Source organism: Pseudonocardia sp. CA-142604 (assembly GCF_050948475.1).
Lineage (GTDB): Bacteria > Actinomycetota > Actinomycetes > Mycobacteriales > Pseudonocardiaceae > Pseudonocardia > Pseudonocardia alaniniphila.
Genome location: NZ_CP192045.1, coordinates 1 through 56,986, shown reverse-complemented (window position 1 = coordinate 56,986; position 56,986 = coordinate 1). Strand labels below are relative to the sequence as shown.

Genomic DNA, 56,986 nt, shown 5'->3' with positions numbered 1-56,986 from the left:
TGTATCGCCGAGATGACCTTCCTCGGACCGTGACATTCCACATGATGGAAGAAGGCTTTACAAGGCGCGTGTAACGCTTGGGAGATGGAGCATGGCGTTGTCACCTTCCTGACCGACTACGGCATCGACGGCCCGACGCTCGCCAGGGCCGTGGAGGAGCGCGACCTCGATGCCGTCTTCCTCTGCGAGCACACCCACATCCCGACCAGCCGGCAGTCGGCGTGGCACGGGGGTGCAGAGCTGCCGCGGCGCTACTCGCACACGCTCGACCCGTTCGTCGCGCTCGGGGCGATGGCGACCGTGACCGAACGGATCGCGCTGGGCACGGCCGTGTCGCTGGTGCTGCAGCACAACCCGATCGGGCTGGCGAAGACCGTCGCGAGCGTGGACCGGCTCGCGAACGGCCGGTTCGAGCTCGGGGTCGGGCCCGGGTGGAACCGCGAGGAGATGGCCAACCACGGCATCGACCCGAGCACCCGCACCGCCCGGATGCTGGAGCACATCGCGGCGATGCGGGAGATCTGGGAGAACGACGAGGCCGAGTTCCACGGCCGCTTCGTCGACTTCGACCCGATCTGGTCGTGGCCCAAGCCGGCGAGCGCGCCTCCGATCCTCATCGGCGGCGAGGGCCCGACGGTGCTCGACCGGGTGCTGGAGCACGGCGACGCCTGGCTCCCGCGCGGCAGCACGCCCGACGAGGTCGAGGCGCTCGCGCCACGGCTCGCCGAGCTGCGCAGCCGGGCCGGCGACGCGGGACGTGAGGACATCACGGTCACGCTGTTCGCAGGCGACGTCGACAAGCTGGTGCTGGAGGCCGCCGAGCGCGCCGGCATCCACCGCGTGCTGTTCCTGCTGCCGGACGGTGACACCGACGTGGTGCTGCCCTACCTCGACCAGTACGTCGCCGCGCGGGGCTGACCCACCTCACTCGGAACGGGGCACGGCGGCCGCCACCCGGGCGGCCGCGTGGCGCACCACCCGTTCGAGCTCCCACCGCCTGTCGGTGAAGTCCGCACGCGTGACCGACACGCCGAGCGCCGCGGTGACCTCACCGCCGGGGCCGCGGACGGGGGCGGCGACCCCGGCCACACCGGGCTGGTACTCCTCCACCTCCACCGCGGCGCCGTCGGACCGGATCCGCATCAGCTCGCGGTCCAGGGCCCTGCGATCGCCCACCGTCTGCGGGGCGAGCCGGGGCATCCCGCGGCGGCCGATGAGCTCCGCCAGCCGTCCGGGACGCATATCGGCCAGCATCACCTTCCCTGCGGCGATGGCGTGCGCCTCGGTCGGCTCGCCGACGCGCATCGGCGCGGGGCGCGGGTGGTCGGTGCAGTCGTCGATGTGCGCCACCACGACGTCGACGTCGCGGAAGACGGCGAGGTACGCCGCGGCCCCGGTGGTGGCGTGCACCTCGTGGAGCACGGCCCGCACGGGCGCGGGCGGGCGGACCTGCTCGGTGAGGCCGCGGTGCAGCTCCGCAACGCGGTAGCCGAGGCCGTAACCGCGCACGTCGTGCAGCCGGACGAGGTAGCCCTCCTCGACGAGCGTGCCGAGCGCGCGGTAGACGGTGGGGAGCGGGGCACCGAGGCGCCGCGCGATGGCCTTGGCCGTGACGCCATCGCCCGCGGCGGCAACCGCCTCGACGACCCGGAGCGCCCGGGTGATCGAGGACCCGGTGGTGTGCCCCGGTGTCACGGGCACCAGTGTCGGGTAGAACGTGCGTCACGCGCACCTCATCTATGGACGGGGACCACCTGATGAACGACGACGACCTGCACCGCCGGATCGACGAGCTGGTTGCCGAGGAACACCGCCTGGAGCGCGCCCACGTCGGGCAGGCGCTCTCCGACTCCGAGCAGAAACGCATGGAAGAGCTCGGCGTGCAGCTGGACCGCTACTGGGACCTGCTGCGCCAGCGTGACGCCCGTCGCCGCGCAGGCCTCGACCCCGACCAGGCCCAGGAGCGGTCGGGAGACGTCGTGGAGGGCTACCGCCAGTAGTTGGTGGAAGCCCAGGCCGCGTTCCGGCACGGCCTGGGCGCACTGCACCTGCCTGGCTGCCCGCTCAGCGGTCGGGCTCCGTCACCACGAGCAGCACGACGAGCTGCGACCGCGTCGGGTGCCGGGTGATCTCGACGTCAGCAGCCCAGCACGCCGCCGCGAGCAGCGACCGGTTGGCGTGGAACGCGTGCACGTCCACACCTGCTGGACACCACAAGAGCACCCGCACACCGCGTGGGCGCGGACTGGACAACAGGATCGCAGGTAACCGACCCGACCACGACATGATGTTGGCCTGCACCATCCCCACCCGCAGACGATGTTGCACCAACACCACCTGCGTGCCCTCGGCCACGACCCGGCGCCCCGGCGGCCACCAGCCACACCCGACCCCCGCCGCAAGCGCGAGACCCACGGCGGCGATCGGGTGGATCGCGCCGGCGAGGACGCTGAAGCCGTAGGGAATGCCGAGCCCGAGTGCGAGCTCGTACCTCCAGCGCCAGATGACGAGGAGCGGGTTGAGCTTGCGGCGGCGTGGAACGAACCGCCGCACGAGCTCGTCGAACTCCCAACGGTCATCGTCGCGCCTCATCGTGGCTCCCCCGCTTGAGGCGCCGGAGCCGGCGTGATCACCCCGGTCCCCTCGCAGACCGGGCAGGAGGCGGCCCCGTCGAGGCCCGATCCGGCGCAGTCGGCGCACTCCTGCCTCAGGTCCCACCGGCTGTCGCGGTAGACCTGGGTGCGGGTACCGGGGATGCGGGAGATCTGAAGACCCATCTCCCGGGCGCGGCGGTCGGCCCGCGCCGTTACATGATCGTCGATCTTGTCGAATATGGCGGCAATCGCTCCTCGCCGCCGAGGCCGTGCGGGCGTACCTTCCACGTCGGGTGCCTCGATTCCGTGCCTGCGGATCCATCGAGCGCTCGCTGAACCGGATTGCCGTCCGGTCGGCACTGGCCGACAGCGCGAGCTCGTGCTGTCGGTCGCCAGCAGGGGTGCGCCGTGCGCGCTGGAACGTTCGCGGCGCGCCCCTGTTTCACATCCACATCCAGCCGCTGGATGTGGCGCCCCCGAACAAGGGGGCGCGCGGCTGGTTGGCCGCCCCGAGCAAGGCCCATGAGGGCATGCCGGACTCACTGCAAGGCCTGCGGGGCCCCCGTGCCCACGTGCGGTAAGGTTCATCTAGCCTACCTACCTAACCCAGTAGGTAACACAGGCGTGCTCTTTACCTACTTGTAGGCTAACGGACTCGACCGTGATCCGCACCGCGAAGATCGGGGATCAACCGTGGCACCGCGACTCGGCGAAGAGCTGAAGTCCCGGCGAGAGCGACTGGGGCTCACCCAACGGGCTGTCGCGGAGCAGCTCGGGGTGCAGCGAGCCAGCCTCGCCCAGTGGGAGGGCGGCCGGCATCTGCCCTCCGCTGAGCACACGCAGCGACTGGACGAGATCTACGGCGCGCGCGGGGCTCTCGTCGCATTGGCGGACGGGGCTCGCCGGGGCGGCATACTGCCGAGCCCGCGCGCCTTCCGTTCGGTCGGCGACGTCTTCGCCGACGTGGCGCGAGCGCTGGTCGACAAGATGCACAAGGACCCGGAAGGTCGCCCGCTCGGCTGGGCGCACAACCTCGTCGGCAACCGGCCCACTCCGCTCAGCACGGCGTTCGTGATCCGCACGCTGCAGCAGATCGACGACGCCCAGGTCGATCTGCACGCCCTTGGCCGGGCACTCGTGGAGCGCAGGAACGACGGCGGCTGGACGAACCGGGTCGTCCTTCAGGGTCGTCCCGAGGTCACGTCGGTGGTCCTTTCGGCGCTCGCGCGCCTCGGGATGCTGACAGACGTCGACTCCGAGATCGAGAAGCTGGGGCAGAGCGTCGACGACCTCACGCGCTCCCGGCCCTACGTCCTGAGCGTGGTACTCGAGGCCGTGCTCGCGATCCGGCCCGAGGCGCGGTTCGTCGACGACCTGGTCGACGCCCTGCTCGAAGCGCGCATGCCGGTTGGCGACGCCCTGCTCTGGCCGGCGAACGCGGCGGCGCCTCCCGAACTGCTGGAGCCATCGTTGGCTCACACCGCAAGGGCCACCACGGTGCTCCGCCTCGCGAGGGGGGCTCGGTCACGCACCGACGTGGACGAGGCTGTCGACATGGGGACGCGGTGGATCGTCGCCCGCTCCAAGGAGGACGACGGCACCACTGAGCTGCTGGAACCCGATCCGGGCAACAAGGCGGCCGACATCTCGGTCAACCATTTCACCGCGGCCTGGGTGGTTCGCGCGCTGGCCGGCCGCGACGGCGTCCCTCCGCAGCGGCTCAACGCCGCGGTCAAGACGGTGTGGAACACCTACTCCCCGAGCCATCATCTGTGGGTCTGGCGTGCCGACGGCAGGCTCCCGAGCTGGATGACCCACGACGCGGTCGCCGCCCTTCGCGCGCTGGCAGGAGCCGCCGTCAGTTCCCCCGTCCCCCTGGACATCGGCGCCCCAGCCGCTGGGACAGCGACCCCCACTGCCGCGGGGGAGCAACGAAGATCACTAAGGTAGGCGCGCGTTGCTAGCTCGTCATCGCGTGCTCGGCCACGCGCAGGACACCCTCACCGGGGTACCGATCCACCGTCGCCCCAGCCCACCGGCCAGGCGCGCCTTCCCCCTTTCGACTGGACCCTGCCGGCCTCGACTCAGTCACGCCGCGTGTTTGGTCGACTACCGAATGTCTGCAGAGGGTTTCTCACCCCGGAGTATGCGTTGATCCCTACCCCGGTGGCGTCGCCAACGCCGCCGCTCGATGCTGTGACCGGGTTGCTGGCCGGTCACGCCGCGGACACCACGCTGCTCCGCGCGGCCCTCAAAACGCTCCTCGATGACCCTCCGGCTCTCGCGGCGTGGCTCATCTCGTTCGACGACGAGGAGCGGGCGGCACGCTGCGCGGCACGCTCGTACTGGCATCCCAACGGCTTCGCCAAGCTCGTGCTGCACGCCACCCCGGACTTCCGCATCAGGCTGCACATCTGGCCGGAGGGAACTGGCCGGCGTGGTGAGCCGAACCCCCACAGCCACCGCTGGGACTTCGCGTCCTCCGTGCTGGGCGGCGACGGACTCGTCAATGCCGAGTACGAAGAATCAACCGACGGCGCACCGTTCCACCGCCATCGCTACACGGGTGGGGGGATCGACGCCGTTCTGATCTCGGACGTCCCCACCGGGTTGACGGGCACGAAAAAACGGACGATCTCGACACACGAGATCTACGACGTCACCACCGACGTGATCCACACGATCGAGCCGCTCGGCACCTCGCTGGTCGCCACCCTGCTCGTCCAGGGCCCCCCCAAGATGGAGTCGACGCTCGTCTACTGCGCCCCCGGGCAGCAGGCCGATCAGCCGGGCATCCCGATCAGCGCCGATGACGTCCGGAAACTCGTGCGCGACATGCTGAACGCACCGGACGGACCGGGGGGACAGTTTTGAGTGCACCCGGCCTCGGGATCCTCTCCGATCGCGAGATCCGCGCCGCCTACGACAGCCACGAGTTGGGGATCGATCCTTTCGACCCCGAACTCCTGCGACCGGCCGCGCTGAGTTTGCGACTCGGGTTCGAGGCCTCGGTGCTCCGTTCCGACACCGAGGTCGACGTGGCTGACGCCACCACCTACCCCACGCTCGTCACGCGGGATCCGGACGGCGAGGGACGGCTCCGCCTCGACCCTGGCGAGGTGATGCTCGCCCCCACTCTGGAGCGGATCTCATTGCCCACCGGGATCGCCGGCCTCGTCGACGGCACGTCGGACTACGCCCGGCTCGGCATCAGCGTGGTTCTCTCCCATCAGGTCAGCCCCGGCTACGGGTCCGACATCGACGGCGGCGCGATCCTCACCCTGGAGATCGTCTCGCATCTTTCGCGAGCGGTCTTCCTCCGGCCGGGAACACGCATCGGCAACCTGATGCTGTTGCGATGCAGCCCCGTCGAGCGGCCGTACCCCGAGATGCCCGCCAACTATTCCCGAGACGTGCTGGTCCGGGCTTCCCGCTTGGCTGAGCACCATGTCGGCTGACAGCGCGTCAGGCGCGATCTCAGCCGTTACGCGGGGTATCGATTCCCCGGATCCGGAGGTCGTGGTCGACACCGATGCGACGATCTCGCTGGCAGACCTGGGTGAACGCCGGATCTACGACGAGGTGATCGAGCCGCGGTACCGCGACGTCCCCTCGTTCGGGGACGACTGCGCCGACTTCGGCCACGGCCTCGTGGTCACCACCGATTCGTGCCCCACCCCGCTCCTGGAGCGGATCGGCGAGCCCGACCTCTACTACGTGGGGTGGCTTCTCGCGACGATCAACCTGTCCGACCTCGCGGCAGCAGGCGCACTCCCCGAGGGGCTCGTCGTGAACTACACGCTTCCCTCGGACACCCCGGTGGGCGATCTCAAGAGGATCATCGAGGGAGTCGACGCGTGCGCGAAGTTTCACGGCACACGTGTGCTGGGAGGCGACATCCGGGACGGCACAGTGCGCCAGCTGTCCGCCACCGCGATCGGCAGGACTCTCCCGCGAAACTTCATGCGCGGCCGGTGGAGCAGCGGAAGGCTGAGCCGCCGGGGCGCGCGGGCCAAGGACGCGCTGATCCTGGTCGGAAACCCCGGCTACCTGTGGAGCGCGGCCCTCTTGAGCCGCGGCCACGCCGACGTCCCCGTTGACGTTCGGCTGCAGATCTTGGAGCGCGCACGTAGGCCAGTCGCGCAGTTGAAGGCCGCGCGGCTACTGGCCCGGCATGGCCTCGCGAAGGCCGCTATCGACGTCTCTGACGGCCTTTTCGCCGCCGTCCGCCTCCTCGCAGCCGCCAACGGTCTCGGGGCCGTCATGGAGCCGGAGATCGAGCTCGACGACGTTCTGAAGGACGTCTGCGATCAGTCCGGGGTGAGCAGCCTTCAGCTCGGACAGAACTGGGGTGACTGGTGTCTCCTGGTCGCCGTAGGACACCGGCAGGCGGCGTACGCGCTGCGGGCGCTCCGCAAACGGAACTTCAGCGCCCGCCGCGTCGGAACGCTCACCTCCGATACCGAAAAGCTCCTGGTGCGGTCGGAGAACGGCCCGATGACGTGGCAGGGCGTAGACCAGGAGCGGTTCACTGCGCGCTCGTGGCACGGCGACGGCATCGACGCGCACATCAGCTGGATGAAGGAGCAGAGCCAAGCCGTGGGATGCGCTTGAGAACCGGCTGAAGGCGCGGGGGCCCACAGGGTGCGCTGTCCGGTCTACTCGGGGAACATCGACAGGTGCAGATCACTCCGGTCAGTCCCGACGTGCTCGTCGAGGAAGTGGCGCAGCTCGTCGCGGACCGACCCGAGCGGGTCCGGCTAGCTCTCGATGGACCTCCGCCGGCCCGGCCGATCGTGTTGGCCGAGCGGGTGGCCGTCCGGTTGCGGGAGCTCGGCCGGGCCGTGGCGGTGGTGTCGGCCGACGATTTCCTGCGGCCCGCTTCCGTGCGGCTGGAGTACGGCCGCGAGGATCCGGACGAGTTCCTCGACGGCTGGTTGGACGTCGGTGGGTTGCGGCGCGAGGTGTTGGACCCCGCCGGGCCGGAGGGCTCGGGACGGGTGCTGCCGCGGCTGTGGGACGCCGCTGCGGACCGCGCTTACCGGGACGGGTACATCCAGCTCCCGCCGGACGGCGTGGTGGTGCTCGCGGGCGCCTTGCTACTCGGGCGCGGGCTGCCGCTCGACATGAGCGTGCACCTGCGAGTGAACCCTGCGGCTCTGGCGCGCGTGATCACTGACGAGGAGCGGTGGACACTCCCGGCTTACACGCGGTATTCCGCCGAACGTGATCCAGAGGGATCGGCGGACCTTCTGGTGCTGGCCGACCATCCGGACCGGCCAGCGGTACGACGGGTATGAAGGAGGTGTTGGTGGGCGAGGAGGGAGTTGAACCCTCACGTCCTTACGGACACACGGACCTGAACCGTGCGCGTCTGCCATTCCGCCACTCGCCCTGGCAGAACTGAAACTAGCACGCCCTCCGAGGGGTCTGATCAGGGGCCCGGGTCGGGGGTCGTGGCGCCGCTGGCTAGCACAGATACGATCTGCGCTGCCAGCAACACGCCGATGCGAACGGAGGAAGATCGGGTGGGCCGCGTAGACAGGTTCGAACGCCGTCTCCAGGGACTGGTGGGCGATGCCTTCGCGCGGGTCTTCGGTGGCAGCGTCGTTCCCCAAGAAGTTGTGCAAGCGCTGCTCAGGGAAGCCGAAGGCCATATCGAGGAGCTCGCCGGAGGGCGCCTGCTGGCGCCCAACCGGTTCACTGTGCTGCTCAGCCCTTCCGATCTCGATCGCATGGCCGGCGACCGAGCGGAGATCGTGAACTCGCTGTCCGCCTCGGTCACCGAACAACTCGCCGACCAGGGATGGGACACCTACGGCGACGTCGTAGTCTTTCTGGAGCGCTCCGATGCGCTGCACACGGGACAGTTCCGCACCCGCTCGTCCGTGGACCCCGACGCTTCCCGCCGGGACGCCATCCGAGCACGCGACGCAGGAGAAGCACCCATGAGCCAGCAACCGGGCCACCCCGAGGAGAACGGGCAGTACGGCTATGACCGTGGTGCCCCCGGCGGATACGGGCAGCAGACCTACGCCCCGCCCGCCTACGACCAGCGCCAGGGGGGCTACGACCAAGGCGAGCAGCAGCAGCCCGGATACGGGCAGCAGCCGGGCTACCCGCAGCAGGGCGGCCACCCCCAGCAGGGCGGCTACGGCCAGCAGCAGGGCGGCGGCTACCCGCAGCAGGGCGGCGGCTACGGCGGCCCCCAGCAGGGCGGCTACGACCAGGGCGGCTACGGCCAGCAGCCCGGTGGCGGCGGCTACCCCCCTCAGGGTGGTTACGACCAGGGCGGCTACGGCCAGCAGGGCTACGCCCAGCCCGGGTACGGCGGCCAGCAGCCGGGCTATGACCCCGGCTACCAGCAGGGCGGCTACCAGCAGGGCGGCTACGGCCAGCAGCAGCAGTACGAGCAGGGCTACGACGGCGGCTACGACCAGGGCGGCTACGGCCAGCAGGGCGGCGGCTACGGCGGCTACGGCCAGCAGGGTCTGTCGGCCTCGCTCAGCCTGGACGACGGCTCGGGTCGCACCTACGACCTCACCCAGGGCAGCCACGTCATCGGGCGCGGCCAGGACTCAGCGTTCCGGCTGCCCGACACCGGCGTGTCGCGTCGACACCTGGAGATCAACTGGGATGGTCAGTCCGCCACACTGACCGACCTCGGTTCCACCAACGGAACCACTGTCAACGGCAACCCCGTCCAGACCTGGCAGCTCAACGACGGCGACGTCATCCGGGTCGGGCACTCGAGCCTCATCTTCCGCACGCAGTAACCGCGGCGAGCTCGAGAATCAGCAAACCGGAGAGAACGGAGTTCGCCGCGAGTGCCGGAGTTGGTGCTGCAGCTGACCAGGGCGGGCTTCCTCGCCCTCCTCTGGCTGTTCGTGCTGGTCGCGCTCCGGGTGGTGCGCTCCGATCTGTACGCCGCGTCCGGCCTTCGGGCCCTGGTCCCCGGCGGGCGGACCATCACCCGGACCGGGCGTGGACGCACGGCCCGCCAGCTGCTCGTGACGCAGGGAGCGCTGGCGGGAACGCGCGTGTCGCTGGATTCCCGGCCGATCCTCATCGGCCGGGCCGACGACTCGACGTTGGTGCTGGACGACGACTATGCGTCCACCCGGCATGCGCGCATCGCCATGCAGGGAGAAGAGTGGTACGTCGAAGACCTCGGGTCGACGAATGGCACCTACCTTGATCGGGCTAAGGTCACCGGACCTACCCGGGTTCCCCTGGGAGTCCCTGTCCGCATCGGCAAGACGGTGATCGAGCTTCGGTCATGAGCCGGCCCACGCTGCACCCGCACACTCCGGTGTCCGACCGGGGTGAGCCTCGCCGGTCGATCTGCCCTGAACGTATTGGCGGAGCGCTGAGATGACGCTTGTCCTGCGCTACTCCGCCCGCAGCGACCGCGGGCTCGTCCGGCAGAACAACCAGGACGCCGTCTACGCCGGGCCCCGTCTGCTGGCGCTCGCCGACGGCATGGGCGGACACGCCGCCGGCGAGGTCGCGTCGTCGCTGGTGATCTCCGCTCTGGCTCCCCTCGACGAGGACGACCCGGGCGACGACCTGCTCGCCGAGCTGCGCGACGCCACCGTCGAAGGCAACGCCGCGATCACCCGGCACGTCGCCGACGCGCCCGACCTCGACGGCATGGGCACCACCCTGACGGCCATCCTGTTCGCGGGATCGCGCCTCGGCCTGGTGCATATCGGCGACTCGCGCGCCTACCAGCTGCGCGAAGGTGTCTTCACCCAGATCACCAAGGACGACACGTTCGTCCAGTCGCTCATCGACGAGGGCCGGATCACCGAGGAGGAGGCGCACACGCACCCGCAGCGCTCGCTGCTGCTGCGCGCCATCACCGGTCAGGACGTCGACCCGTCGCTCACGATCCGCGAAGCCCGCGCCGGCGATCGCTACCTGCTCTGTTCCGACGGGCTGTCGGGTGTGGTGAGCGACGAGACGCTGGCCGACACCCTCCAGGCCTACCGCGACCCGCGGGAGTGCGCCGATCGCATGATCGAGCTGGCGCTACGTGGTGGTGGCCCGGACAACATCACCTGCATCGTCGCCGACGTCGTCGACATCGAGTTCGGGGAGGACGCCCCGATCATCGGCGGGTCGGTGGGCGACGGCACCGAGGACGGCCCGCCCCCCGACTCGGCGGCGGCGCGCGCGTCGGCCACCACCCTCACCCGCGTCGCACCCCAGCGCGTGCTGGCCACCACGAAGGCACCGCCACGTCGCTCCCGCGTACGACTCGTGGTGGGTCTCGTCACGGTTGTCGCCGTACTCGTCGGCGGGGCCGTGTTAGCCCGTATGTGGGTACTTCAGCAGTACTACGTGAGCGCGGACGCGCAACTGGTCTCGATCTTCCAGGGAGTGCGCGGGGAAGTGCTCGGTGTCCCCCTGCACAAGGTGGCCGAGCACACCGACATCAAGCTCGACGACCTGCCCGAGGCGGACCGGAGCTCCGTCCGCGCCGGGATCACCGCCCTTGACGGGCTCCCCGGCGCCCGCGGCGTCGTCGACCGGCTGCGTTCCCGCATGCTGGAGCCCTGCCCGCCACCCCCGCCCCCTCCGCCCCCTCCCGCGCCGCCTGCCCCTCCCGGGGCGCCCGTTGTGGCGGGGGGAGCCCCCGAAGCGCCTCCGCCGCCCGTCGACACCACCCCGCTGCCGACACCGGCACCCGAACCGGGAACTACCTGCCGGTCGGTGAGCTGATGGCAGCACCCGACCTGCGTACCGACGCGGCACCGCCCACCCCGGCGCCGCTGCCCACCGGTCGCGGCATCGAGCTCGTGCTGTTGGCGTTCGCGGCAGTACTCGTGACGAGTGCGCTCGTGCTGGTCGAGGCGAACCAGGAGCAGGAACTCACCCGGGTGCTGGTGTTCGTCGGCCTCGCATACCTGGGGTTGTTCACGATCGCGCACTTCGCGGTGCGCAAGTTCGCCCCGTACGCCGACCCGCTGATCCTGCCCTGCGTTGCGCTGCTCAACGGGCTGGGTCTGGTGATGATCCATCGGCTCGACCTGGCCGAGATCGACCAGGCGCTCGCGTTGGGCAGGAGCGCGCCCACCGAGCTCATCGGCAGACAGATCGCCTGGACCGCCGTCGGTCTCGCGCTCTTCGTCGCCGTCCTGTGGACGGTGCGCGACCACCGCACGCTGGCGCGCTACGGCTACACCGCGGGTTTCGTCGGCATCGTGCTGCTGGCCCTGCCCGGGCTGCTGCCGTCGTCGATCTCCGAGGTCAACGGGGCGAAGCTGTGGATCAGGATCGGTCCGGTCGGCATCCAGCCCGGTGAGTTCGCCAAGATCCTGCTGATCGTCTTCTTCGCGGCGTTCCTCGTGCAGAAGCGCGACCTGTTCACCACGGCTGGGCGCCGGTTCGTGGGCATGGAGCTGCCGCGCGCCCGCGACCTCGCTCCGCTGCTGCTCGCATGGGGCCTGTCCGTGGGCGTGCTCGTGCTCGAGCGCGACCTCGGCACGTCGCTGCTGTTCTTCGGCATCCTGCTGGTGCTGCTCTACGTGACCACCGAACGCGTGTCGTGGATGCTCATCGGCCTGGCGTTCTTCTTCGCCGGGTGTGTGATCGCCTACCAGCTGTTCGGCCACGTCCGCGTGCGCGTGCAGGTCTGGATGGACCCCTTCGCCGACTTCAACAACACCGGGTTCCAGATCGGGCAGGCGTTGTTCAGCCTCGGCACGGGTGGGGTCGGTGGCACGGGTCTCGGCGCAGGCCGCCCCGATCTCGTGCCATTCGCGGAGAGCGACTTCATGCTCTCCTCGCTGGGTGAGGAGCTGGGGCTGATCGGGCTGGCCGCGATCCTGGTGGTCTACCTCGTGCTGATCACCCGGGGGCTGCGCAGCGCGCTGGCCGTGCGTGACAGCTTCGGCAAGCTGCTCGCCACCGGCCTGGCGTTCGCGCTCGCGCTGCAGATCTTCATCGTCATCGGCGGGGCGTCGAAGCTCATCCCGCTGACCGGCCTGACCCTGCCCTTCCTGTCCTACGGAGGGTCCTCGCTCGTCGCCAACTACGCACTGGTGGCGCTCCTGCTGAGGATCTCCCACGCCGCACGGGCACCGCTGCCCCGCCGCCCGGCCACCCCGCTACCGCCCATCGCGGAGGCCGGCACCGAGCTGGTGGAGCGTCCGCGATGAACACTCCCGTCCGCCGCGTCGCCATCGCGGTGATGGTGATGATCCTGCTGCTGATGTCCAACCTGACGTACGTGCAGGTGGTCAAGGCAGGCGACTACCGCAACGACCCGCGCAACCAGCGTGTGCTGCTCGCCGAGTACTCCCGCAAGCGCGGTCAGATCCAGGCCGACGGGCAGATCCTCGCCAGCAGTGTCGAGACCGACGACCGGCTGCGCTACCAGCGCCAGTACGCCGACGGTCCGGTCTACGCGCCCGTCACCGGCTACTACTCGGTCATCTTCGGCTCGAGCGGCATCGAGCGTGCGTCCGACTCCGTGCTCAACGGCAGCGACGACCGGCTCTTCGGCCGCAGGCTCTCCGACCTGATCACCGGTCGCGACCCGAGTGGCGGCAACGTCGTGCTCACGATCGACCCCGACGTCCAGCAGACCGCGTACGACCAGTTGGAGCGCAAGGGCTACACCGGCTCCGTGGTGGCGATCCGCCCGCAGACCGGCGAGATCCTCGCCATGGCCTCCACGCCGTCGTTCGATCCGAACCCGCTGGCGAGCCACAACTCGGATCAGCAGACCGCGGCGTGGAAGGCCGACAACAACGCCGAACCGTCGCCGCTGATCAACCGGGCGATCTCCGAGACCTATCCGCCGGGCTCCACGTTCAAGCTCATCGACACAGCCGCCGCGCTCAGCAGCGGTCGTTTCACACCCGACAGCCAGCTCACCGCGGCGCCGCGGATCACGCTGCAGGGCACCAACACCACGCTGGAGAACTTCAACGGCAACGCGTGCGGCACGTCGGCCACGGCGAGCCTGCGCGATGCACTCCAGCGTTCCTGCAACACCGCCTTCGCCCAGCTGGGCGCCGACCTGGGCGAGCAGGCGATCCGTGACCAGGCCAACGCGTTCGGGATCGGCCAGAGCCTCTCGATCCCGATGCAGGTGGCGCCGTCCACGATCGGCGACATCCCCGACACGGCCGCGCTGCAGCAGTCCTCGATCGGGCAGCGGGACGTGGCGCTCACCCCGCTGCAGAACGCGATGATCGTGGCCACCATCGCCAACGGTGGCCAGGTCATGGCCCCCTACCTGGTCAAGGAAGTCCAGAGCCAGGAGCTCGACCCCGTCGCGACCACGGAGCCGGACCGGCTCGGGCGCGCGATCGATCCGTCGGTGGCGCGCACGCTCACCGAGCTCATGGTCAACAACGAGAACAGCTACTCGGGTGCTGGCAAGATCACCGGAGTGCAGATCGCGGCCAAGACCGGCACGGCGGAGCACGGCAACGACCCCAAGAACACGCCGCCCCACGTCTGGTACGTCGGGTTCGCGCCCGCCGACAATCCCCAGGTCGCGGTGGCCGTGCTCGTGGAGTCCGGCGGCGACCCGAACGACCTGGCAGCCACCGGCGGCGCTGTCGCCGCCCCCATCGGCCGTGCTGTGATCCGCGCCGCGCTCGGGGGTGGGCAATGAGGCGATGTGGGTACGCATACGTCACCATGTCGGCGATCGTCCCGACCCACGGGGCGATCTCCGGCCCTACTTCGCCGACGAGCGCCCGCGAGGAGCATCTGTGACGGTTCTCGCCGCCGGGCAGAAGATCGCCGACCGTTACCAGCTCGACCGCCGCATCGCCGTCGGGGGGATGGGTGAGGTCTGGGAGGCCTCCGACACCCGCCTGGGCCGCAGCGTCGCCGTCAAGGTGCTGCGCCCGGAGCTCTCCGACGATCCCGAGTTCCTGCACCGCTTCCGCATCGAGGCTCGCACCGTCGCGTCGCTCGACCACACCGGCATCGCCGCTGTTCACGACTACGGCGAGGACGACGGGCCCGGTGGCCGGCGCACCGCGTATCTCGTGATGGAGCTGGTGCGCGGCGAGCCGCTGTCCACTCTCATCTCGCGCGGCCCCATCGAGCCCGACGAGACGCTGCGCCTCCTCGAGGAGGCGGCGTGGGCGCTGCAGGCGGCCCACGAGCGGGGTTTCGTGCACCGGGACGTGAAGCCGGGCAACATCCTCGTCCGCAACGACGGCCTGGTGAAGCTCACCGACTTCGGCATCGCGAAGGCCGCGGACGCCGTGCCGGTCACCCGATCCGGGATGGTGATGGGCACCGCCCACTACATCGCTCCGGAGCAGGCCAGCGGTTCCGAGGCCGGCCCCGCCGGCGACGTCTACTCGCTGGGGATCGTCGGGTACGAGTGTCTCGCCGGCCACCGGCCGTTCCGCGCGGAGAGCGCGGTCGCGGTGGCGATGATGCAGGTCAGGGAGCAGCCGCCGCCGCTTCCCGCCACGGTTCCGCGGGCCGCGCGCGAGCTCATCGAGTCGGTGCTCGTCAAGGACCCGAAGCAGCGCTACGGCACCGGCGGTGAGCTGGCCCTTGCCGTCGGGGCCGTCCGGCGTGGCGAGCCGCTACCGGAGCCGGCCTCGGTGAGCGGCGCCACGCCGGTCATCACCACCAGATCGCCCTCCACTCCGTCGCGCGCGCGGCCGGCGGTCACGCTCGTCACACCGAGTCCGAAGGCCAAGTCCGGGCAGGACCGCAAGTCGCGCAAGCCGGCGCGCCGCCCGAAGTCCACGCGGCCGACGCCGTCGCCATCCGCGCCGTCTCCGGGGCCTGCACCTCGCACCGAGCCACTACGACTCCAGCCCAAGGCCCGTTCCGGGCGGACATTGCTGCTCGTGCTGTTCGTACTCCTCACCATGGCCGCTGTGGCGATCGGGATCTTCATCGTTCGTGGCCTTCGCGACCAACAGTTACCGGATCCCGACCCGTTGGGCCGCTCGACCGGTACGGTGTCGAGCCGGGAGGGCATCCTGGCCGGACCGGCGGTGGCCGACCGGGCGTTCAACCCAGAGATTTTCCGGTGAACCCGTCAAATCGACGGCCTGGCGCTCAGGTGGCCCGCAACGCACCCCGTCGGGCTAATGGGCCCGGCATGATGTCCGAATCACACATGACTCCCAGGAACCGGCAGCGATGACCACCCCCCGACTGTTGTCCGAGCGCTATGAGCTGGGCGAGGTGCTCGGTTACGGCGGCATGTCCGAGGTACATCGCGGGCTCGACACCCGGCTGGGCCGCGATGTGGCCGTCAAGGTGCTCCGCGCAGACCTCGCGCGCGACCCTCAGTTCCAGATGCGCTTCCGCCGTGAGGCGCAGAACGCTGCCGCGCTCAACCACCCGGCCATCGTGGCCGTCTACGACACCGGTGAGGTCGCAGGCGAGTCCGGCCCGCTGCCCTACATCGTCATGGAGTACGTCGACGGGCAGACGCTCCGCGAGATCGTCAAGACCACCGGGCCGATGAGCCAGCAGCGGGTCATCGAGGTGATGGCCGACGTGTGCGCTGCCCTCGACTTCAGCCACCGCCACAACATCATCCACCGTGACGTGAAGCCGGCCAACATCATGATCAACCGCGCCGGTGCGGTGAAGGTGATGGACTTCGGTATCGCCCGCGCGCTCGGCGAGGGCCAGAACGTCACCCAGACCGCTGCCGTGATCGGCACGGCGCAGTACCTGTCGCCGGAGCAGGCGCGCGGCGAGGCCGTCGACGCCCGAAGCGACGTCTACGCCGCAGGCTGCGTGCTGTTCGAGCTGCTCACCGGGGATCCGCCCTTCACCGGCGACACGCCCGTCGCCGTGGCCTACCAGCACGTGCGTGAGGACCCGCGGCGCCCGTCGGAGGTCAACCCGAGCGTCCCCGCCGCACTCGACGCCGTGGTGCTCAAGGCGCTGTCGAAGAACCCGCTCAACCGCTACCAGTCGGCCGCCGAGATGCGGTCCGACCTGGTTCGTGTGCGCAGCGGGCAGAGCCCGATGGCGCCGCTGGTGATGAGCGAGGACGAGCGCACGGCAATGCTCGCCGCCGGCCCGTCCACCGGCCCCACCCGTCGACTCAACGGCGGCGGCCGCCACACGATGCCGCCTGCGGCTCCGATCGACTACGACGACTACTACGACGACGCGCCGCGCCGCAGCACTGCCCGCACCGTCGGGATCGTCGTGGCGGTACTGGTGGCGCTCGGCCTCGTGGGGTTCGTGGCCTACCAGATCTTCAGCCCACCGCCGCCCACCCCGCAGGTGGCCGTCCCCAACGTGGTCGGGCAGAGCCAGCAGGATGCCCGCAACCAGATCCTGGCGGCGCGGCTCAGCGTGAGTTCGGTGGTCGAGGTCCCCTCGCAGGCCAGCCAGATCGATCAGGTTCTCTCCACCGACCCACCGGTCGGCACGGAGGTCGCGGAACGCAGCGGCGTCACCCTTCAGATCGGCCGCGGCCCCGACACGGTGTCGGTGCCGGCGCTCACGGGCAAGACCGTCGAGGAGGCCACCGCCCTGCTCAAGGACCGTGGCCTCGAGATGGGCACGCAGACCACCAAGGAGACCAACGACGCCAACCTCGTGGGGAAGATCATCTCTTCCACGCCTGGTCCGGGTGAGGACGCCCGCGGGCGCAGCCAGGTCGCCGTGGTCATCGGAGCTGAGCAGACCACCGTCCAGGTGCCGGACGTGTCGGGTCGCGACCCCGACGACGCGGAGGAGGAGCTCACCAAGGCCGGGTTCCGCGTGTCCGGACGTCAGGATGTCAACGGCGGCGGCGACGAGGGCTCGGTGGCGGGCACCAACCCGCCTGCGGGCTCGAAGGTGGCGCGCGGCTCCCAGATCGTCCTGCAGGTCTCGCGGGGCAACGAGATCTCGGTGCCCAACGTGCTGGGCGACAGCCCCTCCGACGCCGTTGACGCATTGCGCCGGGCCGGCTTCCGCGACATCGACCAGGAGATCGTCGACGTCAACAGCCAGGACCAGGACGGCATCATCGTGAAGCAGTCGATCGCGGGCGGCTCCACGGCCGAGCCGGACGACAGCATCACGATCTCGCGCGGGCGGTTCTCCCCCACCGGCAGTGGCGGTGTCTTCGGCAACAACTAGCGCGACGCGCGCCGGGGTGCTCAGGAACACTGGGCAGATGCGCGTGCTGGTCATCGACAACTACGACAGCTTCGTCTACAACCTCGTGCAGTATCTGGCCCAGCTCGGGGCCGACTGCACGGTGCGTCGCAACGACGAGGTCGACTTCGACGAGCTGGACACCGCCGACGGTGTGCTGATCAGTCCCGGCCCCGGCACGCCTGAGCGCGCGGGTGCCAGCGTCGACGTGATCCGGCGCAGCGCCGACCGTGGTCTCCCTGTGCTCGGCGTGTGCCTGGGCCACCAGGCGATCGGCGTGGCGTGGGGCGGGATCGTCGAGCGCGCTCCGGAGCTGTTGCACGGCAAGACGTCGCTGGTGCACCACTCGGGCGACCCCCTGTTCGCCGGTCTGCCCGATCCGTTCGTCGCCACCCGGTACCACTCGCTCTCGATCCGCCCCGACTCGCTTCCGGCCGCGCTGGAGGTCACGGGGCGCACCGAGGGCGGTGTCATCATGGGCGTGCGCCACCGTGAGCTGCCGGTCGTCGGGGTGCAGTTCCACCCCGAGTCCGTCCTGACCGAGGGCGGCCACCGGCTGCTGGCCAACTGGATGGCCGAGACCGGTCATCCGGCACCCGAGGCCACCGTGGAGACGCTGACCGCGGAGACCGCGGCCGTGAGCGCGAGCGCCTGATTCCCAGGCCGGGGTGCCGGCAGTGCAGGTCCAGGTGTACCGCGCGCTACCGTTGGATGACGCACCCGAACATCTCGCGAGGTCAGACATGCCGAAGTCGAAGGTCCGGAAGAAGGCGGTCTACACGCCGCCCGCCAGTGAGCGACGCTCTCCGGTGAAGGTGGCCGGCCCGACGCACCCCGTGTACGTCGCGGTGATGCTCGGCCTGATGCTCGTGGGCCTGGCCTGGCTCGTGGTCAACTACCTGGCCGGCGACGCGATCTCGTTCATGGTGACGCTCGGGCCCTGGAACTTCTTCATCGGCTTCTCACTCATCGTGGTCGGCCTCCTGATGACGATGAGATGGCGCTGACCTGCGAAATTACACCTCTGTAAGCAATCCCCAATGTGGACTGCTGCTGTGGACAACTTCACGCTGAGTGATCATGCGTGAGCGTTTCAAGGAGTGGAGCCCGGCCCCCGGCCTGGTCGTCTTCGCCTGGTTACTCACCCTGGCCGCTGCCGCATGGTTCGTGGCGCTGACGATCTCCGGCTCCGACCCGGCCGGTCGGCTGCTGGCCGGCGTCGCCACGGTCGGCGCGGCCGTCGCGGCATTCTTCGGCACGCGGGCCCGCCCGCGCCTGCGTGCCGATGCGGACGGGCTCACCGTCAGCGGCATGTTCCGCACCCGCCACCACCCATGGCCGCTCGTACAGAACGTGCGGGTGCTGCAGGTGCGCAGGCTCGGCCGCCGCACCTCGCTGTTGGAGATCGACACCGTCACCACGGACGGAGATGAGCACCTGCTCGTCTTCGGGCGGCTCGAACTCGCCGCCGATCCGGAGGACGTGGCACCGGAGCTTCTCGCGCTGAGGCCCTGATCGTCCCGAAGCCGGCTCCATGATCACCCACACGTCGCAGCGCACGCACGCCCTGTGACACGTCGTCGCCCGGAAGAGCGGTCGTGTCGGGCATCCGGATCTGTTTACGATCACGGAAGTCGACGAAGGGAGTCTGCATGGCCGCCACGACACCGATGCGGGGCACGGACGGCTGCACCACCGGTTGCGGCTGCGGTACGCCCGCCTGATCGACCCATCCCGACGAGCCACGGCGGGGCGGCCCCAGAGGGGCCGCCCCGCCGTCGTCATGCGCGCCGCTGCTAGGCGAGCGAGGTGATCGCGATCAGGAACAGCAGCACGATCGTCAGCCCGCCGAGCGCGGCGGCCTGCACCACCGTCCGGTTCCGCGCGGGGGAGTAGACCAAGGCCGCCGTGGCCACAGCCCCGACGACGAGTCCGCCGAGGTGGCCCAGCAACGAGATGCCCGGGATGAGCACGCTGATCACAAGGTTGACCACGATCAGCCCGACCACCTGGCCCGCTGGCACCCGGAGCCTGCGCAGGACGACGGCGAGCCCGCCCATCAACCCGAACACGGCGCCGGACGCACCGGCCACCGCCTGGTTCGGCGCCGAGAAGAGCATCACGGCGGCCGAGCCTCCGAGCAGGGAGATCAGGTACACGGCCAGGAACCTGCCACGGCCGAGCACGATCTCCAGGTCCCGGCCGAGCACCCACAGCGCGATCATGTTGAACAGCAGGTGGATCGGCCCGATGTGCAGGAAGCCCGAGGTGAGCACCCGCCACCACTCGCCGTCCTGCACCAGCACGGGAACGAGGGCCCACTCGTCGAACAGCGACGCCGCAGCGTTGCCGTTGATGCTTCCGGCCTGCACCACGGTCCAGATGAAGATGACCGTGTTGATCCCGATCAGCGTGGGCACCACCAGCGGGCGCCCACCCGGCTCGGCCCCCGCCACCGTGGTGGCGCGGCGGCCACGCCGTACCCCGCGGCCCACGCAATCGACGCACTGGTGGCCCACCGAGGCCTCGCGCAGGCACTCCGGACATGCCGGCCGCTCGCAGCGGGTGCAGGTCAGTCCGGTGACGCGATCCGGGTGCCGTACGCAGACGGCCGGTGCTCCCGGCGGCTGGCTCCCGGGGTGCGGCGGGGGCGACGGGGGCCCGGCGGGGTAGGTCACAGCTCGTTCAGTCCGAGATCTCGACGCGCTCGATCACGACCTCGTTGATCGGCCGGTCGGAGCGGTCCGTGCTGGTGGTGGCGATGGCGTCGACGACCGCGCGGGACTCGGCGTCGGCCACCTCACCGAAGATGGTGTGCCGCCGGTTCAGGTGGGGCGTGGGGCCTACGGTGATGAAGAACTGAGACCCGTTGGTGCCGGGCCCGGCGTTGGCCATCGCCAGCAGGTAGGGGCGGTCGAAGCGCAGGTCGGGGTGGAACTCGTCGGCAAACTGGTAGCCGGGGCCGCCCCGGCCGGTGCCGGTGGGGTCACCACCCTGGATCATGAAGCCGCTGATCACCCGGTGGAAGACCGAGCCGTCGTAGAAGGGGCCGGAGTCACCGCCGCTGGCGTTGGGCTGCGTGTAGTTCTTGCCGCCCGTCGCCAGCCCGACGAAGTTGTCCACCGTCTTCGGGGCATGGTCCGGAAAGAGGGTGATCCGGATGTCGCCCTGGTTCGTCCGCAACGTCGCGGTGTGCTTGGGGTTACCTGGTTCCGTCACGACTACATGGTGCCAGCCTTGCCGAGGAGCGCCAGCGCAGCACCGCGGGGCGTCACCTCAGAGAACGTCCGAGAGGAACGACGTGACGGCGTGCTCGTACGCGGCCGGGTCGGCGTTCCAGGAGCCGGTGTGCTCCACGCCCGGCACCTCGAGGTAGCGCATCGGCCAGCCGAGGGCAGGTGCGGCGGCCACGAGGGCGCGACTCGGCGCCACCGGAACGGCCGTGTCCTCGGTGCTGTGGACGATGAACGTCGGCGGACGGTGGCTCGGCGGGCACAGGAGCAGGTCGAACCGGTCGAAGTCGATACCGATGCGCCTGCTGGTCATCGCCATCGCGACGTGTGTCAGCACGGGCGGCAGCCGCCGGTTGCCGGCCTGTTGGCGAAGCGTCGCGCGCCAGTCCACCAGCGGCGCGTCCCACACGACCGCCGCCACCGCGGACGCCTCGGGGGACCGGTCCAGCATCGCCGCGATGATCGCTCCCCCCATCGACCACCCGAACAGCACGACTCGACGGGCGCCCCGCTCCCGGGCGAACCGGACGGCGGCCTCGATGTCCTCCCACTCCGTGTCGCCGAGGTGGTAGTAACCGTCCGGGCTGGGCGGCGCGCCGTCGTCGTTGCGGTACGTCACGACCAGCGCCGGGTAGCCGCGCTCGTGCAGGGCGGGCAGGACGCGCAGGGCTTCCCGGCGGGAGCCGCCACGACCGTGCACCAGCACCACCCAGGTGTCGCCGGCGGCCGGAACGAGCCACGCAGGACAGTGGCCGAGCGGGCCGGGTACCGCGACCTCGTCGAACGGCAGGCCGCGCGCACCGGGGTCGGGGTCGTACGGGCCGGCGTCGAGCACCGCGGCGGTGCCGGGCGGGGGGATCGGGCCGCTGCGCACCGTACGGACCACCACACCGGGCCGCATCGCAGTGACTGGCCCGAGCACGGCCAGCCCGTCGGGGCGCCCTTCGGGACCATTCCACCGCAGACCCCACGTCCCCGGCTGCGCCGTCAGCCGCGTGGCCGCAAGGGTGACCGTCGCGCCGTCGGCAGTGAGGACGCGCTCCGGGTACTGCGGGCGCTCGGACGTGTCGAGCAACAGCGAGGAGTAGAACCAGCCGATTCCGGCGGCACCGGCACCGGCACCGAGACCCAGACCGAGCCCGATTCCGGCTCCCACACGTGCGAGCAGCGCCATTCCGATGATGATGCCGAATCCTGGCCGTGATCGTTCACTCGCGTCACAACATCAAGCGTCGGAGCGTCATCGGTCGAGGTGACGGTTCCGCAAATTGGAGCAGCAAGATCACCGGATGGTGTGAACCGTGATAACTGAGCGATCACGAAGCGCAACCACTTCCGATGGTCTTCGTTGACCGTGTTGATCATCGTCACATCGACGTACCAGCACGAGAGGAACCACCACACATGAGCAGCTTCGCTCGGCGCACCATCCGGACGACCGCCGCGGCAGCCGGTATCGCCGCACTCGGGGTCGGATTCGCCGGTCAGGCCTTCGCCGCCGACACCCCCGAGCTGCCGACGCTTCCCGACGTCGACGCTCTCGGCGCCCTCGCCGACGCGGACCTTCCGGTGGACGTCCTCGGCAGCCTGCCGGAGGCTCCGACCGCCGACCTGGCGGCCCTGCCGGACGCGTTCTCGTTCGACGCCGCGTCGTTCGTCACCGACGGCGTCGACGCCTCGGCGCTGTCGGCCGTGTCGGCAGTCGAGCTGCCGGCGCTGCCGGACGACGCGGCTCTCCCCGAGCTCCCCGCTCTCGCCGATGCCGGACTCCCGGGCCTTCCCGAGCTGCCGGCGCTCCCCGTCGACCTGCCCGAACTGCCCGAGCTGCCGGCGGCCCCCAGCGCCGATGTCCTGAGCTCGATCACCGACGCCGCCCCCGACGTCACCGACCTGGGCGCCCCGCAGTTCGATGCGGCCTCCCTCGCCGGTGACATCCTTGCCGGCTGACATACCCCACCGGCCGCCTGTGCCGCGCGATCCTCGGTTGCCGCGGCACAGGCGGCCGGTTTCAGCCCTCTGATCTGCACCGTTACCTCCGGCGTCATCGACGCCGTCACCTCCCGCAGCGCAGAGTCGATCCCGTCCGACGAACGTGATCGACACGCCAGGAGGCGACGATGACCGCACTTCCCCTCCCCCTCGCCACCACTTCCGATGGCGGCCGCCTGCTGCGGTTCGCCCTGCGCCTGGATGCCGCCGGATCCGGTGCGCTCGGTGTCGTCGGGCTCGCAGCAGCCCTGCTGCTCACCGACCTGCTCGGGGTGACGGCGAACGTCCTCCGCGGCACGGGCGCCTTCTTCGTCGCATACGCAGTGGCACTGGTCGTCCTCGCGGCGATGAGAACGATTTCGCGCCCAGCCGCGTGGACGGTGGTGGTCGGCAACCTCGCCTGGTCGGCCGGCAGCATCGTCGCGGTGGTGGCGGCCCGCGAGTCCCTCACAGCACTCGGGGTGGGAGTCGTGCTCGTGCAGGCGGCCGCCGTGGCGGTGTTCGCCGAGCTCCAGTGGATGGGCCTGCGCCGAGCTCGCTAGCAGGACCGCGAGGACGGGTGTTCCACGTGAAACACCCACAGCCCTGCTAGTCGCGCGACCCGGCCTCGGCCATCTTCCCCCAGCCCTCACCAGGGACGTTCTGGACGTTGATGATCTCGGGGGTGGTCTCGACGAAGTCCGGTATGTAGGCCATCGCCGCCCTGAAGTGGTCGGAGCTCAGGTGCGCCTCTGCCGCGTCGTCCTGGAACGCCTCGACGAAGACGAACTGGTTCGGGTCGTCCACGCTTCTCGACCGCTCGAAGAAGATGTTGCCCGGCTCGGCCCGTGTGGCCTTGGCGAACTCGTCCGTACGCGACAGCCAATCGTCGATGCGCTCCGGCCGGACCGTGAACTTGACGACGATGAAGATCATCGATTCCCCCTCGAAATCATCCCCGAGACCCCCGCGAAGCTACCTGCCGCCTCGCTGCCCCGTAGGCCGGTGAGGTGAACATTGGGAGGGAGAAAAAGCCGCATACGAGGCAGATCGGCCGGTACCGTCCAGGCGTGATCGAGTCCGCGGGGGAGATCGTCGTCGACAGTGGCCGTCCTGCCCGCGAACCGGCGGCGTGGCCATGGCTCGGCGCGGTCGCCGGAGCCGTCACGGTGCTGTTGATCGCCGTGGCGGACCGGTACGGATATCACCGCGACGAGCTGTACTTCATCCGAGCGGGGTCGGAGCCTGCCTTCGGGTACGCCGACCAGCCGCCGCTCACCCCCTTGCTCGCGCACGCCCTCCACACCCTCTTCGACGGTTCGCTGGTGGGGCTGCGGTTCCCGTCGGCGGTGATGGCCGGCCTCGTCGTGCTGCTCAGCGGCCTGCTCGCACGCGAGCTCGGGGCGGGCCGGGGCGCACAGGTGCTCGCCGCCGGGTGCATGGCCGTCTCGGCAGTGCTTCCGGTGGTGAGCCACATGCTTTCCACGACCACCGTCGACCTGCTGGTATGGACCGCGATCTCGTGGCTCGTGGTGCGGGCACTGCGTGATGGCGGGCCAGTGTGGCTCGCCGTCGGCGCGGTCGCCGGTGTCGGGCTGGAGAACAAGATGCTGCCCGCGTTCCTGCTGGCTGCGCTGCTCGTCGGCGTGGTGGTGGCCGGGCCACGCACGGCGCTGCGGTCCGTGTGGCCATGGGTCGGCGGCCTGCTCGCACTGCTGCTGTGGATGCCGAACCTCGTATGGCAGGCCGCCAACGGGTTTCCGCAGCTCGAGCTCTCCGCCGCGATCGCTGCGGGCAGCTCGGGCACCAGCGAGCCCTGGTACGTATTCCTCCCGTTCCAGCTACTTCTGGTGAGTCCGCTACTCGTCCCCGTCTGGGCCGTGGGCTGGTGGCGCCTTGCCCGCGATCCCGCGCTGCGCACCTGGCGCGCGTTCGCGGTGGCGTACGTGGTGCTGGTGGTGGTCTTCATCGCCACCGGTGGCAAACCGTACTACCTAGCGGGCCTCTACCCCGTGCTCCTCGCCGCCGGAGCGGCACCGGTGCTGGCCTGGGCACGCTCACGGAACTGGCGCTCGGTCGTCCTGGGGACGGCACTCGTGCTCAGCGCCGCCACGTCGAGCATCCTCATGCTGCCGCTCGTGCCGGTGGAGCGGCTGGCCGAGACCCCGATCGTGGACATCAACTACGACGCGGGTGAGACCGTCGGCTGGCCAGAGTTCGCCGCCACCGTGGCCGCGGCTCGGTCGACCGTCCCCGCAGCCGACCACGTGGCGGTCCTGACCAGGAACTACGGGGAGGCCGGCGCCGTCGACCGGTATCTGCCCGCGCTCGCCCCGGCCTACAGCGGCCACAACGCCTACTGGGACTGGGGACCGCCGCCGGACGACGTCACGTCCGTGATCGCGGTCGCGTTCACCCAGGAACAGCTGCGCAGCTGGTTCAGCCGGGTGGAGCTCGCCGGGCGGATCGACAACGGGGTCGGCCTGGAGAACGACGAGCAGGGCACTCCGGTCTGGGTGGCGAGCGGCCGGCTGGTGCCGTGGCACCAGATCTGGCCGCAACTACGCAGCCTCGGCTGAGGACGCCCCACGCGACCCGCCGCCGTGGTCAGGCGGTGGGCGTGAGCCGTCGGAGGCCGTCGAGCACGGCCTGCTCGACCTCGATTCCGCCGGCCGTGGTCCGTTCCGCGCGCACGGCCGCCGACCGCTCGAACGGCATGCGCACGGCAACAGCCGGATCGGCGGGTCGCGTCGCTCGAACGGCGGCCGCGAACTCCGCGGTCCGTTGCTCGAACTCCGCGGCCGAGCCGAAGAGATCCGGACGCAGCGCGAGCACGAGCATTCCGAAGTCCTCGAGTTGGGGCGGTTGCGCCGGAGATCCGGCCAGTATGCCGAGCAGTTGGACGACGATCCCAAGCCCGCTGCCCCGGTGGCCGCCCCACGAGGTGAAGGCGCCGGACAGTGCCGCCAACGGGTCATCGGTCGGCTCGCCCGCGGAGTCGTAGGCCGAGCCGGGCGGCAGTCGGCGGCCGGTGCGGTTCGCCAGCACGGCCTGCGCGTGGATGATCTCCGAGATCCCGATGTCCCAGATCACCGGCACGTCGTCCGCCGACGGGAATCCGAAGCAGATCGGGTTGGTGCCGAAGCGCGGCTCGGTGCCTCCGTAGGGCGCCACCCAGGGCGTCGCGTTCGATGCGAGCATCGCCACCATGCCCGCCGACGTGATCATCTCCGCGTAGTAGGAGAGCATTCCCGTGTACCAGGTGTGGTTCGCACCCACCACGGCCAAGCCGGACACCTGTGCCTTCTCGACGGCGATCTCGGTCGCCCGGCGCCCGACGAGGTAACCGATGCGGTCGGCGCCGTCGAGTTGGGCCGATACCGGCGACTCGCGCGTGATCCGCATGGCGGCGTCGGTCATCGGGGTGTGGGCGAACCGGTCGGCGATGCTGAGGATCCGCGCGAGCCCGGCGTAGGAGAGCCCGCGCAGCTCGCAGTCCATGAGGTGGTCGAGCACGAGCCCGGCCTCCGCCTCGGAGAACCCGAGGGCGCGCAACGCGTCGGTGCCGAGCCGTTCCGCTGTGTCGAACGCGACGAACACCATCGATCAGCGCCGCAGATCCACGAGCGGCCCGCCGGCCGTCCGGCAGGAAGGTGGTTCAACGGACGTGACGTGCTGGTCGATCGGGTTCACCATGCACCCGATTCTGCCTGCGTGCCGACACCGCGCCCCTGCGATGGCGCGTGCGACCACCCTCGTGCGACATTCCCACTTTTCCGGGCATATCGGAATCACACCGTCCAAACGGACCGCACATTCATTGGATTATGGTGCGGGCGAGCGACGATTCGCAGCGAGGAGAGCACCGCAGTGGGCACCTTGAGTTGGCTGGAAGCGATCGTGATCGGTGGCCTGCAAGGGGTCGCGGAGCTCTTTCCGGTTTCGAGTCTCGGGCACAGCGTGCTGATTCCCGCCGTGGTCGGCGGCAGCTGGGCTCAAGATCTCGACGTCACCTCGCCCGAGTCGCCGTACCTGGCGTTCGTGGTCGGGCTGCATGTGGCCACGGCCATCGGGTTGATCGTCTATTTCTGGCGCGACTGGGTGCGCATCGTCCGGGGTCTCGTCACGAGCATCGTCCGGCGCGAGGTGGTCGAGCCCGAGCAGCGGCTGGGATGGCTTCTGGTACTCGCCACGATCCCGGTGGGAATCGCCGGACTCGTCCTCGAGCACGTGTTCCGCGTCTACCTGAGCAGACCCGAGCCCACTGCGGCCTTCCTCGTCCTCAACGGAGCGCTCCTACTCGTCGCGGAACGGTTGCGTCGACGCTCCGAGCTGCGCGAGTCCGAGCCGGCGACCGTTCCGCTCTCTCCGGTCCGGGTGTCCGCCGGCCCCGGCGCTGCCGCTCATCGCGCGGCGACCGTGCCGACCGCCGAGGAGTTGGCCGATCGCCGGCTCGCCCAGCTTCCGGTCGGGCGCGCGATGCTGATCGGGGCCGCGCAGATCGCAGCACTCGCGCCGGGCATCAGCCGGTCCGGCTCCGCCATGGTCGCCGGTCTGGGAAAGGGCCTGTCCCACACCGACGCAGCACGTTTCTCCTTCCTGCTCGCCACGCCGGTGATCCTCGCCGCGGGTGTGCTCAAGGTCGGCGACCTCGCCGGCCCGCTCGGCGACGGCATCCGGCCACAGATCCTTGTGGGCAGCATCCTCTCCGGGGTGGGCGCCTACGTGTCCGTGCGATTTCTCACGCGGTACTTCGAGACCCGCTCCCTGCGCCCGTTCGGGATCTACTGCATCGTCGCAGGTCTCGCCTGTCTCGCGTGGTTTCAGCTGCGCTGAAGCGCGGGTTCATCGGCGGCGCCTCGGGCGGATCCCCTCGACCGTTATGAATGGTTTGCGCGCTCGAGTTCCAGCAGCGTAACAAGGTGCACCGACGGAAACCTCTCTCCACATTTCGGGCATTGCCGCCAGGAATGCACAGGGAGGGCTGCCACAGTCTCTTATCCCGAGTACTCTGCACGTACCATTCGGAACCGTGGCCGATCAGGCAAATCAGAATCTATTCGCGGTCACGATAACCCTGTCCCACTCCACCATTTCGGGAGTTTATTAACGATGACCGACATATCGACCGGCCGTGGAACTGCGCCCACGTCCGGCTTCCGCCGCGAGGTCGGGCCGATCCCGTTGATGTTCATCTCCCTCGGCTCGATCATCGGCTCGGGCTGGCTGCTGGGTGCGCTCACCGCAGCCTCTGCGGCCGGCGGTGCGTCGGTCCTGTCGTGGCTGCTAGCGGGTGCGGTCATGGTGCTGCTCGCTCTCGTGCACGCCGAACTCGCCGCTGCCTACCCCTTCGCCGGTGGCACCGCCCGCTACCCGAAACTCGCGTTCGGCACGCTGGCCGGCTTCGCCGCGGGATGGGTGGGCTGGCTGCAGGCGGCCACTCTCGCGCCGATCGAGGTGGAGGCGGCGCTCAGCTATCTGGATCACATCTGGCCAGGGCTGGTCAATACTGACGGCGCACTCACCGGGCGCGGGCTGGGCATCGGCATCGCACTGATCGCGGTGTTCACGATCGTGAACATCTTGGGGGTGCAGTGGCTGGCCGAGTCCAACCAGGTCACGATGGTGTGGAAGACGGCCGTGCCGGTCCTCACCGTCATCGTGCTGCTCGCCGTGTCGTTCCACGCCGGCAACTTCACCGCAGGCGGCGGCTTCGCACCCTTCGGTGCGCACGGCGTCTTCGCAGCGTTGCCGCTGGGTGTGATATTCGCATTGCAGGGCTTCGAACAGGCTGTGCAGCTGGGGAGCGAGTCGCGCAACCCGCAGCGTGACCTCCCGCGGGCGGTGATCGGCGCGGTGCTGATCGGCACAGTGATCTACATCGGACTGGAGATCGCGTTCATCGGTGCGCTCAATCCGGCGAACCTGCTCCACGGCTGGTCGGCTCCGGTCGGCAAGGGCGACTTCGGCCCGTACGCGACGCTGGCCACCACGCTCGGGCTGGGCTGGCTCGCGGCCATCCTCTACATCGACGCGTTCGTCTCGCCCGCCGGAACAGGTCTGGTCTACGAGGGCACGTCCGCGAGGCTGGCCTACGCCCTCGGCCACTCCGGGCAGGTGCCGCGGTCGGTCGCGAAGATCAGCAAGCGGGGTGTGCCCTGGGTGGCGCTGCTGCTCGCCTTCGTGGTCGGGATCGTCTGCTTCCTGCCGTTCCCGAGCTGGCAGGGCTTCGTCAGCCTGGTCACCTCGGCCGTGGTGATGATGTACGGGTTCGCGCCCGTCACGCTGATGGCGCTGCGCCGTTCCGATCCCGACCGGGTGCGGCCCTACCGACTCAAGGGCGCCTCGGTCATCTCGCCGCTGGCGTTCATCGCGGCCAGCGAGATCATCTACTGGACGTCGTGGCCCACGGTGGAGAAGCTGCTGATCCTGATCGCCGTCGGCCTCGTGATCTTCGGTCTCTACCAACTGTTCGGCAACAGGACCCGGCGCCAGCCCCTCGACGCCCGCGCCATGCTCTGGGTGCTGCCCTGGTTCATCGGGCTCGGCGTCATCTCCTACCTCGGTCAGTACGGCGGCATCGGTGTCATCCCGCCCTGGGTCGACCTCATCGTGGTCGCGGTGTTCGCCCTGGCGGTCTTCTACGTCGGCGTGCGGCTCGCGCTCCCGCCGGAGCGGGTGGCCGAGGAGCTGATGATCGAAGAGATCGACGCCGCTACCCAGCCGGCAACGATCTAGCGGACGCCGTCAGATCCCGCCGGCGAGCAGCCGCTCGAGCGCGGCACGGGCGGCTGCGTCGCGGGCGGCGACCTTGGTGAGGTCCTCGGCGAGGGCCTGCAGCCACTGTTCGATGGTGACGGTGCGGCGACTGATCACGACGTCCCGCACGATCTGGCGCACCTCGGCCTCCACAGCGCCGTGAGGCCCCTCGCGCAGTGCCAGCTGGCGGCCGTCGCCGTGCACGACCACCGCGACCGCGCGGCCCTCCCGCCCGGCCATACGGTCGCCCAGCCCTCGCCGCCGGTCCACCTCGACCATCCCGCGTGGGAGGGCGTCGTGCAGAGCGCCGGTCAGCACCCGCGCGTAGGAGGCGACGTCGGTGCGGTCGGTGCGCAGGGAGGCGGCCAGAAGCTGCACGTCACCCATCGGCCCGAGGCCGCTCGGTTCCATGGTCATCGCAGGTCACCGGTCCGTCAGCGGCAACACGAGCTGAGGGGTCGGGATGCGGTGGTCGGGACGCAGCGGGCGCACCGCCGTGCCGATGGCGAAGAACTCCGTGGTGTGCCCGCCCCAGCGGTGCCCGTGGGAGAGCAGCTGCACCCCGACGATCCCCTCCGCGTGCAGCTCCTCGGCCTCCGCCTGCATCCGGCTCATCGCGAGCTCGCGTGCGTCGTAGAGCGCCTCGGTGAACTGCGGCAGCTCGACGTTCTGGCCGACGTTGCCCATCGCCTGCCAGAACCGCTGGTGGGCGATGTGGTACACGCATGAGCCCATCACCATGCCCAGCGGCGCGTACCCGGCTTGGACAAGCGTCCAGAAGTCCTGGCCGGACAGGTCGGAGGTGAAGGGCTGGTTGCGGTTGTTGCGCCAGGACATCCCTTCGTGACGCGGGTCGTCGGCCGTGACGGCGGTGCCGACGGCGATGAACTCGGCGAGGTCGGCGCCGAACTCCTTGAACTCGATCTGCAGCCGCACCCCGACGATCCCGTCGGCTCCGAGCTGGTCGGCCTCCGCCTCCATCCTGGTCATCGCCAGCTCGCGGGCGTGGTACATCGCCTGCGAGAGGGTGGTGAGCTCCTGGTTGCGGTTCCACCGGCCCATCTGGAATCCGACGTGGTAGATGCTCGAGCCGAGCACCAGGCCCACCGGCCGGAACCCGGCCTCCCGCACGAGCAGGAACTCGTTGACCGAGAGGTCGGAGGTGAACAGGCTGGTTGCCTGCCCGGGCCGCATCTCGGCGAGGCGACGCATGGCGTCCGCTGGGATACCCAGCTCTGTCGGGTCGGCGGTCACGGGATCTCCAGGGTGGTTCGGTCCGGTCAGCGAAGCGGCAGGAACGTCAGAGTTCGCGTCGGGGGCGTGGTGTCGGTGTGGAAGCGCACCAGCGCTGTGCCGAAGACCGTTGCCTCGGCGACGTGGTCGAGGTGGTTCTCACCCGGTTCGATCTCCCAGACCCGCAGGTCCATCGACGACACGATCGCGCCGTCGGCGCCGGACTCGTGCACGTGGTGGCCGAGCCGTCCCCGCGCGTCGGCCCGGGCGTAGGTGATCAGCTCGGTGTAACCGGCCACCTCGGTGTTGCCCGCGCCCCAGGCTGCCTGCTGCCGGGTGCGCCAGTCGTCGTGGCGGATGGCGACCGAGATGCCGTAGACGAGGTCGGTGGGCATCCACCCGGCCGTCACGAGCTTGGCGACGTCCTGCCCGGGGAGGTGCGTGCTGAAGACGCGGTGCGGCCTGATGTCACCACCAGCCCGCACGGCGGTGCCCAGTGCAGTGAACTCCCGGGGCCCTCCGGGCAGCGGCGACATCGTGAGCCCGACGCCGACGACGCCATCAGCGCCGATCGTCGCGGCCTCCTGGACCATCCGGCCCAGCGCCGTGCCGTAGCCGCGGTACAGCGCGTCGACGTAGGGACGGAAGCCCCCGAACCGCGTCGAATCCGACGACGTGATCGTCGGGGACGCCCATCCTCCGAGGCCCCCGAACCCTCCGTAGATGCCGCAGCCGCCGTAGCCGGACCAGCCGATCTGCTGGACGATCGATCCCATCACCTCGCCGACGGGCTCGAACCCGGCCACCTTCAGCCCAGCCGCCGCCGGTGCCGAGAGCAGCGACGTCCACGCCCCGCCCGCGGCCGCCCGGCGCGCCCGTTCGGCAGCAACCGGCGGCAACCCACGCCCGTCCCAGTCGGCCACGTCGTTCCTCCGCGCTCACTCGCCTCCGGACACTAGTCCTCCTGAGAGAGCGCGGTGGATCGCGAAACCGCACGTCAGGGACGGTTCGGGCAACGCGGGACGATTCCTGGCCGACCGGCGGCGGACCGAGGGATCACGTCAGGAGACGCGCCCGAGGTCGGATGACAGCCAGCGCTCAGGGCGAAGGTAGATGACCATCTGCTCGCCGTGCTCGGCCTTGGCAACCTCGACGTAGCCCGGCACGGCCTCCGCCGGCAGGTAGCGCCTGCTCAACTCCAGAAGATGCTCATCCGTGCCCGGCTCCGTGCGGGTGACCGACCCCTCGACAGCTACGTACCGCAGCGTCGGATCGACGCGATCCACCATCAACGTGAAGCGGCCGGCCGCTTGGATGAGCTTCGCCTTGGTGGACGCGACCCCGGTGAGCACCCAGGCTTCACCGCCCGGCGTGTACTGGTACCACATCGGCACCGTCAGCGGCGCGCGCTCCGGGCCGCCGGCGACGGACAGTGCGGCGATGTGAGGTTCGGCGAGGAACTGCTGGCGCTCTTCGATTGTCAGCGGCATGCGGCGAGCGTAGGGGCGCACCCCGACAATTCGGACGCCGCCGATCGGCCCGGGGCCGGAGTGAGGCTCCGGCTATCCCTTGCGAAGGTTCGGTGCCGGAGTATCGAGCAGCTCCAGACGTGCCGCGTTCCACGCCGTTCTCAGCGCCGCCTGCACCGACGCGGAGGTCGGTCCGAGCAGTTTGACGACTGCGCCGCAGCTGTTGGGCAGCTCGCTCACGCCGACGAGGACATCGGGGCAGGCGACGAGCGCCGACCGCAGCAGGTCGACCGTGCTGGGCGCATCGATCCGGTCCGTGACGATGTACAGAGTGGCGATGACGTCATGCCGGCCGAGCAGTCCGGCCGACCGCGGGTTCTCGCCGTCCGCACATGTCAGGCGCAGGGTTTCGGCGAAGAGCAACGATCCGTCGGGGCGGCGGACCTCGGTCTCCGCCCAGTACAGGTCGTAGACGCGGGCCTCGTCGTGCGCGACCCGCCCTGGCAACAGAGTCTCGCCGAGAATCACCGTGGACTCCCGGTCCGCGGTCACACTTGTTCGCTGGAAGAGCCGCGACCCGCGACACGGCACGACCGGGTCGGGCAGGTACTCCACCACGGCACCGGCGCCGACATCCAGGTTGACCAGCTGGGTGGCGAAGTTCTGGCGCATTCCGAAGACCTTGGTGGCGGCCTGGGTCGTGAGGTGCACCGCGGAGCCGGGCGCACAGTCGACATCGATACGGCACCGGTCGCCCTGGACGAAGCCGTCGCCGGACTGCTGCACGAACAGGAACGCCATATCCGGCCGGCCGGGGTCGAGATATATCGGTCGGTAGATGTGCAGCGGCGCCCGTTGATACTGGCGCTGCACGCGTGTCGCACCCGCACAGGGCGCCAATGTCAGATCGAGCAGACCGACCTTGCCCGAGGCGTCGACCCCCAGCCCGCCTTGCACGGAACCGCCGAGGGCAAGCACCTCCGCGGGCAGGTCAGCGGGGGTGTACCACGCGGGGTCCTGCCGGGAGGTCACCGCTCGGGTCATGGAGAGCCGCCGGCCGGAGCCGCGAACTGCCGGCTGATGACGTCCGAGATCCGGTCGGTGACCTCGTTCAGGCCGTCGCCGGTGAAGCAGTTCGTGAGCACGAAGGGGCGCCCGCCGCGTACGGCCCGTGCGTCCCTGCCCATCACCTCGATGTCCGCCCGCACGTACGGGGCCAGGTCGATCTTGTTGATGACCAGCAGGTCGGAGTGGGTGACACCCGGCCCCCGCTTGCGCGGGATCTTGTCGCCCTCCGCCACGTCGATGACGAAGACGAAGTAGTCGGCGAGCGCTCTGCTGAACGTCAGGGTCAGGTTGTCGCCACCCGATTCGACCAGCACGACATCCGCATCGGAGAACCGGCGAGTGAGGTCGCCGACCGCATCGAGATTCATGCTCGGGTCGTCACGCACCGCAGAGTGCGGGCACGAGCCGGTCTCCACCCCGACGACCCGTTCGGGATCCAGCACGCCGGACAGCGCGGCCCGCACATGATGGGCGTCTTCCGAGGTGAAGATGTCATTGGTCACGACCACCGGGTGATGGCCCCTGTCGAGCAACATCGGCACGAGTGCCTCGATGAGAGCGGTCTTCCCCGATCCGACCGGCCCGCCGATGCCGATACGAGTGATGCCCGGCGCGCGGGCACTGCCGAACGCATCGTCGTCCGGCGTCGGAGATCCGTGCTCGTGAGCGTGCGGGTGTCGAAAGTGCTCGTCCATTCAGGACCGTCCTCTCTCAGCTGGCGAACATTCGGAGCTCGGCTGTCTCATGACGCATCGCCATCACGTCCAGCAAGGGGGTGCAGCCGGCGATGTGCGCGACGTCCCGATCCACCGCCGTCAGCGCAGCGTCTGCGGTCACTGCTCGCACCCGGAACAGCACGCCTTGAGCGGTGCGGTGATCCGTCAAGGCCAGGCGTACTGCTGCGGCGACCCAGCCTGCTGAAAAGGCGTACAGCTCACCGGCCACGGCCTCCGGGCACGACACACCCAATGAGGCGCTGAGCAGGCCGAGGACAACCGCATGGTTCCCCGGCGTGCGTCCCGCTTCGACGAGCTCCGCGTAGTCGCGCCCCACAGCCCCGCGAAACGCGACGGCGGCGGTGCTCAGCAACGCCCGGCCGGTGCGCGTCGAGGCCTCCCGGGCCTCACGGGGGAGCTTCACGGCGGTCAGCCGGTGGTCGGCGCGCATCACCAGGTCCAGATCGAGGACACCGTCCGGGCTGGTGGCGCGATGGGCGCAGGCCAGCGCGACTCCGTCCGACGGCGCGACTCCGAAGCGCACGCAGTCGGTGAGCAGCGCCACCAGTGTGGACGGGCGGATGGGCCCGGCCGGCTCGTCGCTCTGGGCGAAGGCCTCGAGGCCGTAGGAGAGGGTGTAGCGCCCGGTCGGGAAAGCGGAGTCGCTCAGCTGCAGGACGGACAGATGACTCGCGAGTCGCGCCTGGCTGCCGGAACGCGATTTGTGCGCCATGCGGGCCATCAGACGATGTAGTACAGCTGAGACATCGACACCTCATCGACCGCATCAACCGTGGCCGGTCGGCCGTCGACGCACACCTGGTAGGTCTCCGGGTCGACGGTGATCTCCGGCGTGGCGTCGTTGCGCACCATCTGGGCTTTGCCGACAGTGCGGCAGTCCCGTACCGGTTCGACCCATCGCTGCAGGCCCAACCGCTCCGCCGCCCCGGCGTCCGCCGCGGCCTGCGAGATGAACGTCATGGACGTGCGTGCGACGGCGCGTCCCTGAGCACCGAACATCGGCCGCAACAGCACCGGCTCGGGCGTCGGGATCGAGGCATTCGGGTCGCCCATCACCGCCCAGGCGACGAAACCTCCCTTGACGACGTACTTCGGTTTGACGCCGAAGGTGCTCGTCGGCCACAGCACGATGTCCGCGACCTTGCCGGGTTCGAGCGAGCCCACCAGGTGACCGATCCCGTGGGCCAAGGCGGGATTGATCGTGAGCTTGGCGAGGTAACGCAGAATCCGCTGGTTGTCGTTCTCCGCGGGGTCACCGTCGAGGCGGCCCGTCATCTTCTTCATCTTGTCCGCGGTGCGCCAGCAGGTGGTCACGGTGTCCCCGATCCGGCCCATCGCCTGGGAGTCCGACGAGTACATGCTCAGCACTCCCATGTCGTGCAGGACGTCCTCGGCCGCTTCCGTCTCGGCCCGGATGCGGGACTGGGCGAAAGCCATGTCCTCGGGATTGTCGGGATTGAGATTGTGAGTGGCGACGGTCATGTAATAGAGGTTGTCGGCCGTGTCGGTCGTGTAGGGCCGGGTGGGATTCGTCGAGGACGGCAACACGTTCGGAAGCGACGCGATCGCCATGATGTCCGGGGCATGGCCGCCCCCGGCACCTTCCGTGTGATAGCTGTGGATGGTGCGTCCGTCGATCGCCGCGATGGTGTCGGCCAGGTAGCCGCCCTCGTTCAACGTGTCGGCATGCAGGGCGACCTGCACGTCGTACTCGTCGGCGACACGGAGCGCGCAGTCGAGCGCAGCGGGCGTTGCGCCCCAATCCTCATGGACCTTCAGCCCGAACGCTCCGGCCTGCAACTGTTCCACCAGGCTCTCGGGCCGGCTGCTGCTGCCTTTGGCGAGAAGCCCGATGTTCACCGGCAGAACTGCGGTCGCCTCGAGCATTCGCGCGATGTTCCACGGCCCCGGTGTGCAGGTGGTGCCCTTCGAACCGTCCGCCGGGCCGGTACCCCCACCGATCAACGTGGTGACGCCGCTGGACAGGGCATGCGGGATCTGCCCCGGAGTCAGGAAATGCACATGGGTGTCGACAGCCCCTGCCGTCGCGACCAGACCCTCGCCGCAGATCGCTTCCGTACCTGCTCCGACGATCAGGTTCGGATCGACGCCATCCTGGATATCGGGGTTCCCGGCCTGCCCCACACCGACGATCCGCCCGTCCTTGATCCCGATATCGGCCTTGACGACTCCCAGCATCGGATCCATCACGATGACGGCCGTGATCACCAGGTCGAGCACCCCGTCGGCGTTCCGCAGACCCGGTGCTTGCCCCATGCCGTCACGCAGCGCCTTGCCACCTCCGTAGATCGCTTCCTCTCCGGGAAGCAGCAGGCTCCGCTCGACCTGGGCGACCAGTTCCGTATCTGCCAGGCGGAACCGGTCGCCCACCGTCGGGCCGTAGAGCGAGGCGTAGTGCTGACGCGAGACGACACTCACGACCGCTTCACCTGCCCGCCCGCGCGCGGCCGGTCCTGCGTTCCGAGGAACCCCAGTTCGGCAGCGCGCCTGATCGCCCGCTCCACGCTCCGCTGCGATGACGTCCCACCGTCGAGCAGGGCGTTGAATCCGATCACCCGTCCGAGGCCGCCGAACTCGACCAGCTCGACATCGCGCTCGTCGCCCGCTTCGAAACGGATCGACGTGCCCGAGGGGACATCGAGCCGCATACCCAACGTCGACGGCCGGTCGAACTCCAACGCACGGTTCACCTCGAAGAAGTGGAAATGTGAGCCGACCTGTATCGGCCGATCTCCGGTGTTGCGGACCGAGACTCTCAGGGTCCGCCTTCCGGCATTGATCTCGATCGGCTCGGCGGAGAGCAACCACTCGCCTGGAACCACCATTGCCTCATCCCTTCCGCGCTCGGCGGCGACGTCCTCAGGAGATCGGGTTGGACACCGAGACGAGCTGGGTTCCCGTGCGGAAGGTCGCCTCGACCTGCACCAGATTCATCAGCTCCGGGACTCCCTCCATCACGTCGGCACGCGTGAGGATGTGCTTCCCGAGCTCCATGACGTCCGCGACCGACATCCCGTCCCGAGCAGCCTCCATCACGCCCTCGGCGATCAAGGCGATCGACTCCGGGAGGTTGAGCTTGACGCCTCGGTCCCGGCGTCGGCGGGCCAGCCCGGCGACCTGGTAGATCACCAGCTTCTCGCTCTCGCGCGGGCTCAGCATCAATGAGGAGACCGACTTCTCGATGCGTGGCGTTGCAGGGCCGTTGGTACTCATGAAAACCTCCGATGGCCGGGTGCTCGGCAGATCAGAATCCGGCCAGGCCCTGTGGGCTGTTGTACGGAATGCTCGCGCTGGTGACCTCGTCCAGTGAGCCGTCCGGTTGTACGGCGTAGCCGACGAGCTTCGAGGCATTCCCGTAGATCTGGTACAGGTAGACACCGTCGGGGGTCATCCAGTTGTCACTCGGGCCGCTGCTGACAGTTCCGTTGAGCGCCCTGAACGTGCCGTCACCGGTGACCTTCGGGCACGCAGGATCCTGCGCAATCGACAGCACGTTGCCGTCGATCCGGAAGCTGCTGATGTTGCTGTAACCGAAGTTCGTCGCGAAGACGAACTGGTCGTCCGGGGATACGGCCAGCCAGCACAGCTCAGAGGGCTGGCCCGCGCTGGTGTCGATCTGCACGAGTGGGCCGACGCTGAGCCGTCCGTCCGGGTCGATGCTGCCCATGACGAGCCCGTCGCCGACGGCCTCGCCGATGACGAGATGATCCGGCCGGCTGTGGAGGAAGGCGGGATAGAACGGAGAACCGCCTCCGGCATCGTGGAACGAGGGCCTGTCGAGCGTGCCGTGCGCGTCCACGGGAAATATGACGAGGCCGTCGGGATCCGGCGCATTCGAGGCGATCGACTTGGGAGTGCCGTCCGGCTTCCGGACCCAGAGAATCGGTGAGCCGTCCGGGTTCGCGGTGGGGGGCTCGTCGAACGTGGTGCCGACCAGGAGGAACTTCTCGTCGGGCGACAGCACCACCATCGTCGACACGCGGTTGGCCTTGTCCGGGGTGTTGACCGTGTACCGCTCCGGCCGCGCGGCGAGCCTGCCCTCACGGTCGACCGACATCAGCCGGACGTGGTCGGGACCGAACGCGTGAAGCACGAAGAGCGTTCCGGACGACGGCGCGTAAGCCAGGGACTTGGCGGTGCCGCTCGGCCCGGTGACGACGTTGCCCGTCCGCTTGACATCGACGAGCGAGAGCTTGCCGTCGTCGCCGACGCTGAAGCTGGAGACCGAATTGTCGCCACCGTTGGTGGTGAACAGGAACCGTCGGTCCGGCGAGAGGATGACGCTGGCCGCGCCCTCGAACGCATTAGGTGCGCTGGCCTGCCCGCTGATCGGCTTGAACACCCCGGAACCGGAACCACCCGTGGGGATCCGCTCCACCTCGGTGATCCTGCCGCTCCCCGACCGCTGATAGTGGATCACGGCATTCCGGTTTTCGTTCGTCTGCATGTAGAGGTGTCCACCATGCATCGCATCACCGCGACCAGCTTGTGGTGCCGCGGATAGCTCGTTCGACATACTCATCGCTCCCACATCAGTTGTCCTGCCCGCCACTCCGGTATCCGCTTCGTGCGGGTCGCAGCTCGGTCGGATCGCCGGCTCGTCAAGTGCCGATCGCGCGGCACCGGGGCCGATGTCTGCCCCGGTTGGCATGTCCGGCCGCCGCCGTAGCGCGCGGTGCGTCGTGTTTTCGCTGCTCGGGGCCCTACGGTCGCGGTGCGCACCGCGACTCGAACCAGTGAAAAACACCGGCAGCACTCCAACGACACCGGCACTGATGCGTCGAACTCCGGGACATACCCGGCGAATCTCGGCAGATGGAACTGGAAGGGTGGCCTCAGCTACGGGGGCGGCGACCGAGAATATTCATGACTCGGAACCTGATCGGGAGCTGATCGTTCTGGTTGAACAGCTCGGCCAGTGTGACAACCATGCCGCGGTCATCCTTCGAGCGCGACAGCCGGGCATCCACGATCGTCGTCCGCAAGCGAACGGAGTCACCAGGGCGCAGTGGCACCTGCCAGCGCACTTCGTCGACCCCAGGGGAGGCGAGGCTGGCGACCCGGGACAGGTAGTGGTCTGCGAACAGGCGCATCGCCAGTCCTGCGGAATGCCATCCGCTGGCGATGAGTCCGTTGAAGGGACCGGTCGCGGCAAATCTCTCGTCGGTATGAATCGGCTGTGGGTCGAACTGTTCGGCGAAGTCGATGATCGCTTCCTCGCTCACGGCGAGGTGGCCGTACTCATAGACCGCGCCGAGTTGGTAGTCCTCGAAGTAACGATCATCAGTGGGTGCGCTGAAGTCGGTCTCGCTGAGGGTCCGGGAGTTCGTAGCGGTGCGTGCCATGCCGCGGATGATCCCACCGCAACAGTTCAGCCTGGCCTGAACAGTTGAGCTATGGTCCGGTGGTGATCGGCGCCGATCTGGACCTCGCTGCCACAGCGCGGGCCATCGCTGAGCCACCCCGGGCGGCGATGCTGCTGCGCTTGATGGACGGGCAGGCACACACCGCGCGGGACCTGGCCGAGGCTGCCGGAATCTCGCCGCCGGCCGCGAGCCCGCACCTGCGCCACCTGGTCGATGCCGGTTTGGTCAGCGTCACCGTCACCGGTCGGCGCCGACTGCACGCGATCGCGTCTCCGGAGGTTGCCACTGCGATCGAGGCACTCGCGGCGATCTCCCCTTTGCTCCCGGTGGAATCGCTGCGTGAGGCGCACGCGGGGAGTCGGCTGCAGACAGCGCGGGTCTGCTACAGCCATCTCGGAGGTTCCCTCGCCGTTGCCCTCGCCCGCCGGATCACCGCGGACGGTGTGGTCGATGCCATGGACACAAACGGCGGTGGAACGGTCGGGACGCTCGACCATCCGCTGCTCGCCGAGCTGTCGATCATCGACCTGTCAGGGTTCACGGGCCCGATGGTGCGGGGCTGCATGGACTGGACAGAACGCCAAGCCCACCTCGCTGGGCGGCTGGGTACTGCCCTGCTGGTCGCCATGCTCGAGCACGGATGGCTACTGCGCCGCCCGGGGGATCGCGCACTCAACATCAGCGCGGCGGGTACCGGTCATCTCACCAAGCTCGGTATCTGGCCGCTCGACGCCATCGCTGAAACCACTTCGACCGGGTAGCGCGCCCGCACACGACCGACGGCCGCGCGGCGCGCCGCCCACACGATAGGAGGCGGCGTGGTGCCGCCGTCGCCGGCGACAAGCACGTGTTGAAGATCAAACAGGGGGTCTCGCCCCATTGGTGTGTCTTAAGCTCGTCGACATGAGGCAGCACGCGCTGCGCCCTGCCGAGCCGGCCCGCCGTCCCGGGGACGGTGGTGTCCGACGGGGGGCTACAGCGGCCAGCTTGGCTGAACGGCTGCTCACGTTGCAGAGACTAGCGGGCAATGCCGCGGTGAATCGCGCCCTTCGCCAGCCCACGTCGCTACCGCAGCCATCTCCGGCACCTTCGGCGCTGACATCCCTGGCCGTCAGCGTTCAGCGCGCGGCCTGGGTCGGCGGCCAGCGCGTCGACGCCTCGTCAGGGGCGGCTCTCACGCCCGAGATGCACGAGCTCGCCGCGGACCGTGACGTCCACGACTACCAGGACGAGAACGAGTTCCGTCGCCACGCCGCCGGCCAAACCGACTACCTGGGAAACATCGAGCACCAGAGGCCGGAATACAACCGCATATGGGTCCGGTTCTCCCCAACCGGTCTCAACGTGGTCGGCGAGAATCACGCACAGGTCACGCTCCCCGACATTGTCAAGGCGGTAGGGACCCGATCATTTATCTACGAGCCGTTCCCCACCGACGACCTCAGTGCCAATCCGGCAACGGCGGCAGCTTCTGACCGAGCGAACGTGGGCCCGATGGCCGCCCTCGGAATCCGCGAGAACGACAACATCCGGCAGTTCGGCGCCGAGTCGCTCTTCCCGAAGCTCGGGTACGCGTTCGCAGGCATGATGCCGTTGGCTACGCCGGACAATCTGAGCCGCATGAACGGTTTCACCGGAAAGCGCCTTCAGCACTACCTCGTGATTGCCTGGACATATGGCGGCGAGGTGCGCGCCGAGGTGGAGGCCCGGAACCAGCGGACTTCGGCGGAGGTGGCCGATGAGCCGGTCGAGCAGCACCGCGCGGAAGCGAAAATTGCGAAGTTCCACGACACCCAGCAGCTTCTCGGTGGGTTTGTCGACGCGCTCCAGTCCGACGCCGAGCTGGGTGTGAGCCTGGCGGACTGGCGTGCGGCGCATCCCGAGAGTCTTGATCGGCTGCTGGGAGAGCTCCGCGAGTTCGGTCGCAACTTCATCGAGCTCCTGGCGGCGAAAGTGGATGAAGACACGAGCCTGAGCAAATCCGACCAAAAGTACGTCAAAGCTAATCCGAACCTCGATCGCTTTCAGTACTGGCGGGATATGAAGTTTCAAGCGAGCGCACTCGCCGCCCACGCCCGCGGAGTTCGCTATGCAGGCATGGGCGCCAATCACATGAGAGATCTCCGTCGACGACTGGGCCTGAACAGAGGGATTCATTACTACAGTATTTCCGAGGAAGGCCTGGCGCAGGCAAAAATGCTCACTCGCCGACGCGCTGGAGAAATCTCACACTGAGGACACCTCCGCACACCCCACCCCGGACCACTGTTCTCTCTCGTTCGGGCACCGCGCACGCCGCAGCCACCTGTGTTCGCTACAGAACCTGCGGCCCCTCCTTCTCAAAGCGAATCCACGTCGCCGAGCACATCCTCACCATCGACCTCGACGACGGCGACCAGCGCACGGTCTCCAGGACCACCACCCAGCCGGTCCGCAGCGTCAAAGCACACCGACCCCGCACGACCCATGCTCCTAGGCCGAGTGTCAACCACGTGACCTTTCCGCTTCTGCCGGCGAGAGGACGTTTGCCCAACGGGTCGTCTGGACAGATGTCTCTCATGTTCGATGGCTTCACGGACGAGAAGATCGACGTCGGGGAGGTGGAACTTCGAGTTCGGCATGCCGGGCAAGGCCGTCCGGTTCTCCTCATCCACGGACATCCGCGCACCGGATCGACGTGGCACTGGGTCGCGCCGCAGCTGGTGGAACGTGGGTTCGCCGTCGTTTGTCCGGATATGCGCGGCTACGGGCAGTCCGGGAAGGCACGCATCCTCCCCGACCACTCCCAGCAGTCCAAGCGAGCCGTGGCAGCGGACCTGGTCCGGCTGATGAACGCCTTGGGCTACCCGGCGTTTGCCGCCGTCGGGCACGACCGCGGCTCCTACGTCGCGCTACGCCTGGCAATGGACCATCCCGACGCGGTCAGCCACCTGGTCGTTCTCGACGGAGTGCCCATCAGTGAGGCCCTCGCCCGGTGCGATGCCAAGTTCGCCCACGACTGGTACCACTGGTTCTTCTTCGCTCAGCCCGACACGCCGGAGCGGGTGATCACCGCCGATCCCGACGCCTGGTACGCCAGCAAGGCGCGTCCCAAAAGCATGGGAGCCGAGAACTATCAAGAGTTCCGGCAGGCCATCCACAATGCGGCCACCGTGCGGGCGATGCTGGAGGACTACCGCGCCGGCCTCGGAGTCGACCGGGAGCATGAGGAAGCCGACCAGCGCGCCGGTCGCACCGTGGGCTGCCCGACGCTCTTCCTCTGGTCGACCCGGGACGACATGGAGAGCCTCTACGGTGATCCGCTTGCCGTCTGGCGGGCGTGGGCCGACGATCTCCGTGGCCGCCCGATCGAGTCCGGACACCACGTCGCGGAGGAGAACCCAGACGACCTGACCGCAGCGCTGCATCACTTTCTCGTCTGACGGTCCCGCCGGCGGCCACCCAGGGCTGGGCTAGGGCGTTCCGATCCCACGACCTGGCCTGACGCATCACCGCTACCTCGACCACATTCACGTGGCAACACTCGCCCGTGAGTGCAGCGAGTACGCCCCGCTGGTGCGCCTGCTGGCCCATACCGGCCTGCGGTGCGGAGAAGCTGCGGCCATCCGCATGCGAGAAGTCGACCTGACCGGACGCCGGATCAACGTCGTGGCCTCGACGACCGAGGTCAGTGGTCAGTGGTCACCTGGTGTAGGGCACACCGAAGACGCACGCCCGGCGAACGTTCCTGCCCCTCGTTTCCTCGCGGCGGAACTCGCAGCCCTCGTGAACGGCCGCAGCGGGGACGCTCTGCTTTCGAGTCTCCGCGTGGCGCGGTTCTCCTCGTCCGGAACTTCCGCCGGAGCGTGTTCGACGCGGCCGTTCAGCGCGTGGGCCCGACCTGGTCTGCATCCGCACCAGGTGCGGCACACCGCCGCGTCACTGGCCATCGCTTCGGGCCATCCAGACGATGCTGGGGCACGCGTCCGCAACGACGACGTTGGACCTCTACGCCACCAGTTGCCGGACCGGCTCAGTGATCTCACCGACCGAATGGACTCCACAGCATGTGCCCCAGGACGAGGAACTGGAGTCCCGAGTCACACCGTTCTGCTGGTGGAGACGAGGGGAATCGAACCCCTAACCCCCGCCTTGCAAAGGCGGTGCTCTGCCAATTGAGCTACGTCCCCGTGCTGAGCGAGGACGTTACCCGCTCGGGTGGAGCGGGGGTACGCCGCCCTCAGTTCTTGGTGGCGTCGTGCCAGAGGTCGTTCTCCGAACGCGAGGCGCGGACCTTCGAGAACACAAGCGCGCCGGCCGCGATGGCAACGAGAGCTGCAATGATCTTCTTCACGGTTCACGTCCTGCCTGTCCCAGGGATGGGGAGTGGGCCCAGCTGGATTTGAACCAGCGACCTCGTCGTTATCAGCGACGCGCTCTAACCAACTGAGCTATGGGCCCCTGCGGCGCGAATGAGGTTACCTCAGCCCCTCCCGCGCCTTCCCACCGGCTCCCCCTATCGAGGGGGAGCCGGAAGGGTGGTCAGTCTCGCTCGGAGAGTGTGACTTCGATGCCGCCGACGAGGTCGGCCGAGACGTTGTAGACAAATGCCCCGATCGTGACGGCGACAGCGAACAGCAGGCTGTTGATCGCGCCGATCACCGCGGCCAGGCCGAAAACGCGCCCTGCGCTGATCAGCGGGCTACCGGTGGGCGCCTCTCCCGACACCAGGTCGGCATAGGTGCCGTTGAGCCGGTCCCAGACCCCCATCCCGTCGAGGACGCCGTACAAGACCCCGACAGCGACCATCCAGATGAAGAACAGGACCACGGCCAGCACGAGGGCGAGCTTCAGTACCGACCACGGATCGAGCCGCTTCAGCTGCAGTGCCGCCTGGCGCGGCGGTCGGCTGCGCCGTGGCCGGCCGGGCGATGCTCCCTCGCCTTCCGCACCGGTTGCGTCGGCGTCCGACGAGCCACCGGGAAGGGCCGGGGGCTCGAGGAAGGTGGTGGGCGCGTCCTCCAGCAGGCCGCCCGCCGGCCGGTCGTTGCCGGCACGCTCGAACCGCTCAGGGGCGGCCTTACCGGGAACCCGGTTCCACGGCGGAGGGCTGCCCGGTGCGGCCGTCGCCTGAGGCGGCGGCCCCTGGGTGGCCGGCGCCTTTGTAGGCGGTGCCTGGGTGGGCGGTGCCTGGGTGGGCACCGCCGGAGCCGCCGCAGGTCGCCGGTTCGGCGGGCCAGGGAGTGGGGCGGAGGCGGCCGCAGCCGTGGGGGCCGGTACGCCGTTCTCGGCGGGCCGTGCGGAATCCGCCTTGCCGGGCTTGGCGGGATTGGCGGTGGCCGGACCGTCCCCAGGTGCACCCGCGGCCGGGCGCGAGGCCGACCCATTGGCCGACGTCGGCAGCCGAAGCTCCGTCGTGACGGCCTCCGGCCCTTCCGGATCGGGCCGAGCAGGAACGCCCGATTTATCGTCACTGGCCCGAGAAGCGGCCGCGCCGTCGTCCGCGGCCCCGGCGGACTCGGGAGCCGACGAGCCCGCGGACGCGGCTGCACCGTTCGTGACCTGCGGATCCGCGGGGGCGGCGCCACCCTTGGTCTCGGCGCCGCCCGCCGCAGCGGACTCTCCGGTGGCCACCCGGCTGCGGCCGTCGGGCTCGTTCGGTTTTCTCGTCTTGTCGTTCACGAGGTGAACGTCTCCTCGGGGCCAGGTGGGGTGGTGCCGGCTCGACGGATCGCTAGGTCAGCTGGTGGGGCCGTTCAGCTGCCCGTCCTCCGCGTCGTCCTCCGCGTTGCGCGCGACCGCCAGCAGGGTGGCGCTCTCGCCCAGATTCATCAGGCGCACCCCCTTCGTCTGGCGACCGGCCTTGCGAACCTCGCGGGCCGACGTGCGGATCACCCCTCCGGTCGAGGTGATCGCGTACAGCTCGTCGTCGATACCGACGATGAGCGCGCCAACCAGAGTGCCACGGCGGCGGTCGTACTGAAGCGTGAGAACACCCTTACCCCCGCGACCCTGAACGGGATAGTCCTCAATGGGCGTACGTTTCGCGTACCCGCCTGCCGTGGCCACGAGCACGAAGGTGTCCTGGCGGACGACGCCGAGCGACAGCAGCCGGTCGCCGGAGTTGAAGCGCATCCCCAGCACGCCGGACGTGGCGCGGCCCATCGGACGCAGCACCTCGTCGCTCGCCGTGAACCGGATGGACTGGCCCTCGGCGGACACGAGGAGCAGGTCGTCCTCCGCGGAGCAGAGCACCGCGCCCACCAGCTCGTCGTCCTCGCGCAGGTTGATGCCGATCAGACCGCCCGACCGCGGCGAGTCGAAGTCGGTGAGACGCGACTTCTTCACCAGCCCGGTGCGAGTGGCGAGCACCAGGTACGGCGCTGCCTGGTAGTCGCTGATCTGCATGACCTGGGCGATGTGCTCGTCGGGCTGGAACGCGAGCAGGTTGGCGACGTGCTGGCCCCGCGCGCTCCGATTGGCTTCGGGCAGCTCGTAGGCCTTGAGCCGGTAGACCCGTCCCTTGTTGGTGAAGAACAGCATCCAGTCGTGGGTGGAGCACACGAAGAAGTGGGCGACGATGTCGTCCTGCTTCAGCGCGGCGCCCTGCACGCCCTTGCCGCCGCGCTTCTGCGCCCGGTACAGGTCGGTCTTGGTGCGCTTGGCGTAGCCGGTCTGGGTGATGGTGACGACGACGTCCTCGACGGCGATGAGGTCCTCGTTGGTGACGTCCCCGTCGTCCGCGATGATCCGGGTGCGCCGGTCGTCGCCGTGCTTCTCGACGATCTCGGTGAGCTCGTCGCGCACGATCTGCCGCTGCCGCTCGGGCCTGGCCAGGATGTCCTGCAGGTCGGCGATCTCCCGCTCGATCTCGGCGAGCTCGTCGATGATCTTCTGGCGCTCGAGGGCGGCGAGCCGCCGCAGCTGCATGTCGAGGATGGCCTGCGCCTGGATCTCGTCGACGTCCAGGAGCTGGATCAGGCCGTCACGGGCGACCTCGACCGTCTCCGACGCCCGGATCAGCGCGATGACCTCGTCGAGCGCGTCGAGCGCCTTGACGTAACCACGCAGGATGTGGGCCCGCTCCTCCTTCTTGCGGAGGCGGTAGCGGGTGCGCCGGACGATGACCTCGATCTGGTGGCGGACGTAGTTGCGCACCACCTGGTCGAGCCGCAGGGTGCGCGGCACCCCGTCGACGATCGCCAGCATGTTGACGCCGAAGCCGTACTGCAGCTGGGTGTGCTTGTAGAGGTTGTTCAGCACGACCTTGGCGACGGCGTCGCGCTTGAGCGTGATGACGATCCGCATGCCGACGCGGTCGGAGGACTCGTCGTTGATCTCCGCGATCCCGGCGATCTTGCCGTCGCGGTGCTGGGCCGCGATCGACTCGATGAGGTTGTCGGGATTCACCTGGTAGGGCAGCTCGGTGACGACGAGGATGGCGCGCCCCTTGGTGTCCTCCTCGACCTCCACCACGGCACGCATCCGCACGGAACCACGGCCGGTGCGGTACGCCTGCTCGATGCCGTCGCGCCCGACGATCAGGCCGGACGTGGGGAAGTCCGGGCCCTTGATGCGCTCCATGAGGGCCGAGAGCAGCTCCTCGTCGGTGGCCTCCCAGTTGTCCAGCGCCCAGACGACGCCGTCGCCGACCTCGCGCAGGTTGTGCGGGGGGACATTGGTGGCCATGCCGACCGCGATGCCGGCACTGCCGTTGATCAGCAGGTTGGGCACCCGCGACGGCAGGACGAGGGGCTCCTGCGTCTTGCCGTCGTAGTTGTCGGCGAAGTCGACGGTCTCCTCGTCGATGTCCTGCAGCATCGCCATGGCGAGTGGCGACAGGCGGCATTCCGTGTACCGCATCGCGGCGGCCGGGTCGTTGCCGCGCGAGCCGAAGTTGCCCTGGCCGTCGATCAGCGGGTAGCGCATCGCCCAGGGCTGGGCCAGCCGCACGAGCGCGTCGTAGATCGACGTGTCGCCGTGCGGGTGGTAATTACCCATCACCTCGCCGACCACGCGGGCGCACTTGACGTAGCTGCGGTCGGGACGGAAGCCGTTCTCGCCCATCGAGTACAGAACACGCCGGTGCACCGGCTTGAGCCCGTCCTCGACCAGCGGCAGCGCGCGGCCGACGATCACGCTCATCGCGTAGTCGATGTAGGAGCGCTGCATCTCCTGCTGGATGTCGACCGGCTCGGTGCGGTCGCCACCGCCGGGCGGCGGGGGCAGCGTGGGGTCGAGGGTGTCTGTCACGTGGTCCTTCTCGTGATCACGATGCGGTTGTGGTCAGGCGTCCGGGCTGTCAGACGTCGAGGAAGCGCACGTCCTTGGCGTTGCGCGTGATGAACGAGCGGCGCGACTCGACGTCCTCGCCCATGAGGATCGAGAACAGCTCGTCGGCCGTGGCGGCGTCGTCGAGGGTGACCTGCAGCAGCACCCGGTTGGCCGGGTCCATCGTGGTCTCCCACAGCTCCTTGGCGTTCATCTCGCCGAGGCCCTTGTAGCGCTGGACGCCCTCTTCCTTGGGCAGTTTCTTGCCCGCGGCGCGGCCCGCCTCGACGAGGCCCGAGAGCTCGCGGTCCGTGTAGGCGAACTCGGGCTCCGCTCCCCGGCCGCCCCACTTGATCTTGTAGAGCGGCGGCTGGGCGAGGAAGACGTGGCCGGCCTCGACGAGCGGTCGCATGAAACGGAACAGCAGGGTGAGCAGCAGCGTGCGGATGTGCTGGCCGTCGACGTCGGCGTCGGCCATCAGCACGACCTTGTGGTAGCGCAGCTTGGCCAGGTCGAACTCGTCGTGGATACCGGTGCCCAGCGCCGTGATGATGGCCTGGACCTCGGTGTTCTTGAGAACGCGGTCGATGCGCGCCTTCTCGACGTTGATGATCTTGCCGCGGATGGGCAGGATCGCCTGGAACATCGAGTCGCGGCCCGACTTCGCCGAACCTCCCGCGGAGTCGCCCTCCACGATGTAGACCTCGGACTTCGACGGGTCGGTCGACCGGCAGTCGGCCAGCTTGCCCGGCAGGCCGCCGATGTCGCCAGCGCTCTTGCGGCGCACCAGCTCCCTGGCCTTGCGCGCCGCGGCCCGCGCCTGCGCCGACTGAACCGCCTTGTTGACGATCGTCTTGGCCTCGGTGGGGTTGCGCTCGAACCAGTCGGCCAGCCATTCGTTGCTGACCCGCTGGACGAACGACTTGACCTCGGTGTTGCCGAGCTTCGTCTTGGTCTGCCCCTCGAACTGGGGCTCCTTGACCTTCACCGACACGATCGCCGCGAGACCCTCACGGATGTCGTCGCCGGACAGGGCCGCGTCCTTCTCCTTGAGCAGCTTCTTGTCGCGCGCGTAGCGGTTGACCGTGGTGGTGAGCGCCGAGCGGAAGCCCTCCTCGTGGGTGCCGCCCTCGTGGGTGTTGATCGTGTTGGCGAACGTGTAGACCGACTCCGTGTAGCCGGAGTTCCACTGCATCGCCACCTCGACGGCGTGGCCGTCACCCTCGGCGGTGTAGGCGACGAGCCTCTTGTGGATCGGGTCCTTCGACTTGTTCAGGTGGGCGACGAAGTCCTCGAGCCCGTTCGGGTAGCAGAAGGTGTACTCCTTGACCTTCGCCACGTAGCCCTCGGCGTCGGGCTCCTCCGCCTCGCCGTTGTCGCCGTTGCGCTCGTCCCGCAGGACGATCGTGAGGCCCTTGTTGAGGAAGGCCATCTCCTGCAGGCGGCGGCGGATCGTCTCGATGTTGAACGTGAGCGTCTCGAAGATGTCGCCGTCCGGCCAGAACGTGACCGAGCTACCGGTGCGCTTCGTGGGCTCGCCCTTGCGCAGCGGGCCGGGCACCGAACGCGCGTAGTGCTGGCGCCACACGAACCCGTCGGTGTGGATCTCGACGTCGAGCGCCACGGACAGCGCGTTCACCACGGAGACACCGACGCCGTGCAGACCGCCCGACACGGCGTAGGACTCGCCGTCGAACTTGCCGCCGGCGTGCAGCATCGTGAGGACCATCTCGACGGCGGGACGCTTCTCCACGGGGTGTATGCCGACCGGGATGCCGCGCCCGTCGTCGACGACGCGCACGCCGCCGTCATCCTGCAGCGTGACCTCGACGCGCGTGGCGTAGCCGGCCATCGCCTCGTCGACTGCGTTGTCCACAACCTCCCAGATCAGGTGGTGCAGACCGCGTTCGCCCGTGGACCCGATGTACATGCCGGGGCGCTTGCGAACCGCCTCCAGCCCCTCGAGCACAGTGATGGATGACGCGCTGTAGGCGTTGTTCTTCTTCTCCGGCACGGGCTGCCTGTCTCCTCGCCACGAGGGCCCGTCCACCGGGAACGCGCGGGGATGCGCCGTCCGGCGTCGGGGCCTTTCGACCGGGCGATCGGGGAGCGCCCGGAACACGTCTCCCATCATACCGGTGCGCCACCACAGAAACGCGCCTAGGAGACCCCTCAAATCGTCTCAGACAGCCGATCGTGGACTTCGACGGGTCAAGAGCGCGGCCCGGGGGTTACAAACGGGCTCCGGCGCAGTCACGTGGCGCTGAGTGGCCGCCTGCCGCTCGTGCGCCTCCGATGCGCCTCGCGCCCTGGTCAGCCATAGGTGTCGCGCGGTCCGCGTCCGCGCACGTGGCGGGGACCGTGCCGCCAGCTCGGCCCCGACGGCGCCACGACGCGGATCCGGCGGACGACGTCCTTGCCCACGGCGCCCGCGAGACGGACCAGTAGCTGGCGTTGCAACGTGCGCAGCTGAGTGGCCCACGCCGTGGACTCCGCCTGGAGCACCAACTCACCGTCGCGCAGCGACAACGGCGTGCAGTGGTCGGCTATCTCCGCGCCCACGAGGTGCGGCCAGCGCCCGAGGACGGTGGCATCCGTGAGCCGGGGCGACCACCCACGGTCCAGCGCCACCCGGGACACCAACCGGCCGAACGGCTGCGGGTCGCGGTCGTCGGGGCCGGGGCCCGACCACCGCCTGCGCCTGCCGCGGGACGCGACCGGTTTGCGCCCCTGCCGCTCCGTCGCGCGCTGCGCCGCGCGTTCCGCCGATGCTGCACGCGCGGCGCGGAGGGCCTCGCGGGCGATGTCGGCACCATGCCCCGCCTCTCCCGAGCGCCCAACGGTTGTCCCCGATTCATCCCCAAGGCTGGGGACAACTGACCTCGAAGGGGGCGCGGCGGGCGGTTCCTGATGTACGCCGGGCGGTCGTTTCCGCTCGTCATCACCAGTGGAGGCAGAGTTATCCACAGTATCCACAACCTTGTTCACAGGTGCCGGAGATCACACGGACGGCGCTGACGTGGCCTCTTGCGGAAGGCGATCGACAGTACCGCCGCCCACCGCAAAGCGAACGCCCGACAGACCGGGAGGAACGTCTTCCGGAACGGCCGCCGTGATGAGCACCTGCTCGGCCCGGAGCGCCACATCGGCGAGCGCGCTGCGGCGGCGCGAGTCCAGCTCGGCGAACACGTCGTCGAGCACGAGGACCGGCTCGACGTCGTCGTCGCGGAGCAGGCGGTAGGAGGCGAGCCGCAGGGCGAGCGCGATCGCCCACGACTCCCCGTGGCTGGCGTACCCCTTCGCCGGCCCGTCGCCCAGGCGCAGCTCCAGGTCGTCGCGATGGGGACCGACCAGGCAGACGCCGCGCTCCACCTCCTGCCGGCGCACCGCGGCCAGCGCGTCGAGGAGCCGGACCTCGAGCTCGGCGGCCGAACCCGGCAGGTCCCCGTCGAGGCTCGAGCGGTACACCAGGTCGATCGGATCCGATGTCGGGGCGACGTCGGCGAACGCCTCGACGGCGAGGGGAGCGATCGCGGCCACCAGTTCCAGCCGGCCGGCCAGCAATACCGACCCGTTCCGGGCAAGGTGTCCGTCCCATACGTCGAGCGTGCTGAGGTCGGCCCGCCCGTTGCGCGCGGTCTTGAGCAGCGCTGACCGCTGGCGCAGCACCCGGTCGTAGTCGCCACGCACGGCGGCGTACCGCGGATACCGCGACACGAGCAGGTCGTCGAGGAAACGCCTGCGCTCCCCGGGATCGCCGCGCACCAGTGCAAGGTCCTCCGGCGCGAACAGCACAGTGCGCAGGATCCCCAGCACGTCACGCGGCCGGGGCACCGGTGCCCGGTTCACCCGCGCGCGGTTGGCCTTACCTGCGGTGATCTCCAGCTCGACGCTGAGCTCGCGCCCGTGGTGCACCACCAACCCGCGCACCACGGCACGGTCCGCGCCGCGGCGGATCAACGGCGCATCGGTGGCGACACGGTGCGAACCGAGGGTGGCCAGATACCCGGCGGCCTCGACGAGGTTCGTCTTGCCCACCCCGTTGGGGCCGACGAGCACCGTGACGCCGGGCTCCAGCTCGAGCTCGGCCGTCTCCCACGACCGGAAGTCGGCGACGGCAAGTCGCCGCAGGTGCATCAGCTCTGGGTCGAGCCCGGGCCCGAGCTCGGACCCGCGTGCTCGCCGGGTGTGCCGGATGGTCCGGCGGCCGACTTCACGGCGTGCCCACCGAACTGGTGGCGAAGTGCGGCGACGGCCTTGAGGGCGGGAGAGACCTCCTGGCGTGAGGCGAACCGGGCGAACAGCGCCGCAGAGATGACGGGGAGCGGCACCGCGTGCCGGATCGCCTCCTCGATCGTCCAGCGGCCTTCGCCCGAGTCCTCGACGTAGTCGTCGAGCTCGGCGAGGGTGGGATCGTCCTTGAGCGCGTTGACCAGCAGGTCGAGTAGCCACGAACGTACGACCGTGCCGCGCGACCACGCCTGCAACACCCCGGGCACGTTCGTGACCAGCTCGGCGGCCGACAGCAGTTCGAAACCCTCGGCGTAGGCCTGCATCAGGCCGTACTCGATGCCGTTGTGCACCATCTTCGAGAAGTGCCCGGCCCCGACGGGACCGGCATGCACGAAGCCCTCCTCGCGTGGCCCCTCCGGCCGCAACGCGTCGAAGATCGGCATCGCGCGCTCGACGTCCTCCGCCGATCCGCCGGCCATCAGCCCGTAGCCGTTGTCCTTGCCCCAGATGCCACCGGACACCCCGACGTCGAGGTAGCCGATCTGCTCGGCGCCGAGCAGATCGGCGTTCGGCCCGTCGTCGGTGTAGCGGGAGTTGCCGCCGTCGATCACGAGGTCGCCCGGTTCGAGAACCTCGGCGAGTGCGCGCACGGTGCTCCGCGTCGGTTCGCCGGAGGGGACCATCACCCACACCACGCGGGGGGCTTGCAGCGTCTTGACCAGCGCGGCGAGCGATTCGACGTCGCTGACGTCCGGCCGAGGGTCGTACCCGACGACCTCGTGGCCGGAGGCCCGAAGCCGGTCGCGCATGTTGCCACCCATCCGGCCCAGACCGATCAGTCCGAGTTGCACGGTTCCACTCCTGGTGTCGGTGTCGGGGAGCTCGCCCGCGCTCGGACCGGTCAGCCGGGGAGGCGGACGGGCATCAGGAGGTGCAGGTAGCCGGGCAGGGGCTCTGCAGTCTCCTGCCCCGCATTGTCCTCCGCAGGCAGGGCAGGGACAGGGCGGACCAGCGCGGGTCGGTTGGGAGTGGTGAACGTCAACTGGGCGCGGGCCGTGTGCAGGGCGCCGAGCGAGTCGAGCAGGTAGCCCGGGTTGAACGCGATCGTGAGCGGGGCCCCGTCGAGCTCACAGGGCAGCTCTTCCTCGGCGCTGCCCACGTCGTCGCCACCTGCGGCGAGACGCAGTCCGTCCTCGCCGAACTCCATCCGGACCTGGGCCACACGGTCGGTGACGAGTGCCACGCGCTTGATCGCCTCGACCAGGGGGGCCACCTCGATGACGGCGGCGCTCGTGTGCTCGGCCGGGATCAGCTGGCGGAACCGCGGGAACTCCGCGTCGAGCAACCGGGTGGTGGCGCGCCGGCCGGCACCTGTGATGCCGAGCATCCCGTCACCCGCCGACAGGGCCAGCTCGACGGTGCCCGCCCCCGCGAGCGTCTTGGCGACCTCCGCGAGCGTGCGCGCCGGGATCAGCACGGCGCTGGACTGCGCGTCGTCCTCCGGCGTCCAGTCCAGCTCGCGGACGGCCAACCGGAACCGGTCGGTGGCGGCGAGTGTGAGCCGGGAGCCCTCGATCTCCAGCCGGATGCCGGTGAGCATCGGGAGCGTGTCGTCCCGGCCGGCCGCAACCGCGACCTGAGCGACGGCCGCGGCGAGCTCGCCCGCCGCCACGCTCCCCGCGAGCTGCGGCATGGCCGGCAGCTGCGGATAGTCCTCGACCGGCATCGTCGGCAGGCTGAACCTGCTGTTTCCGCACGTGATCGTGGCGCGCGCCCCGTCGACCACCAGATCGACCGGCTTGGACGGCAGCGCACGCGTGATGTCGGCCAGTAGCCGCCCGGACACGAGCAGGCGGCCGGGGTCACCGATCGTCGCGTCCAGCTCGACGCGAGCCGACGTCTCGTAGTCGAACCCGGAGACAGTCAGCCGCTCACCGTCGGCGCCACCGGACGCCTCGACCAGGACACCACCCAGCACCGGGACCGGTGGCCGCGCCGGAAGGCTGCGAGCCACCCAGGCGGCAGCATCGGCCAGGACGTCGCGTTCGACCCGGAACTTCATGAGGGGACCTCTCGCACTGGCGGTGTGGGGACGAGCTCACGTGGACCCGACGGCTGGGGAGCCGAGGGGGTCATGCCGGGTCGGAACGCCGGGCACCGATCTGGTTCAGCCCGGAACGGTCTGAGCCGGAAGACAACCGTAGAGCCTCCGGACTGCGGGTGTCATCCCGGCCAGGCGGCACCCGATCCGGGCCGCGCTCCGCTCCATCCACGCCGTTGTTCTTTTTGAAGTTCTTCATGAAGAGATCCACAGCAGTAGTACTAGGGCCTGTGCGTAGTGTGGATGGACGCCGTTCTCGCAGGTCAGACGGTGTGGCTGGATGTGGAGCAACCTGAGGGGCCAGCGGTGGGTTCTGTGACTGTCCGGTGGATGGCGGCTGACGAACCCCAGCTGTCCCCGAGATGAACACCGGTTGTCCACCGTTGCGGGCCGATCCGTCCACGGCCGCTGAGCTGACCATCCACAGAGTTATCCCCAGATGTGGGTGAAGAGTGGTCGGGTGGGGACGCAGTGCGACCGGTTTTCCTGCGAGAACACGGCTCGCGTGAGTGGCCGGAACTCACAGAGTTCCCTCACGACACAAGACTGAGAACTCTCCGTCACGGTCTTGGCCAGTTTGAACACGGCGCGTCATCAGGTGGAACGCTGACCGACCGCCGTCGCGCGCCGAACGGCTGTGGATGAGCGGACGACGGTCGCGCCGCGAGGCCCGAATCTCGGCGCGCGTCCACAGCCACTTCGACTCTCCGCACTCGCCGGCGCCCTGCGGCGTGCACCTTCATCACCCGCGGAGGGGCCGATCGGCACGACCGGTGGCGGGGAAGAACGCGTCCGCACCGCCCGGAGCGCACCCGCGAGACGGCCGACGAAGTCGACGGAGAGGCATCCGTCGTCGGCGGACGGCACCTCATGACGATGAATCGCGCGGGGGCCTCGGTTCGTTTCGAGCCCGCGGTCGTGGTGGCGGTCGGTCAGCGGTGACGCCGGCATCAGTTCTCTCTCCGCGCCCCGGGTCAGCGTCAGCGCCCGTTCTCTGCCGCGAGCCGGTGCGCCTCGGCCGCCCACTCGCCCTACGGGACCGTCAGCCGTGCCGTACGCCCACGGGCCGGGACAGCGGGTGCCTGCGATGGATTGCAGTGGCTCTCGGCGAACCGGCGCCGATCGGCTCGCAGGGGGCGGCGATGTACGGCCTCGTCACTGCCGGGCGAGTCGTCCCGTGTCCGGGGTGGGAGCGCAGCTCTACCGCTTCGCACGCCGCGCGCGGGTGCAGGCCGTGCTCACTGCCGGGCGCGCTGCTTGATCCGCGCCGTCAGCTCCTGGACCTGCTCGAAGGTCTTACGCCGCTGCGCGATCTCGTTGCGGATCTTCTTGTCCGCGTACATGACGGTGGTGTGGTCGCGGCCGCCGAACGTCTGGCCGATGCGCGGCAGCGAGAGGTCGGTCAGCTCCCGGCACAGATACATGGCGATCTGACGGGAGTGGGCGAGCGCCTTCGTCTTCCCCGGCCCGCACAGCTCGTCCATGGTGACACCGAAGAACTCGGCGGTGACCGCCATGATCGTCGGCGCCGTGATCTCGGACGCGGCCGAGTCGGGGATCAGGTCGCGCAGCACGATCTCGGCCAGCTGCGTGTCGACCGGTTGCCGGTTGAGCGACGCGAACGCCGTGACCCGGATGAGCGCGCCCTCGAGCTCGCGGATGTTGCGCTCGATGCGCTCGGCAATGAACTCCAGGACGTCCCCGGGTACCGCGAGCCGGTCCTGCGCGGCCTTCTTCCTGAGGATGGCGATGCGCGTCTCGAGCTCGGGCGGCTGGATATCGGTGATAAGGCCCCACTCGAACCGGGTGCGCATCCGGTCCTCCAGCGTCTCCAGCCGCTTGGGCGGCCGGTCCGAGGACACGACGATCTGCTTGTTCGCGTTGTGCAACGTATTGAAGGTGTGGAAGAACTCCTCCTGGGTGCCTTCCTTGCCCTCCAGGAACTGGATGTCGTCCACCAGCAGCACGTCGACGTCGCGGTAGCGGCGCTGGAAGGCCACCTTGCGGTCGTCGCGCAGGGAGTTGATGAAGTCGTTCGTGAACTCCTCGGTGGACACGTACCGCACGCGCATGCCGGGGAACAGCCGCTGGGCGTAGTGCCCGACGGCATGCAGCAGATGGGTCTTGCCCAGCCCGGAGTCGCCCCAGATGAACAGGGGGTTGTACGCGCGAGCTGGTGCCTCGGCCACAGCCACCGCGGCGGCGTGGCTGAACCGGTTGGACGCACCGATGACGAAGGTGTCGAAGGTGTACTTCTCGTTCAGCCGTGTCTGCGACCGCGGAGTGACCTGCTCGCCCGCGGGTGGCCCCGAATAGGTCGGCCACACCTCGGGCGCACGGCCGTCGCTGCCGGAGCCGCCGTTCTGCATGGCGATGTGTGTGCTGCTCTGGTCGCGAAGCGTGAGTGGTCCGGTGATCGGCAGCGCCGCCCCGTCCGATCCGCTGGCCTCGTCACGAGGCTGCTCGTTGATCCGCGGATCCGTCGGCGGCCCGTCGATGGAGGCCGGACTGCGCACCATCGCTCCCGGAGGGTCCGGCACCTCCGTGCCGCCGGACGCCGCCGAGGCGTCGACGACGACCGCGAGGTTCACCGCGACCCCGAGATGCCGGCCGAGCGCATCGCTGATGGGACGGCGCAGGATTCGCTCGATCGCGTCCTTTGCGAACTCGCTCGGGGCGGCGAGCAGCGCGGTGCCGTCGATCAGGCCCAGCGGCCGGGTGAGCCGCAGGAACGCCCGCTGCTGCGGGGACAGCGTGTGGATGCCGGAGCCGGACGAGGCTCCCGAGAGGTCGGCGATCACACGGTTCCAGACCTGACCAAGGTCTCCTGGCTGGTCGGGCAC

General features: G+C 69.4%; 53 protein-coding genes and 3 tRNA genes. 25 read left to right on the top strand and 31 right to left on the bottom strand.

What is annotated here, in order from left to right; all coding sequences use genetic code 11:
- Positions 1-84: 84 nt before the first annotated feature.
- Complete coding sequence (locus tag ACQPZQ_RS00280; RefSeq protein ID WP_433290780.1) at positions 85-918, top strand: LLM class F420-dependent oxidoreductase; 834 nt, start codon at positions 85-87, stop codon at positions 916-918.
- A gap of 6 nt (positions 919-924) precedes the next feature.
- Here the strand turns inward: ACQPZQ_RS00280 and ACQPZQ_RS00275 are convergent, their stop codons facing one another.
- The gene (locus ACQPZQ_RS00275; protein ID WP_433290778.1) at positions 925-1,701 is read right to left on the bottom strand and encodes an IclR family transcriptional regulator; all 777 of its coding nucleotides are present in this window, start codon (positions 1,699-1,701) and stop codon (positions 925-927) included.
- 56 nt (positions 1,702-1,757) lie between these two features.
- Here ACQPZQ_RS00275 and ACQPZQ_RS00270 point away from each other — a divergent pair, with 56 nt between their 5' ends.
- A complete protein-coding gene (locus ACQPZQ_RS00270; RefSeq protein WP_433290776.1) occupies positions 1,758-2,000 on the top strand; it encodes a DUF2630 family protein in 243 nt (80 codons plus the stop codon).
- 64 nt (positions 2,001-2,064) lie between these two features.
- On the opposite strand, the gene ACQPZQ_RS00265 is transcribed toward ACQPZQ_RS00270, so the two are convergent.
- Complete coding sequence (locus ACQPZQ_RS00265) at positions 2,065-2,592, bottom strand: hypothetical protein (protein ID WP_433290774.1); 528 nt, start codon at positions 2,590-2,592, stop codon at positions 2,065-2,067.
- 695 nt (positions 2,593-3,287) lie between these two features.
- Here ACQPZQ_RS00265 and ACQPZQ_RS00260 point away from each other — a divergent pair.
- The 5 genes from ACQPZQ_RS00260 to ACQPZQ_RS00240 all read left to right on the top strand — a co-directional run bounded on the left by ACQPZQ_RS00260 (position 3,288) and on the right by ACQPZQ_RS00240 (position 7,894).
- Complete coding sequence (locus ACQPZQ_RS00260; RefSeq protein WP_433290772.1) at positions 3,288-4,544, top strand: helix-turn-helix domain-containing protein; 1,257 nt, start codon at positions 3,288-3,290, stop codon at positions 4,542-4,544.
- A 216-nt stretch (positions 4,545-4,760) separates the two neighbouring features.
- On the top strand, positions 4,761-5,468 hold the full coding sequence (locus ACQPZQ_RS00255) for a hypothetical protein (protein WP_433290771.1): 708 nt from the start codon (positions 4,761-4,763) through the stop codon (positions 5,466-5,468).
- The gene (gene dcd / locus ACQPZQ_RS00250) at positions 5,465-6,052 is read left to right on the top strand and encodes a dCTP deaminase (RefSeq protein WP_433290769.1); all 588 of its coding nucleotides are present in this window, start codon (positions 5,465-5,467) and stop codon (positions 6,050-6,052) included. The genes ACQPZQ_RS00255 and dcd overlap by 4 nt, the downstream gene beginning before the upstream one ends.
- A gap of 61 nt (positions 6,053-6,113) precedes the next feature.
- Positions 6,114-7,208, top strand: a complete 1,095-nt coding sequence (locus ACQPZQ_RS00245) for a thiamine-phosphate kinase (protein WP_433290767.1) — start codon at positions 6,114-6,116, stop codon at positions 7,206-7,208.
- Between the two features lie 65 nt (positions 7,209-7,273).
- Positions 7,274-7,894, top strand: coding sequence for a uridine kinase (locus ACQPZQ_RS00240; protein ID WP_433290765.1), 621 nt, complete (start codon positions 7,274-7,276; stop codon positions 7,892-7,894).
- A gap of 9 nt (positions 7,895-7,903) precedes the next feature.
- On the opposite strand, the gene ACQPZQ_RS00235 is transcribed toward ACQPZQ_RS00240, so the two are convergent.
- A tRNA-Leu gene (locus tag ACQPZQ_RS00235) sits at positions 7,904-7,989 on the bottom strand.
- A gap of 133 nt (positions 7,990-8,122) precedes the next feature.
- On the opposite strand from ACQPZQ_RS00235, the gene ACQPZQ_RS00230 reads away from it, so the two are divergent.
- The 10 genes from ACQPZQ_RS00230 to ACQPZQ_RS00185 all read left to right on the top strand — a co-directional run bounded on the left by ACQPZQ_RS00230 (position 8,123) and on the right by ACQPZQ_RS00185 (position 19,220).
- On the top strand, positions 8,123-9,370 hold the full coding sequence (locus tag ACQPZQ_RS00230) for a DUF3662 and FHA domain-containing protein (RefSeq protein ID WP_433290763.1): 1,248 nt from the start codon (positions 8,123-8,125) through the stop codon (positions 9,368-9,370).
- A gap of 51 nt (positions 9,371-9,421) precedes the next feature.
- A complete protein-coding gene (locus ACQPZQ_RS00225) occupies positions 9,422-9,877 on the top strand; it encodes an FHA domain-containing protein FhaB/FipA (protein ID WP_241041579.1) in 456 nt (151 codons plus the stop codon).
- Positions 9,878-9,968: 91 nt separating this feature from the next.
- The gene (locus ACQPZQ_RS00220) at positions 9,969-11,321 is read left to right on the top strand and encodes a PP2C family protein-serine/threonine phosphatase (protein WP_433290760.1); all 1,353 of its coding nucleotides are present in this window, start codon (positions 9,969-9,971) and stop codon (positions 11,319-11,321) included.
- On the top strand, positions 11,321-12,760 hold the full coding sequence (locus ACQPZQ_RS00215; protein ID WP_433290758.1) for an FtsW/RodA/SpoVE family cell cycle protein: 1,440 nt from the start codon (positions 11,321-11,323) through the stop codon (positions 12,758-12,760). Before ACQPZQ_RS00220 ends, ACQPZQ_RS00215 begins: the two co-directional genes overlap by 1 nt.
- Positions 12,757-14,229: a peptidoglycan D,D-transpeptidase FtsI family protein gene (locus ACQPZQ_RS00210; RefSeq protein WP_433290756.1), complete on the top strand. Its 1,473-nt coding sequence runs from the start codon at positions 12,757-12,759 to the stop codon at positions 14,227-14,229. The genes ACQPZQ_RS00215 and ACQPZQ_RS00210 overlap by 4 nt, the downstream gene beginning before the upstream one ends.
- Before the next feature lie 100 nt (positions 14,230-14,329).
- Entirely contained in the window at positions 14,330-15,625 is a 1,296-nt protein-coding gene (locus ACQPZQ_RS00205; RefSeq protein WP_433290754.1) for a serine/threonine-protein kinase, read from the top strand.
- Positions 15,626-15,734: 109 nt separating this feature from the next.
- A complete protein-coding gene (pknB, locus tag ACQPZQ_RS00200; protein WP_433290752.1) occupies positions 15,735-17,687 on the top strand; it encodes a Stk1 family PASTA domain-containing Ser/Thr kinase in 1,953 nt (650 codons plus the stop codon).
- A 37-nt stretch (positions 17,688-17,724) separates the two neighbouring features.
- Entirely contained in the window at positions 17,725-18,360 is a 636-nt protein-coding gene (locus ACQPZQ_RS00195) for an aminodeoxychorismate/anthranilate synthase component II (RefSeq protein WP_433290750.1), read from the top strand.
- An 88-nt stretch (positions 18,361-18,448) separates the two neighbouring features.
- Positions 18,449-18,712, top strand: coding sequence for a cell division protein CrgA (crgA, locus tag ACQPZQ_RS00190; RefSeq protein WP_241041586.1), 264 nt, complete (start codon positions 18,449-18,451; stop codon positions 18,710-18,712).
- A 73-nt stretch (positions 18,713-18,785) separates the two neighbouring features.
- Entirely contained in the window at positions 18,786-19,220 is a 435-nt protein-coding gene (locus tag ACQPZQ_RS00185; protein WP_433290748.1) for a PH domain-containing protein, read from the top strand.
- 281 nt (positions 19,221-19,501) lie between these two features.
- Here ACQPZQ_RS00185 and ACQPZQ_RS00180 read toward each other — a convergent pair whose 3' ends face one another.
- From ACQPZQ_RS00180 to ACQPZQ_RS00170, 3 genes are all read right to left on the bottom strand, one after another.
- Positions 19,502-20,200, bottom strand: a complete 699-nt coding sequence (locus ACQPZQ_RS00180) for a rhomboid family intramembrane serine protease (protein WP_433290746.1) — start codon at positions 20,198-20,200, stop codon at positions 19,502-19,504.
- 190 nt (positions 20,201-20,390) lie between these two features.
- A complete protein-coding gene (locus tag ACQPZQ_RS00175) occupies positions 20,391-20,924 on the bottom strand; it encodes a peptidylprolyl isomerase (RefSeq protein ID WP_433290744.1) in 534 nt (177 codons plus the stop codon).
- A 57-nt stretch (positions 20,925-20,981) separates the two neighbouring features.
- The gene (locus ACQPZQ_RS00170; protein ID WP_433290743.1) at positions 20,982-22,112 is read right to left on the bottom strand and encodes an alpha/beta hydrolase family protein; all 1,131 of its coding nucleotides are present in this window, start codon (positions 22,110-22,112) and stop codon (positions 20,982-20,984) included.
- 230 nt (positions 22,113-22,342) lie between these two features.
- Here ACQPZQ_RS00170 and ACQPZQ_RS00165 point away from each other — a divergent pair, with 230 nt between their 5' ends.
- Together ACQPZQ_RS00165 and ACQPZQ_RS00160 are read left to right on the top strand one after the other, a co-directional pair.
- Complete coding sequence (locus tag ACQPZQ_RS00165) at positions 22,343-22,885, top strand: hypothetical protein (RefSeq protein WP_433290741.1); 543 nt, start codon at positions 22,343-22,345, stop codon at positions 22,883-22,885.
- Between the two features lie 170 nt (positions 22,886-23,055).
- A complete protein-coding gene (locus ACQPZQ_RS00160) occupies positions 23,056-23,469 on the top strand; it encodes a hypothetical protein (RefSeq protein WP_433290739.1) in 414 nt (137 codons plus the stop codon).
- 46 nt (positions 23,470-23,515) lie between these two features.
- Here the strand turns inward: ACQPZQ_RS00160 and ACQPZQ_RS00155 are convergent, their stop codons facing one another.
- A complete protein-coding gene (locus ACQPZQ_RS00155) occupies positions 23,516-23,842 on the bottom strand; it encodes a putative quinol monooxygenase (RefSeq protein ID WP_433290737.1) in 327 nt (108 codons plus the stop codon).
- Between the two features lie 134 nt (positions 23,843-23,976).
- Here ACQPZQ_RS00155 and ACQPZQ_RS00150 point away from each other — a divergent pair, with 134 nt between their 5' ends.
- The gene (locus ACQPZQ_RS00150) at positions 23,977-25,485 is read left to right on the top strand and encodes a glycosyltransferase family 39 protein (RefSeq protein WP_433290735.1); all 1,509 of its coding nucleotides are present in this window, start codon (positions 23,977-23,979) and stop codon (positions 25,483-25,485) included.
- A gap of 28 nt (positions 25,486-25,513) precedes the next feature.
- Here the strand turns inward: ACQPZQ_RS00150 and ACQPZQ_RS00145 are convergent, their stop codons facing one another.
- Positions 25,514-26,509 carry an Ldh family oxidoreductase gene (locus ACQPZQ_RS00145; RefSeq protein WP_433290733.1) on the bottom strand — a complete coding sequence of 332 codons (996 nt, stop codon included), beginning with the start codon at positions 26,507-26,509 and terminating at the stop codon, positions 25,514-25,516.
- 267 nt (positions 26,510-26,776) lie between these two features.
- On the opposite strand from ACQPZQ_RS00145, the gene ACQPZQ_RS00140 reads away from it, so the two are divergent.
- Both ACQPZQ_RS00140 and ACQPZQ_RS00135 read left to right on the top strand, forming a co-directional pair.
- Complete coding sequence (locus ACQPZQ_RS00140) at positions 26,777-27,742, top strand: undecaprenyl-diphosphate phosphatase (RefSeq protein ID WP_433290731.1); 966 nt, start codon at positions 26,777-26,779, stop codon at positions 27,740-27,742.
- A gap of 276 nt (positions 27,743-28,018) precedes the next feature.
- Complete coding sequence (locus ACQPZQ_RS00135) at positions 28,019-29,644, top strand: APC family permease (RefSeq protein ID WP_433290729.1); 1,626 nt, start codon at positions 28,019-28,021, stop codon at positions 29,642-29,644.
- 9 nt (positions 29,645-29,653) lie between these two features.
- Here ACQPZQ_RS00135 and ACQPZQ_RS00130 read toward each other — a convergent pair whose 3' ends face one another.
- The 12 genes from ACQPZQ_RS00130 to ACQPZQ_RS00075 all read right to left on the bottom strand — a co-directional run bounded on the left by ACQPZQ_RS00130 (position 29,654) and on the right by ACQPZQ_RS00075 (position 39,538).
- Positions 29,654-30,082, bottom strand: a complete 429-nt coding sequence (locus tag ACQPZQ_RS00130; RefSeq protein WP_433290727.1) for a hypothetical protein — start codon at positions 30,080-30,082, stop codon at positions 29,654-29,656.
- 6 nt (positions 30,083-30,088) lie between these two features.
- On the bottom strand, positions 30,089-30,919 hold the full coding sequence (locus ACQPZQ_RS00125) for a heavy metal-binding domain-containing protein (protein ID WP_433290726.1): 831 nt from the start codon (positions 30,917-30,919) through the stop codon (positions 30,089-30,091).
- A gap of 26 nt (positions 30,920-30,945) precedes the next feature.
- Complete coding sequence (locus ACQPZQ_RS00120; RefSeq protein WP_433290724.1) at positions 30,946-31,821, bottom strand: heavy metal-binding domain-containing protein; 876 nt, start codon at positions 31,819-31,821, stop codon at positions 30,946-30,948.
- Between the two features lie 138 nt (positions 31,822-31,959).
- The gene (locus ACQPZQ_RS00115) at positions 31,960-32,388 is read right to left on the bottom strand and encodes a pyridoxamine 5'-phosphate oxidase family protein (protein WP_433290722.1); all 429 of its coding nucleotides are present in this window, start codon (positions 32,386-32,388) and stop codon (positions 31,960-31,962) included.
- A 72-nt stretch (positions 32,389-32,460) separates the two neighbouring features.
- Positions 32,461-33,411, bottom strand: a complete 951-nt coding sequence (locus ACQPZQ_RS00110) for an urease accessory protein UreD (RefSeq protein ID WP_433290720.1) — start codon at positions 33,409-33,411, stop codon at positions 32,461-32,463.
- The gene (ureG, locus tag ACQPZQ_RS00105; RefSeq protein WP_433290718.1) at positions 33,408-34,130 is read right to left on the bottom strand and encodes an urease accessory protein UreG; all 723 of its coding nucleotides are present in this window, start codon (positions 34,128-34,130) and stop codon (positions 33,408-33,410) included. The genes ACQPZQ_RS00110 and ureG overlap by 4 nt, the downstream gene beginning before the upstream one ends.
- 16 nt (positions 34,131-34,146) lie before the next feature.
- Complete coding sequence (locus tag ACQPZQ_RS00100; RefSeq protein ID WP_433290716.1) at positions 34,147-34,884, bottom strand: urease accessory protein UreF; 738 nt, start codon at positions 34,882-34,884, stop codon at positions 34,147-34,149.
- Positions 34,885-34,892: 8 nt separating this feature from the next.
- Complete coding sequence (gene ureC, locus ACQPZQ_RS00095; protein WP_433290714.1) at positions 34,893-36,611, bottom strand: urease subunit alpha; 1,719 nt, start codon at positions 36,609-36,611, stop codon at positions 34,893-34,895.
- The gene (ureB, locus tag ACQPZQ_RS00090) at positions 36,608-37,018 is read right to left on the bottom strand and encodes an urease subunit beta (protein ID WP_433290712.1); all 411 of its coding nucleotides are present in this window, start codon (positions 37,016-37,018) and stop codon (positions 36,608-36,610) included. The genes ureC and ureB overlap by 4 nt, the downstream gene beginning before the upstream one ends.
- Positions 37,019-37,052: 34 nt before the next feature.
- The gene (locus tag ACQPZQ_RS00085; protein WP_425564020.1) at positions 37,053-37,406 is read right to left on the bottom strand and encodes an urease subunit gamma; all 354 of its coding nucleotides are present in this window, start codon (positions 37,404-37,406) and stop codon (positions 37,053-37,055) included.
- 31 nt (positions 37,407-37,437) lie between these two features.
- Positions 37,438-38,640: a lactonase family protein gene (locus ACQPZQ_RS00080; protein WP_433290710.1), complete on the bottom strand. Its 1,203-nt coding sequence runs from the start codon at positions 38,638-38,640 to the stop codon at positions 37,438-37,440.
- Positions 38,641-39,028: 388 nt separating this feature from the next.
- On the bottom strand, positions 39,029-39,538 hold the full coding sequence (locus tag ACQPZQ_RS00075) for a MaoC family dehydratase (RefSeq protein ID WP_433290708.1): 510 nt from the start codon (positions 39,536-39,538) through the stop codon (positions 39,029-39,031).
- 44 nt (positions 39,539-39,582) lie between these two features.
- On the opposite strand from ACQPZQ_RS00075, the gene ACQPZQ_RS00070 reads away from it, so the two are divergent.
- From ACQPZQ_RS00070 to ACQPZQ_RS00060, 3 genes are all read left to right on the top strand, one after another.
- Positions 39,583-40,320 (top strand): ArsR/SmtB family transcription factor, encoded by a 738-nt coding sequence (locus tag ACQPZQ_RS00070; RefSeq protein WP_433290706.1) that lies wholly within the window; start codon positions 39,583-39,585, stop codon positions 40,318-40,320.
- Between the two features lie 226 nt (positions 40,321-40,546).
- On the top strand, positions 40,547-41,794 hold the full coding sequence (locus ACQPZQ_RS00065; RefSeq protein WP_433290704.1) for a hypothetical protein: 1,248 nt from the start codon (positions 40,547-40,549) through the stop codon (positions 41,792-41,794).
- 314 nt (positions 41,795-42,108) lie between these two features.
- Complete coding sequence (locus ACQPZQ_RS00060) at positions 42,109-42,981, top strand: alpha/beta fold hydrolase (RefSeq protein WP_433290702.1); 873 nt, start codon at positions 42,109-42,111, stop codon at positions 42,979-42,981.
- A 671-nt stretch (positions 42,982-43,652) separates the two neighbouring features.
- Here the strand turns inward: ACQPZQ_RS00060 and ACQPZQ_RS00055 are convergent.
- The 11 genes from ACQPZQ_RS00055 to dnaA form a co-directional block, all read right to left on the bottom strand.
- A tRNA-Ala gene (locus ACQPZQ_RS00055) sits at positions 43,653-43,728 on the bottom strand.
- A gap of 50 nt (positions 43,729-43,778) precedes the next feature.
- On the bottom strand, positions 43,779-43,892 hold the full coding sequence (locus tag ACQPZQ_RS00050) for a DLW-39 family protein (protein ID WP_241041611.1): 114 nt from the start codon (positions 43,890-43,892) through the stop codon (positions 43,779-43,781).
- A gap of 33 nt (positions 43,893-43,925) precedes the next feature.
- A tRNA-Ile gene (locus tag ACQPZQ_RS00045) sits at positions 43,926-43,999 on the bottom strand.
- Between the two features lie 81 nt (positions 44,000-44,080).
- Complete coding sequence (locus ACQPZQ_RS00040) at positions 44,081-45,220, bottom strand: DUF3566 domain-containing protein (RefSeq protein WP_433290700.1); 1,140 nt, start codon at positions 45,218-45,220, stop codon at positions 44,081-44,083.
- Positions 45,221-45,277: 57 nt separating this feature from the next.
- On the bottom strand, positions 45,278-47,791 hold the full coding sequence (gyrA, locus tag ACQPZQ_RS00035; protein WP_433290698.1) for a DNA gyrase subunit A: 2,514 nt from the start codon (positions 47,789-47,791) through the stop codon (positions 45,278-45,280).
- A gap of 49 nt (positions 47,792-47,840) precedes the next feature.
- Positions 47,841-49,823: a DNA topoisomerase (ATP-hydrolyzing) subunit B gene (gene gyrB, locus ACQPZQ_RS00030; protein ID WP_433290696.1), complete on the bottom strand. Its 1,983-nt coding sequence runs from the start codon at positions 49,821-49,823 to the stop codon at positions 47,841-47,843.
- A gap of 299 nt (positions 49,824-50,122) precedes the next feature.
- Positions 50,123-50,449, bottom strand: a complete 327-nt coding sequence (locus tag ACQPZQ_RS00025) for a DUF721 domain-containing protein (protein WP_344720413.1) — start codon at positions 50,447-50,449, stop codon at positions 50,123-50,125.
- Between the two features lie 360 nt (positions 50,450-50,809).
- Complete coding sequence (recF, locus tag ACQPZQ_RS00020; protein ID WP_433290693.1) at positions 50,810-51,946, bottom strand: DNA replication/repair protein RecF; 1,137 nt, start codon at positions 51,944-51,946, stop codon at positions 50,810-50,812.
- Positions 51,946-52,893 (bottom strand): phosphogluconate dehydrogenase (NAD(+)-dependent, decarboxylating), encoded by a 948-nt coding sequence (gnd, locus tag ACQPZQ_RS00015; RefSeq protein ID WP_433290691.1) that lies wholly within the window; start codon positions 52,891-52,893, stop codon positions 51,946-51,948. The genes recF and gnd overlap by 1 nt, the downstream gene beginning before the upstream one ends.
- A gap of 50 nt (positions 52,894-52,943) precedes the next feature.
- Positions 52,944-54,104, bottom strand: coding sequence for a DNA polymerase III subunit beta (gene dnaN, locus ACQPZQ_RS00010; RefSeq protein ID WP_433290689.1), 1,161 nt, complete (start codon positions 54,102-54,104; stop codon positions 52,944-52,946).
- A 1,277-nt stretch (positions 54,105-55,381) separates the two neighbouring features.
- Positions 55,382-56,986: a chromosomal replication initiator protein DnaA gene (gene dnaA, locus ACQPZQ_RS00005; protein ID WP_433290687.1), complete on the bottom strand. Its 1,605-nt coding sequence runs from the start codon at positions 56,984-56,986 to the stop codon at positions 55,382-55,384.

Excerpts from the sequence above, each read along its gene's own strand:
- ACQPZQ_RS00280 (WP_433290780.1), top strand. The coding sequence starts at position 85 with ATGGAGCATGGCGTTGTCACCTTCCTGACCGACTACGGCATCGACGGC.
- ACQPZQ_RS00270 (WP_433290776.1), top strand. The coding sequence starts at position 1,758 with ATGAACGACGACGACCTGCACCGCCGGATCGACGAGCTGGTTGCCGAG.
- ACQPZQ_RS00265 (WP_433290774.1), bottom strand. The coding sequence starts at position 2,592 with ATGAGGCGCGACGATGACCGTTGGGAGTTCGACGAGCTCGTGCGGCGG.
- ACQPZQ_RS00220 (WP_433290760.1), top strand. The coding sequence starts at position 9,969 with ATGACGCTTGTCCTGCGCTACTCCGCCCGCAGCGACCGCGGGCTCGTC.
- ACQPZQ_RS00215 (WP_433290758.1), top strand. The coding sequence starts at position 11,321 with ATGGCAGCACCCGACCTGCGTACCGACGCGGCACCGCCCACCCCGGCG.
- ACQPZQ_RS00210 (WP_433290756.1), top strand. The coding sequence starts at position 12,757 with ATGAACACTCCCGTCCGCCGCGTCGCCATCGCGGTGATGGTGATGATC.
- pknB (WP_433290752.1), top strand. The coding sequence starts at position 15,735 with ATGACCACCCCCCGACTGTTGTCCGAGCGCTATGAGCTGGGCGAGGTG.
- ACQPZQ_RS00195 (WP_433290750.1), top strand. The coding sequence starts at position 17,725 with ATGCGCGTGCTGGTCATCGACAACTACGACAGCTTCGTCTACAACCTC.
- crgA (WP_241041586.1), top strand. The coding sequence starts at position 18,449 with ATGCCGAAGTCGAAGGTCCGGAAGAAGGCGGTCTACACGCCGCCCGCC.
- ACQPZQ_RS00185 (WP_433290748.1), top strand. The coding sequence starts at position 18,786 with ATGCGTGAGCGTTTCAAGGAGTGGAGCCCGGCCCCCGGCCTGGTCGTC.
- ACQPZQ_RS00170 (WP_433290743.1), bottom strand. The coding sequence starts at position 22,112 with ATGGCGCTGCTCGCACGTGTGGGAGCCGGAATCGGGCTCGGTCTGGGT.
- ACQPZQ_RS00165 (WP_433290741.1), top strand. The coding sequence starts at position 22,343 with ATGAGCAGCTTCGCTCGGCGCACCATCCGGACGACCGCCGCGGCAGCC.
- ACQPZQ_RS00160 (WP_433290739.1), top strand. The coding sequence starts at position 23,056 with ATGACCGCACTTCCCCTCCCCCTCGCCACCACTTCCGATGGCGGCCGC.
- ACQPZQ_RS00155 (WP_433290737.1), bottom strand. The coding sequence starts at position 23,842 with ATGATCTTCATCGTCGTCAAGTTCACGGTCCGGCCGGAGCGCATCGAC.
- ACQPZQ_RS00145 (WP_433290733.1), bottom strand. The coding sequence starts at position 26,509 with ATGGTGTTCGTCGCGTTCGACACAGCGGAACGGCTCGGCACCGACGCG.
- ACQPZQ_RS00135 (WP_433290729.1), top strand. The coding sequence starts at position 28,019 with ATGACCGACATATCGACCGGCCGTGGAACTGCGCCCACGTCCGGCTTC.
- ACQPZQ_RS00130 (WP_433290727.1), bottom strand. The coding sequence starts at position 30,082 with ATGACCATGGAACCGAGCGGCCTCGGGCCGATGGGTGACGTGCAGCTT.
- ACQPZQ_RS00115 (WP_433290722.1), bottom strand. The coding sequence starts at position 32,388 with ATGCCGCTGACAATCGAAGAGCGCCAGCAGTTCCTCGCCGAACCTCAC.
- ACQPZQ_RS00110 (WP_433290720.1), bottom strand. The coding sequence starts at position 33,411 with ATGACCCGAGCGGTGACCTCCCGGCAGGACCCCGCGTGGTACACCCCC.
- ureG (WP_433290718.1), bottom strand. The coding sequence starts at position 34,130 with ATGGACGAGCACTTTCGACACCCGCACGCTCACGAGCACGGATCTCCG.
- ACQPZQ_RS00100 (WP_433290716.1), bottom strand. The coding sequence starts at position 34,884 with ATGGCGCACAAATCGCGTTCCGGCAGCCAGGCGCGACTCGCGAGTCAT.
- ureB (WP_433290712.1), bottom strand. The coding sequence starts at position 37,018 with ATGGTGGTTCCAGGCGAGTGGTTGCTCTCCGCCGAGCCGATCGAGATC.
- ACQPZQ_RS00085 (WP_425564020.1), bottom strand. The coding sequence starts at position 37,406 with ATGAGTACCAACGGCCCTGCAACGCCACGCATCGAGAAGTCGGTCTCC.
- ACQPZQ_RS00080 (WP_433290710.1), bottom strand. The coding sequence starts at position 38,640 with ATGCAGACGAACGAAAACCGGAATGCCGTGATCCACTATCAGCGGTCG.
- ACQPZQ_RS00075 (WP_433290708.1), bottom strand. The coding sequence starts at position 39,538 with ATGGCACGCACCGCTACGAACTCCCGGACCCTCAGCGAGACCGACTTC.
- ACQPZQ_RS00060 (WP_433290702.1), top strand. The coding sequence starts at position 42,109 with ATGTCTCTCATGTTCGATGGCTTCACGGACGAGAAGATCGACGTCGGG.
- recF (WP_433290693.1), bottom strand. The coding sequence starts at position 51,946 with ATGCACCTGCGGCGACTTGCCGTCGCCGACTTCCGGTCGTGGGAGACG.
- dnaN (WP_433290689.1), bottom strand. The coding sequence starts at position 54,104 with ATGAAGTTCCGGGTCGAACGCGACGTCCTGGCCGATGCTGCCGCCTGG.